At 60.9% G+C, this 56840-nt stretch carries 51 protein-coding genes, 2 tRNA genes, 3 rRNA genes and 1 pseudogene (1 of these 57 cut by a window edge); 31 read left to right on the forward strand and 26 right to left on the reverse strand.

Annotation, left to right across the window (positions count from 1 at the left end; genetic code table 11):
- A pseudogene (locus JV201_RS29865) lies at nt 1–138 on the forward strand (acetyltransferase); the annotation flags it as partial.
- Nucleotides 139–250: 112 nt separating this feature from the next.
- On the opposite strand, the gene JV201_RS19845 reads toward JV201_RS29865, so the two are convergent.
- Entirely contained in the window at nt 251–832 is a 582-nt protein-coding gene (locus JV201_RS19845; protein WP_134327043.1) for a DUF4174 domain-containing protein, read from the reverse strand.
- A gap of 164 nt (nt 833–996) precedes the next feature.
- On the reverse strand, nt 997–1617 hold the full coding sequence (locus JV201_RS19850; RefSeq protein WP_219405960.1) for a glutathione S-transferase N-terminal domain-containing protein: 621 nt from the start codon (nt 1615–1617) through the stop codon (nt 997–999).
- A gap of 70 nt (nt 1618–1687) precedes the next feature.
- On the opposite strand from JV201_RS19850, the gene JV201_RS19855 reads away from it, so the two are divergent.
- Complete coding sequence (locus JV201_RS19855; protein ID WP_003208231.1) at nt 1688–1903, forward strand: AbrB/MazE/SpoVT family DNA-binding domain-containing protein; 216 nt, start codon at nt 1688–1690, stop codon at nt 1901–1903.
- On the opposite strand, the gene JV201_RS19860 is transcribed toward JV201_RS19855, so the two are convergent.
- The gene (locus tag JV201_RS19860; RefSeq protein WP_102605362.1) at nt 1900–2478 is read right to left on the reverse strand and encodes a GNAT family N-acetyltransferase; all 579 of its coding nucleotides are present in this window, start codon (nt 2476–2478) and stop codon (nt 1900–1902) included. The genes JV201_RS19855 and JV201_RS19860 overlap by 4 nt on opposite strands.
- Before the next feature lie 72 nt (nt 2479–2550).
- A complete protein-coding gene (locus tag JV201_RS19865) occupies nt 2551–4908 on the reverse strand; it encodes a DNA polymerase II (protein WP_003208233.1) in 2358 nt (785 codons plus the stop codon).
- Between the two features lie 230 nt (nt 4909–5138).
- Between JV201_RS19865 and JV201_RS19870 the strand changes: the two genes are divergently transcribed.
- From JV201_RS19870 to JV201_RS19900, 7 genes are all read left to right on the forward strand, one after another.
- Complete coding sequence (locus JV201_RS19870) at nt 5139–7373, forward strand: TonB-dependent siderophore receptor (RefSeq protein ID WP_087695328.1); 2235 nt, start codon at nt 5139–5141, stop codon at nt 7371–7373.
- A 194-nt stretch (nt 7374–7567) separates the two neighbouring features.
- Entirely contained in the window at nt 7568–8449 is an 882-nt protein-coding gene (locus JV201_RS19875) for a LysR family transcriptional regulator (RefSeq protein ID WP_177067855.1), read from the forward strand.
- A 120-nt stretch (nt 8450–8569) separates the two neighbouring features.
- Nucleotides 8570–9676 (forward strand): tartrate dehydrogenase, encoded by a 1107-nt coding sequence (locus JV201_RS19880; RefSeq protein WP_003208239.1) that lies wholly within the window; start codon nt 8570–8572, stop codon nt 9674–9676.
- A gap of 2 nt (nt 9677–9678) precedes the next feature.
- A complete protein-coding gene (locus JV201_RS19885) occupies nt 9679–11127 on the forward strand; it encodes an aldehyde dehydrogenase family protein (RefSeq protein ID WP_219405961.1) in 1449 nt (482 codons plus the stop codon).
- A 32-nt stretch (nt 11128–11159) separates the two neighbouring features.
- Nucleotides 11160–11918, forward strand: coding sequence for an SDR family oxidoreductase (locus JV201_RS19890; RefSeq protein ID WP_008434578.1), 759 nt, complete (start codon nt 11160–11162; stop codon nt 11916–11918).
- Between the two features lie 27 nt (nt 11919–11945).
- Nucleotides 11946–12917 (forward strand): cyclase family protein, encoded by a 972-nt coding sequence (locus tag JV201_RS19895; RefSeq protein WP_087695324.1) that lies wholly within the window; start codon nt 11946–11948, stop codon nt 12915–12917.
- Between the two features lie 80 nt (nt 12918–12997).
- The gene (locus JV201_RS19900; RefSeq protein WP_003208246.1) at nt 12998–13585 is read left to right on the forward strand and encodes a hypothetical protein; all 588 of its coding nucleotides are present in this window, start codon (nt 12998–13000) and stop codon (nt 13583–13585) included.
- 21 nt (nt 13586–13606) lie between these two features.
- Here JV201_RS19900 and JV201_RS19905 read toward each other — a convergent pair whose 3' ends face one another.
- From JV201_RS19905 to JV201_RS19915, 3 genes are all read right to left on the reverse strand, one after another.
- Nucleotides 13607–14074, reverse strand: coding sequence for an SRPBCC family protein (locus JV201_RS19905; protein ID WP_134327048.1), 468 nt, complete (start codon nt 14072–14074; stop codon nt 13607–13609).
- A gap of 91 nt (nt 14075–14165) precedes the next feature.
- Nucleotides 14166–16058 carry a penicillin-binding protein 2 gene (gene mrdA, locus JV201_RS19910; RefSeq protein WP_003208249.1) on the reverse strand — a complete coding sequence of 631 codons (1893 nt, stop codon included), beginning with the start codon at nt 16056–16058 and terminating at the stop codon, nt 14166–14168.
- Between the two features lie 195 nt (nt 16059–16253).
- On the reverse strand, nt 16254–17669 hold the full coding sequence (locus JV201_RS19915) for an aldehyde dehydrogenase family protein (protein WP_219405962.1): 1416 nt from the start codon (nt 17667–17669) through the stop codon (nt 16254–16256).
- Between the two features lie 101 nt (nt 17670–17770).
- On the opposite strand from JV201_RS19915, the gene JV201_RS19920 reads away from it, so the two are divergent.
- Nucleotides 17771–18661, forward strand: coding sequence for a LysR family transcriptional regulator (locus JV201_RS19920; RefSeq protein WP_219405963.1), 891 nt, complete (start codon nt 17771–17773; stop codon nt 18659–18661).
- 102 nt (nt 18662–18763) lie between these two features.
- On the opposite strand, the gene rrf is transcribed toward JV201_RS19920, so the two are convergent.
- The 5 genes from rrf to JV201_RS19945 all read right to left on the reverse strand — a co-directional run bounded on the left by rrf (nt 18764) and on the right by JV201_RS19945 (nt 23964).
- Nucleotides 18764–18879: ribosomal RNA gene (gene rrf, locus JV201_RS19925) — 5S ribosomal RNA — on the reverse strand.
- 150 nt (nt 18880–19029) lie between these two features.
- Nucleotides 19030–21919: ribosomal RNA gene (locus tag JV201_RS19930) — 23S ribosomal RNA — on the reverse strand.
- 224 nt (nt 21920–22143) lie between these two features.
- Nucleotides 22144–22219, reverse strand: a tRNA-Ala gene (locus tag JV201_RS19935).
- Between the two features lie 10 nt (nt 22220–22229).
- Nucleotides 22230–22305: transfer RNA gene (locus tag JV201_RS19940), tRNA-OTHER, on the reverse strand.
- 124 nt (nt 22306–22429) lie between these two features.
- A 16S ribosomal RNA gene (locus JV201_RS19945) occupies nt 22430–23964 on the reverse strand.
- The 16S, 23S and 5S rRNA genes sit together here with 2 tRNA genes alongside, the layout of an rRNA operon.
- Nucleotides 23965–24662: 698 nt before the next feature.
- On the opposite strand from JV201_RS19945, the gene rhtA reads away from it, so the two are divergent.
- On the forward strand, nt 24663–25550 hold the full coding sequence (gene rhtA, locus JV201_RS19950) for a threonine/homoserine exporter RhtA (RefSeq protein ID WP_177039999.1): 888 nt from the start codon (nt 24663–24665) through the stop codon (nt 25548–25550).
- Nucleotides 25551–25717: 167 nt separating this feature from the next.
- Nucleotides 25718–25999 (forward strand): hypothetical protein, encoded by a 282-nt coding sequence (locus JV201_RS19955; protein ID WP_003210144.1) that lies wholly within the window; start codon nt 25718–25720, stop codon nt 25997–25999.
- Between the two features lie 12 nt (nt 26000–26011).
- On the opposite strand, the gene JV201_RS19960 is transcribed toward JV201_RS19955, so the two are convergent.
- Nucleotides 26012–26572: a TetR/AcrR family transcriptional regulator gene (locus JV201_RS19960; protein WP_008430866.1), complete on the reverse strand. Its 561-nt coding sequence runs from the start codon at nt 26570–26572 to the stop codon at nt 26012–26014.
- A gap of 89 nt (nt 26573–26661) precedes the next feature.
- Between JV201_RS19960 and JV201_RS19965 the strand changes: the two genes are divergently transcribed.
- Nucleotides 26662–27393, forward strand: a complete 732-nt coding sequence (locus tag JV201_RS19965; protein WP_003210139.1) for an SDR family oxidoreductase — start codon at nt 26662–26664, stop codon at nt 27391–27393.
- Nucleotides 27394–27428: 35 nt separating this feature from the next.
- Nucleotides 27429–28019 (forward strand): 2-hydroxychromene-2-carboxylate isomerase, encoded by a 591-nt coding sequence (locus JV201_RS19970; protein ID WP_102369598.1) that lies wholly within the window; start codon nt 27429–27431, stop codon nt 28017–28019.
- Here JV201_RS19970 and JV201_RS19975 read toward each other — a convergent pair.
- The 3 genes from JV201_RS19975 to JV201_RS19985 all read right to left on the reverse strand — a co-directional run bounded on the left by JV201_RS19975 (nt 28016) and on the right by JV201_RS19985 (nt 31519).
- A complete protein-coding gene (locus JV201_RS19975; protein WP_219405964.1) occupies nt 28016–29824 on the reverse strand; it encodes an aminopeptidase P family protein in 1809 nt (602 codons plus the stop codon). The genes JV201_RS19970 and JV201_RS19975 overlap by 4 nt on opposite strands.
- Before the next feature lie 36 nt (nt 29825–29860).
- Complete coding sequence (locus JV201_RS19980; RefSeq protein ID WP_087695274.1) at nt 29861–31021, reverse strand: cysteine desulfurase family protein; 1161 nt, start codon at nt 31019–31021, stop codon at nt 29861–29863.
- 228 nt (nt 31022–31249) lie between these two features.
- Nucleotides 31250–31519 (reverse strand): hypothetical protein, encoded by a 270-nt coding sequence (locus JV201_RS19985; protein ID WP_177055875.1) that lies wholly within the window; start codon nt 31517–31519, stop codon nt 31250–31252.
- A 397-nt stretch (nt 31520–31916) separates the two neighbouring features.
- On the opposite strand from JV201_RS19985, the gene msuE reads away from it, so the two are divergent.
- Genes msuE through JV201_RS20005 form a run of 4 tightly spaced genes read left to right on the forward strand, consistent with a single transcriptional unit; the run spans nt 31917 to nt 35985 of the window.
- Nucleotides 31917–32480 (forward strand): FMN reductase, encoded by a 564-nt coding sequence (gene msuE / locus JV201_RS19990; protein WP_003210131.1) that lies wholly within the window; start codon nt 31917–31919, stop codon nt 32478–32480.
- 9 nt (nt 32481–32489) lie between these two features.
- The gene (gene ssuD, locus JV201_RS19995) at nt 32490–33635 is read left to right on the forward strand and encodes an FMNH2-dependent alkanesulfonate monooxygenase (RefSeq protein ID WP_003210130.1); all 1146 of its coding nucleotides are present in this window, start codon (nt 32490–32492) and stop codon (nt 33633–33635) included.
- A 47-nt stretch (nt 33636–33682) separates the two neighbouring features.
- Nucleotides 33683–34870 (forward strand): acyl-CoA dehydrogenase family protein, encoded by a 1188-nt coding sequence (locus tag JV201_RS20000; protein WP_003210129.1) that lies wholly within the window; start codon nt 33683–33685, stop codon nt 34868–34870.
- Nucleotides 34871–34881: 11 nt separating this feature from the next.
- Nucleotides 34882–35985, forward strand: coding sequence for a sigma-54-dependent Fis family transcriptional regulator (locus JV201_RS20005; RefSeq protein ID WP_219405965.1), 1104 nt, complete (start codon nt 34882–34884; stop codon nt 35983–35985).
- On the opposite strand, the gene JV201_RS20010 is transcribed toward JV201_RS20005, so the two are convergent.
- Entirely contained in the window at nt 35977–36339 is a 363-nt protein-coding gene (locus tag JV201_RS20010; protein WP_043226062.1) for an antibiotic biosynthesis monooxygenase, read from the reverse strand. The two genes, JV201_RS20005 and JV201_RS20010, sit on opposite strands and share 9 nt — an antisense overlap.
- A 90-nt stretch (nt 36340–36429) precedes the next feature.
- Here JV201_RS20010 and soxR point away from each other — a divergent pair, with 90 nt between their 5' ends.
- On the forward strand, nt 36430–36873 hold the full coding sequence (soxR, locus tag JV201_RS20015; protein ID WP_003210123.1) for a redox-sensitive transcriptional activator SoxR: 444 nt from the start codon (nt 36430–36432) through the stop codon (nt 36871–36873).
- Between the two features lie 146 nt (nt 36874–37019).
- On the opposite strand, the gene JV201_RS20020 is transcribed toward soxR, so the two are convergent.
- Genes JV201_RS20020 through JV201_RS20030 form a run of 3 tightly spaced genes read right to left on the reverse strand, consistent with a single transcriptional unit; the run spans nt 37020 to nt 39712 of the window.
- Entirely contained in the window at nt 37020–37790 is a 771-nt protein-coding gene (locus JV201_RS20020; protein WP_003210120.1) for a MetQ/NlpA family ABC transporter substrate-binding protein, read from the reverse strand.
- Nucleotides 37791–37819: 29 nt separating this feature from the next.
- Entirely contained in the window at nt 37820–38485 is a 666-nt protein-coding gene (locus tag JV201_RS20025; RefSeq protein ID WP_008430846.1) for a methionine ABC transporter permease, read from the reverse strand.
- 3 nt (nt 38486–38488) lie between these two features.
- Nucleotides 38489–39712: an SfnB family sulfur acquisition oxidoreductase gene (locus JV201_RS20030; protein ID WP_177028805.1), complete on the reverse strand. Its 1224-nt coding sequence runs from the start codon at nt 39710–39712 to the stop codon at nt 38489–38491.
- 235 nt (nt 39713–39947) lie between these two features.
- Between JV201_RS20030 and JV201_RS20035 the strand changes: the two genes are divergently transcribed.
- The 4 genes from JV201_RS20035 to JV201_RS20050 all read left to right on the forward strand — a co-directional run bounded on the left by JV201_RS20035 (nt 39948) and on the right by JV201_RS20050 (nt 44033).
- Complete coding sequence (locus JV201_RS20035; protein ID WP_003210114.1) at nt 39948–40409, forward strand: VOC family protein; 462 nt, start codon at nt 39948–39950, stop codon at nt 40407–40409.
- 238 nt (nt 40410–40647) lie between these two features.
- Complete coding sequence (locus tag JV201_RS20040) at nt 40648–41523, forward strand: alpha/beta fold hydrolase (RefSeq protein ID WP_008430843.1); 876 nt, start codon at nt 40648–40650, stop codon at nt 41521–41523.
- Between the two features lie 98 nt (nt 41524–41621).
- Nucleotides 41622–42926 (forward strand): C4-dicarboxylate transporter DctA, encoded by a 1305-nt coding sequence (gene dctA, locus JV201_RS20045; protein ID WP_003207293.1) that lies wholly within the window; start codon nt 41622–41624, stop codon nt 42924–42926.
- A 192-nt stretch (nt 42927–43118) separates the two neighbouring features.
- Nucleotides 43119–44033, forward strand: a complete 915-nt coding sequence (locus tag JV201_RS20050; RefSeq protein WP_173883068.1) for a LysR substrate-binding domain-containing protein — start codon at nt 43119–43121, stop codon at nt 44031–44033.
- 386 nt (nt 44034–44419) lie between these two features.
- Here the strand turns inward: JV201_RS20050 and leuD are convergent, their stop codons facing one another.
- Nucleotides 44420–45034, reverse strand: a complete 615-nt coding sequence (gene leuD, locus JV201_RS20055; RefSeq protein WP_219405966.1) for a 3-isopropylmalate dehydratase small subunit — start codon at nt 45032–45034, stop codon at nt 44420–44422.
- Nucleotides 45031–46452: a 3-isopropylmalate dehydratase large subunit gene (leuC, locus tag JV201_RS20060; protein ID WP_219405967.1), complete on the reverse strand. Its 1422-nt coding sequence runs from the start codon at nt 46450–46452 to the stop codon at nt 45031–45033. Before leuC ends, leuD begins: the two co-directional genes overlap by 4 nt.
- A 251-nt stretch (nt 46453–46703) precedes the next feature.
- On the opposite strand from leuC, the gene JV201_RS20065 reads away from it, so the two are divergent.
- Genes JV201_RS20065 through JV201_RS20100 form a run of 8 tightly spaced genes read left to right on the forward strand, consistent with a single transcriptional unit; the run spans nt 46704 to nt 52858 of the window.
- Nucleotides 46704–47906, forward strand: coding sequence for a PepSY domain-containing protein (locus JV201_RS20065; RefSeq protein ID WP_087695105.1), 1203 nt, complete (start codon nt 46704–46706; stop codon nt 47904–47906).
- Nucleotides 47903–48442 (forward strand): hypothetical protein, encoded by a 540-nt coding sequence (locus tag JV201_RS20070; protein ID WP_008431660.1) that lies wholly within the window; start codon nt 47903–47905, stop codon nt 48440–48442. Before JV201_RS20065 ends, JV201_RS20070 begins: the two co-directional genes overlap by 4 nt.
- Nucleotides 48439–48768: a hypothetical protein gene (locus JV201_RS20075; protein ID WP_003208992.1), complete on the forward strand. Its 330-nt coding sequence runs from the start codon at nt 48439–48441 to the stop codon at nt 48766–48768. Before JV201_RS20070 ends, JV201_RS20075 begins: the two co-directional genes overlap by 4 nt.
- A complete protein-coding gene (locus JV201_RS20080; RefSeq protein WP_102605703.1) occupies nt 48765–49325 on the forward strand; it encodes a DUF6162 family protein in 561 nt (186 codons plus the stop codon). Before JV201_RS20075 ends, JV201_RS20080 begins: the two co-directional genes overlap by 4 nt.
- Nucleotides 49326–49351: 26 nt before the next feature.
- Nucleotides 49352–50272 (forward strand): metal ABC transporter substrate-binding protein, encoded by a 921-nt coding sequence (locus tag JV201_RS20085; RefSeq protein WP_023659272.1) that lies wholly within the window; start codon nt 49352–49354, stop codon nt 50270–50272.
- Nucleotides 50269–51015: a metal ABC transporter ATP-binding protein gene (locus tag JV201_RS20090; protein ID WP_219405968.1), complete on the forward strand. Its 747-nt coding sequence runs from the start codon at nt 50269–50271 to the stop codon at nt 51013–51015. The genes JV201_RS20085 and JV201_RS20090 overlap by 4 nt, the downstream gene beginning before the upstream one ends.
- Complete coding sequence (locus tag JV201_RS20095) at nt 51012–51911, forward strand: metal ABC transporter permease (RefSeq protein ID WP_003208998.1); 900 nt, start codon at nt 51012–51014, stop codon at nt 51909–51911. The genes JV201_RS20090 and JV201_RS20095 overlap by 4 nt, the downstream gene beginning before the upstream one ends.
- Nucleotides 51911–52858 (forward strand): metal ABC transporter solute-binding protein, Zn/Mn family, encoded by a 948-nt coding sequence (locus JV201_RS20100; RefSeq protein ID WP_177039995.1) that lies wholly within the window; start codon nt 51911–51913, stop codon nt 52856–52858. Before JV201_RS20095 ends, JV201_RS20100 begins: the two co-directional genes overlap by 1 nt.
- A 149-nt stretch (nt 52859–53007) precedes the next feature.
- On the opposite strand, the gene JV201_RS20105 is transcribed toward JV201_RS20100, so the two are convergent.
- The 4 genes from JV201_RS20105 to JV201_RS20120 all read right to left on the reverse strand — a co-directional run.
- The gene (locus JV201_RS20105; protein ID WP_003209001.1) at nt 53008–53232 is read right to left on the reverse strand and encodes an MbtH family protein; all 225 of its coding nucleotides are present in this window, start codon (nt 53230–53232) and stop codon (nt 53008–53010) included.
- 80 nt (nt 53233–53312) lie between these two features.
- Complete coding sequence (locus JV201_RS20110; protein ID WP_003209003.1) at nt 53313–54713, reverse strand: aspartate aminotransferase family protein; 1401 nt, start codon at nt 54711–54713, stop codon at nt 53313–53315.
- Between the two features lie 150 nt (nt 54714–54863).
- Nucleotides 54864–55637, reverse strand: coding sequence for an N-acetylmuramoyl-L-alanine amidase (locus JV201_RS20115; protein ID WP_003209007.1), 774 nt, complete (start codon nt 55635–55637; stop codon nt 54864–54866).
- Nucleotides 55638–55760: 123 nt separating this feature from the next.
- Nucleotides 55761–56840, reverse strand: partial view of an ATP-binding protein gene (locus JV201_RS20120; protein WP_219405969.1) — the 3' portion only. 240 nt of this gene lie beyond the right edge of the window; the window shows 1080 of its 1320 coding nt (coding positions 241–1320); its start codon lies beyond the right edge, outside the window; its stop codon occupies nt 55761–55763.

Below are 56840 nucleotides of genomic sequence, written 5' to 3' on the forward strand. Positions count from 1 at the left end.
ATCGGGCTGGTGGTGGCGGTGGTGGTGCCGTTGATGATCGGCGAAGTGATCAAGCGGGTAGCGTTCCTGCGGTTTTTCTACTTCCCCTTCCCGATACGCAAGGCACCGGCGGTGGCCGGTGAAAAGCCTGGAGCTTGAGGCGTGATGTGGGAGCTGTCGAGCTTTAGCGAGGCTGCGTGGCATCACCGCGGTGTGCCTGAATTACCGAGGTGATGCTATCGCAGGCAAGCCAGCTCCTACAGAAAAACGCTCAATCATCCAGTGCCGGTTGTGGCGCTGGATGCTTGGAGTTCTTGCCGGCCTTGGCGCCAGGCTTGCCTGCTGCAGGGGCAGCGGGCTCAGGTTCGGCCGGGGCGGCAAGGTCCTTTTCAGCCTGGGGCATCTGATCAATCGCGCTGAAGAAATCCGCCAGGCTGAGGGTGTCGGGTGGCACGGTCTTCTCGAGTTTTTTCTCGCCGTCCTTGCCCACTAGGATCACCTTGGTACCACTGCCGGCGCCCAGCTTGAGTGCGCGGATCAGCGCGTTGGTTTCCGGCGGCGCGAGCTTCTTGTTGTCCTTCGCGTCCTTGGCGAACTTCTCGCCTTCAGCGCCGATGCTGCCAAAGGACACGGTGTACAGCACCATGTTGCGCTCTTCAAAGGACTGCTTGTTGGCAGGCTCGTCCAGCTGTTTCTTGAGGGTGGCCAACGTCGGGTTGCCGGAGTCGAGCTCCACCACCACCAACGGACGGGACTTGCCCAGGTCCTGCTTGAGCGGATTGAGATCATCCGCGGCCAACAGCGGCCCCGTAAAAGCCATCAGGGTAGCCAGGGTCAGCGACCGGATGAGCATGCACACCTCCTTTGAATTCCATGCAGGGTTCTTGAGTTTCATGTCTGCGACAGTCAAATTCAAGGATGATTCCTACAACAACTTCAGAAAGCGTAGGTCAGGACGCCCGCGACGCAAGGCGTTTAGCCACCTTACGCCTCATTGTTTCTTTTGATTGCGGATGCTCACGACGGCCAATGCCGGGCAAATACCGGCGCTACGTTTGGGTGGGCATCCACCTGCGCCAGCACCCGGGCAAACTCAGGCCGCGACTGTTGCAGCGCGTCCCGCCCGCCTGCCCAACGCGACACCGCCGCAGCCATGATCGCCAGTGCATTCGGAACCTGCGCCGGGGTGAACAGTTGCTCGGCAAATTGATCGGCAAACACCTCCCAGGCCCTATGCAGGCAGCGACGGGTGCCGCTGATCAACTGTTCATGCTGCTGCGCATCGGGGCTGTCGGTCCAGCGTTCCGGATAGTCGATGATGCCAATCGCCGAGTAACAGTTGGCGGCGATGTACACCAGGCCGCGAATGACTTGGGCGGGCTCCTCGGGCAGCAGCCCTGAGGCGGGAAACTGCAGGCCCAGGTGAATCAGGATCGCCGCGCTTTCCGTCAACACGCTGCCATTGGGCAGTTGCAGAGTGGGGATTTGCTTGAGCGGGTTGATCCGCGCCAACGCCTCGTTGCCCACGCGGTCTTCCCAGGAGCAGGCGTCGACCTGGCACCACTCGACACCGCAACGCTGCAGGGCAATTTCGATGATGCACGAGCCGGTGCCTTGGGTTCCGTAAAGGGTGTACACAGTGCCAAGCCTCCTGGCAGGGGATTGAGGTGTTAGGCTAGGCCGTTCATTCGTTCAACGGGAAGCCATCATGCACAGCAAACGCGTCACGATCGAAGACTGGGACGGCGACGGCGCCATCCGCCTGCCAGACGAAGCCTTGCAGGAACTGGGGCTGGATGTGGGCGACACGCTGTACATCGTCGAGACCTATGTGGGCACGCAAAAAGGCTTTGTGCTGTCGACCACGCCGAAAATTGCCGACCGGATGGATGAGTTGGTGGAAGAGCTGAGCCATAAGCCCTAGCGAGCCAGCCTGGCTTGCAACGCCGCCTTCACCTGTGGCCATTCCGGATCAATGATGCTGAAGCGCACCGAGTTGCGCTTGCGGCCATCGGGCATGATGCGCTCGTGGCGCACGATCCCTTCCTGTACCGCGCCGAGGCGCAGGATCGCGGCCCGGGATTTTTCGTTGAGTTCATCGGTGGTGAACTGCACCCGCACGCACTCCATCACTTCAAACGCGTGGGTCAGCAGCAACAGCTTGGCCTCGGTGTTGACCCCGGACTTCTGCACCGACTGGCTGATAAACGTGTGGCCGATCTCCAGCTTGCGATTGACCCGGTCGACCTTCCAGAACCGGGTGCTGCCCACCACTTCACCGGTGTCGCGGCGCACGATGACAAACGGCATCACGGTGCCCGCCTCACGCCCGGCCAGGGCAATGTCCACGTACTTTTCGACGGTGTCGGGCCCCGGCACGTTGGTCACCTTGAGGTTCCACAACTGCCCGTCGGCAGCAGCCTGTACCAGGGCAGTGGCGTGTTCGCGTTGCAGGGGCCGGAGTTCGACCGTGGTGCCGGTCAGGGTGATTTCAGTCATGGGAGGGCTGCGCTGTCTGGTGGTCGTCAGTGGCCAAGATTGCAGGCTCTCGCCACCTCAAGGCAAGCCGTTTCAGAACAAGCCCATCTGGCCGCCCACCAGGGTGCCGAAGTCATCGTTTACAAACGGCAGGATCGCGTCCGCCACCGGTTGCAGTTGCCGGGTGACGTAGTGGTCGTAGTCGATCGGTGCCTGGCGCACTTCCAGCGGTTCGGGGCCGTTGACGCTGATCACGTAGCTGATCCAGCCACCGTTCTGGTACTGGCGCGGGCGACCCTGGCGGTCGTTGTATTCGTCGGCCAGCCGCGCGGCGCGCACGTGGGGCGGTACGTTGCGCTCGTAGTCGCCCAGTTGCCGGCGCAGGCGCTTGCGGTAGATCAGCAGGTCGTCGAGCTCGCCGCTCAAGGTGCGACGTACGTAGTCGCGCACATAATCCTGGTGGGGCTGGCGGTGGAAGATGCGCTGGTAGAGTTCCTGCTGGAATTGCCGGGCCAGGGGCGACCAGTCGCTGCGTACGGTTTCCAGGCCCTTGTAGACCATTTCTTCGCTGCCGTCGGCACGGGTGACCAGCCCGGCGTAGCGCTTTTTGCTGCCTTCTTCCGCACCACGAATGGTCGGCATCAGGAAGCGGCTGAAGTGGGTTTCGTATTGCAGTTCCAGGGCGCTTTGCAGGCCGAACTCACTCTGCAGGCGCTCGCGCCACCAGGTGTTGACGTGCTGCACCAGGTCCAGGCCGATGCGCGTCGCGTCTTCCTGGGAATGGGGGCTGCCGAGCCAGACAAAAGTCGAGTCGGTATCGCCGTAGATCACCTCATAACCCCGGGCTTCGACCAACTCGCGGGTCTGGCGCATGATCTGGTGGCCGCGCAGGGTGATGGACGATGCCAGTCGCGTGTCGAAGAAGCGGCAACCACTGGAGCCGAGTACGCCGTAGAAGGCGTTCATGATGATCTTCAGCGCTTGGGACAGCGGCGCGTTGTGTTCGCGCTTGGCCACTTCGCGGCCCTCGGAAACCCGCGCGACAATCGACGGCAGGCAATGCCGGGTGCGGGAAAACCGCGCACCGCGAAAGCCTTCCACCGACTCGCTGTCTTCGGGGTGACGCAGGCCTTCGATCAGGCCCACCGGGTCGATCAGAAAGCTGCGGATGATCGACGGGTAGAGGCTTTTGTAGTCAAGCACCAGCACCGACTCGTAGAGGCCCGGGCGCGAATCCATGACAAACCCGCCGGGGCTGGCCTGGGGTGGTTTGTCTCCCAGGTTCGGCGCGACGAAACCCTGGCGGTGCATCAGCGGCATGTACAGGTGCGTGAACGCTGCCACCGAACCGCCGTTGCGGTCTGCCGGCAAGCCGGTGACGCTGGCTCGTTCGAGGAGGAATTTCAGCAGCTCGGTCTTCTCGAAAATCCGCGTGACCAGCTCGCAGTCCTTGAGGTTGTAGCGTGCCAGCGCGGGCTTGTCCTCGGCGAACATGCGGTTGATTTCGTCCATGCGCTGGTACGGCGTGGAGATCGATTTACCTTCACCGAGCAAGGTCTGGGCGACGTTTTCCAGGCTGAAGGATTCGAAACTCCAGGTGGCCGAGCGCAAGGCTTCGATGCCATCGATGATCAACCGCCCGGCCGCTGCCGCGAAGTAGTGATTGCGGCTGCCGTGCTCGCGCCAGCCCATGGCATCGCCGCCACGGCCCAGCAGCAGCGGCACGTTCAGGCGTTGCGCATGTTCGTGCAGCACGCGCAGGTCGAACTGCACCAGGTTCCAGCCGATGATCGCGTCGGGATCATGGGTGGCGAGCCACACATTCAGGCGTTCGAGGAGTTCGGCGCGGGTGTCGCAGTAGTCGAGCTTGAAGTCCACCGCATCGGTGTTGTTGGGCGGGCCGAGCATGTACACCTGGCGCTCGCCGCAACCTTCCAGGGCGATGGAATACAGGTCGCCCTGGGCGGTGGTCTCGATGTCCAGCGACACCAGCTTGAGGGGCGGGCGGTAATCCGGCGCGGGTTTCATCTGCGCCTCCACCAGCATGCCGCCCTCGCCCGCTTTGCCGCCGAACAACACCGGCGCGGTGATGAAGCGCTCCATCATGTAGCGATCGGGCGGGCGCACATCGCCTTCGTAGACGTCGATGCCGGCTCGACGCAGGCGCTTTTCCAGGTCCATCAATTGGCGATGCTGTTTGGTGTAGAGGCCCAGCACCGGGCGATGGTGGAAGTCGCAGAGCGCCAGGTCACGCAACTCGATACCGCGCTCGCCCTTGAGCTGCAGCTCGGCCGGCTTGCGATGGGCTTGCGGGATGAACATCACGGAGGTCTGCACCGGCAAGCGCACGAACCTGGGGCCTTGATCGGTAGCCAGCCAAAAGCTGACCTCCGTGCCCGCCGGGGTGTCGCGCCAATGCCGGGTCAGGACAAACCCCTGCTGTAAATCCACCTTGCCACACCTCAAGAATCACTTTCAGGGCGTGATTCTACTCGGCCTGTGCCACGGCGCGGCGATTTAACCGAAATGGCCTACGTATACGGAGAGAGTAATCTCACAAACTTGTTGCAGAACATTAATGACAATTACTATCATTCGCACCGGAGTCGTATCCGCGCAGCGAGGACGCGCAACGTTGTTGCCCTTTTCCTCACATTGACGGTTCGCCGTCAGGATCGACCATGCCCACTTCCACCCGTTTGGCTGTGCCGTTTCGCCCTACCCTGCTCGCCCTTTGCTGCTCCCTGAGCCTCGCCGCTCACGCCGCCACTCCAGAAACCCCGCAGGATGCGAACAACAGTCAGGACGGCAAGGCTCTGGAACTGGGCGCTACCACCATCAGCGCCGACGCGGCCACGCCCAACGCCCTGCCCCCGGTGTACGCCGGCGGCCAGGTCGCCCGCGGCGGGCAACTGGGGGTGCTGGGCAACCAGGACATCATGGACGTGCCCTTCAGCATGTCTTCCTACACCGAAAAATTGATCCGTGACCAGCAGGCCGAGAACGTCGGCGATGTGCTGCTCAACGATTCGTCCGTGCGCCAGGCGTCGGGGTACGCGAACCAGGCCCAGGCCTTTGTGATCCGTGGCCTGCCGCTGAACGGCGATGACATTTCGTTCAACGGTCTGTACGGCATCCTGCCGCGCCAGATCATGTCCACCGACGCCCTGGAGCGGGTTGAAGTGTTCAAGGGCCCCAACGCCTTTATCAATGGCGTGACGCCCGGCGGTTCCGGGATTGGCGGCGGCGTGAACCTGCAACCCAAGCGCGCCGATGATGTGCCGTTGCGGCGTTTCAGCACCGACATCAGCAGCGATGGCCGGGTCGGCGAGCACCTGGATATCGGGCAACGTTTTGGCGAGGACAATCGTTTTGGCGCACGGGTGAATATTTCCCAGCGCGAAGGCGACACCGGGATCGATGACGAGAGCCAGCGTTCGAAGCTGTTTGCGGTTGGCCTGGACTATCGCGGTGATGCGCTGCGTTTGTCGGGAGACTTTGTCTACTCGAAACAGCAGATCAATGGCGGGCGCAACACCGTGTTGCTCGGCCAGAACCTGACCCATATCCCCAACGCGCCTTCGGCCGACACCAACTACGCGCCGAGCTGGGGCACCAGCAGCCTGGAAGACACTTTCGGCATGTTGCGCGCCGAGTACGACCTGAACGACAACTGGACCGCCTACATCGCAGGCGGCGCCAAGCACACCAACGAGATTGGCCGTTACTCCTCGGTCACGTTGAATGACACCCTGGGCAATGCCACCGTCAGCGGCTCGCGCATCGCCCACCAGGAAGACAACACCAGCCTGATGGCGGGCTTGAATGGCAAGTTCCAGACCGGCGCTGTCAGCCACAAACTGAACTTCGGGTTGACCGGGATCTGGGCCCAGACGCGCAACGCCTATGACTTCGACCTCAACGGCCACGCCAGCAATATCTATAACCCGGTGGACGTTGCCGAACCGGTCAAGGGCAGTTTCGTCGGCGGCGACCTGAACGATCCGGGCATCACCGCCAAGACCTTCGCCCGCAGTGCAGCGGTCTCGGACACCCTGGGCTTTATGGATGATCGCTTGCTGGTGACCGCCGGGTTGCGCCGCCAGGAACTGGTGGTCCAAGGGTATGCCTACGGGTCGGGCCCACGTAACGCCAATTACGACAAGTCGATCACCACACCGGTGTACGGCTTGGTGTTCAAGCCATGGGACCACGTGTCGTTCTATGCCAACCATATCGAAGGCTTGGCCCAGGGCCCGACCGCACCTCAGAACGCCGGCACCGCGCCCATCACCAATGCCGGCCAGGCCTATGCCCCGGCGCGCTCGAAACAGACCGAAGCCGGGGTCAAGCTCGACATGGGTACCTATGGCGCAACCCTGGGTGTGTATCGCATCGAGCAACCAACTGACGGTTACTCACAACTCAGCGCCGACGGCTTGAGCGCCACCTATGTTCGCCAGGGCGAGCAAGTCAACAAAGGCGTTGAGCTCAACGTGTTCGGTGAACCGATCGCCGGCCTGCGCCTGCTGGGCGGCGCAACCATCATCCACACCGAAGTCCACGGCACCCAGAACGGCGCCAACGACGGCAACCGCGCCATCGGCGTACCGACCTTCCAACTGAATGCCGGCGTGGACTGGGATGTACCAGGCCTGCAAGGCGTGACAGTCAACGGACGGATGCTGCGCACCGGCGGCCAATATGCCGACGCGGCCAACAACCTCAGCCTGCCCGCCTGGAACCGCTTCGACGTGGGCGCCCGCTACACCTTCAAGGTGGAACAGCGTGACGTCACCCTCGGCGCCACTGTGGAGAACGTCGCCAATACCAAGTACTGGGAATCGGCACTCGGCGGCTACCTGACCCAAGGTGACCCGCGCGTGGCCAAGCTGTCGGCCAGTATCGACTTCTAACCCCTGTCAATGTGGGCGCTGGCTTGCCTGCGATGCGGGCACCTCGGTGTGTCAGATGCACCTCGGTGATGCTATCGCAGGCAAGCCAGCTCCTACAGAAAGCAGATCTGCTTTCACCCGGGTTGTTTGCCGGACATTGGACAGCCGAACGCCAACTGCGTAGTTTCCCAACCACTGCGCACAAGGACCCCGGCATGTCCCCCGACCTCACTTCCATCGAGCTGTTCCTCAAGGCGATCAAGCTGGGCAACCTGTCCCGGGCGGCCGAGCAATCCCATCTCTCCCTCTCTGCCGCCAGCCGACGCCTGTCGCTGCTGGAGCAGCACTTCAAGGTCGCCCTGCTGACCCGCACCTCCACCGGCGTTTCACCGACGGCAGCCGGGGAAGTATTGGCCCAGCATGCACAATCGATCCTGCGGGCCGTGGACGGCATGCACGCCGATCTCGCCGATTACGCCAAGGGCGCCACCGGCCGGGTTTGCCTGTACGCCAACAGTTCGGCGATGAGCCAGGAACTGCCGCGCCAACTGACCCAGTGGAACACCTTGCACCCGGGCATCCGCCTGGATATTCGCGAGGAGCGCAGCCGGGAGATCCTCCAGGCCGTGCGCGAGGGCGTGGCGGATGTCGGTATCGTCACCACCCGCCCCAGCGAAGAGCTGCGGTTCGAGCCCTACTGCCAGGACCGCCTGTGCCTGCTCGTGCCCAATGACCACCCACTGAAAATGCGCCATGCGCGCTTCGAGGATTTGCTCGGCTACGACTTCGTCGGCCTGGAAGACAACGCCGCCATCACCCCGTTGATTACCGAGGCCGCCGCGGCGATCGGCATGCCGTTGCGGCTGCGGGTGCAGGTGCGCAGTTTCGAAGCAGTGTGCCGCTTGATCGCCGCCGGCCAGGGTGTGGGCGTGTTGCCACAGGGCGCGGTGCAGATCTTCCGCAAGGAGATGGCCTTGCGCTTTATCGAAATCGACGACAGCTGGGCCGACCGGCAGATGTACCTGTGCATGCGCAAGGAACAGCCGTCACTGACGAGCCTGGCACTGTTCGACTACCTGAGCGCCAACCCTGCGTAAACCTTTGGCCTTCGAATTTTGCGAAGGCCGATTCCACAATTAGCAATTCCCCTGTTGTCACAGCTGTGCCAAGAATGCCCCCGCCAGACCTTCCTATAAAAACAAGACAGGAGACACGGCGTGTCCCAATCCCACACCCGCCCCACCCACCGCATCGCCGTGATTCCCGGCGACGGCATCGGCCGCGAAGTGGTGCCCGAAGGCCTGCGGGTACTGGACGCTGTCAGCCGGCGCTTCGGTATTCACTTTCACTTCGACCACTTTGCCTGGTGCAGCGAACACTACCTGGCCCACGGCACGATGATGCCCGACGACTGGGCCGAACAGATCGGCAGCCATGACGCGATCTTCTTCGGCGCGGTGGGTGCGCCCGACATCATTGCCGACCACACTGCGGTGTGGGAGTCGCTGCTGAAGATCCGCCGCCAGTTCGATCAATACGTGAATATCCGCCCGGTGCGCCTGATGCCCGGCGTGCCCTGCCCGCTGGCCGGCCGCGTGCCGGGGGACATCGACTTTATCGTGGTGCGGGAAAATACCGAGGGCGAATACTCCAGCGTTGGCGGCCGCATGTGGGAAGGCACGGCGCGGGAAATCGCAGTGCAGGAGTCGATCTTCTCCCGCGAAGGCGTGGACCGCGTGGTGGACTACGCCTTCAAACTGGCGCAACAGCGGCCGCGGAAAAACCTGGTGGCGGCGACCAAATCCAATGGTATCTCGATCACCATGCCGTTCTGGGACGAGCGGGTCAACGAAATTGCCCGGCGCTACCCGGACGTGAAGACCGCCAAGTTCCACATCGACATTCTGTGCGCGCACTTCGTGCAGCATCCCGACTGGTTCGATGTAGTGGTGGCCTCCAACCTGTTCGGCGACATCCTTTCCGACCTCGGCCCGGCGTGCACCGGCACCATCGGCATTGCGCCGTCGGCCAACCTCAATCCCGAGCGGCGCTACCCGTCGCTGTTCGAGCCGGTGCACGGTTCCGCGCCGGATATTGCCGGGCTCGGTGTCGCCAATCCCATCGGGCAGATCTGGTCGGCCGCGCTGATGATCGAGCACCTGGGCGACGGTGATCCGCTTTACCAGGAAGCGGCGGCAGCCATCGTGTCCGCCATCGAAACGGTGCTTGCCGAAGGCCCGCGCACCCGGGAAATGGGCGGCAGCGCCAGCACTGTCGAAGTGGGTCGCGCCATCGCCGAATGCGTCGCAGGGAACAGGAGTTGAACATGACCAACGCACATTACATCGCCAACCAATGGCTGGCGTCGACCTCGCTGGAAGACATTCCGGTGATCGACCCCAGCACCGGCGAAACCTATTCGAGCATCGCCCGTGGCACGGCCGCCGATATCGAGGCGGCGATCAGCGCGGCACGCCTGGCACTCGGCGAAACCTTCGACGGCCCGTGGGGCCGGTTGTCTGCCATGGAACGCAGCCGTTTGCTGGCCAAGCTTGGCGTGGCGGTGCTGGAACATCATGAAGAGCTGGCGCAGATCGAGGCGCGGGACACCGGCAAGGCGCTGAAAGTCGCCCGCGCCGATGCCACCGCCCTTGCCCGCTATTTCGAATACTACGCGGGTGCCGCCGACAAACTGCACGGCGAAACCCTGCCGTACCAGGCCGGCTACACGGTGTTGACGGTGCGCGAACCCCACGGGGTGACCGGGCATATCATCCCGTGGAATTACCCGATGCAGATTTTCGGGCGCAGCGTCGGCGCCTCGTTGGCGGCGGGCAATGCGTGCGTGGTCAAGCCGGCGGAAGATGCCAGCCTGTCGTTGCTGCGCCTGGCGGAAATCGCTGCCGAGGTTGGTTTTCCAGCCGGCGCGATCAACGTAGTCACCGGTTACGGCTACGAAGCCGGCGCGGCGTTGTGTGCACACCCGGGCATCGATCACATTTCGTTCACCGGCTCCACCGCCACCGGTACTGCCGTGTCGAAAGCCGCTGCCGAACGCCACTGCCCGGTCACCCTGGAGTTGGGCGGCAAGTCGCCGCAACTGGTGTTCGCCGATGCCGACCTGGATGAAGCGTTGCCGGTGCTGGTCAACGCCATCATTCAGAACTGCGGGCAAACCTGCTCCGCCGGCAGCCGTTTGCTGGTGGAACGCAGCATTTACGAAACCCTGCTCGCACGCCTCAGCCAACGTTTCAGCGAACTGCGCGCCGGGCCTTCGGCGCTGGACCTGGACATGGGCCCGCTGATCAATCAGAAGCAGCTGCGCCTGGTGCGCGAGTTTATTCGTCAAGCCGAACAGGAAGGGATCACCGTCGCCGCGCGCGGAACGGTGGTTGCCGAGGCCGGCAGCGGCGGGTATTTCCAGGAGGCGGTGCTGTTTCGCGATGTGCCGCCTGACAGTCGCCTGGCGCAACAGGAAGTGTTCGGCCCGGTGCTGGCCGTGATGCCCTTCGATGATGAAGCCGAAGCGATTCGCCTGGCCAACGGCACCGAGTTCGGCCTGGTGGCCGGCGTGTGGACCCGCGATGGCGCGCGGCAAATGCGCCTGGCGCGCACCCTGCGTTGTGGCCAGGTGTTCATCAATAACTATGGCGCCGGTGGCGGCGTTGAATTGCCATTCGGCGGCGTGAAGGCCAGCGGGTATGGGCGGGAAAAAGGCTTCGAGGCGCTGCTGGGCTTTACCACCTTGAAGACCATAGCGATCAAACACGGTTGATTCCTCACAACAACAAGAACGGAGAACACACCATGCGTTTAGCCAATAAAGTCGCGATCGTCACCGGCGCCGGTTCGGGGTTTGGCGAGGGCATCGCCAAGACTTTCGCGCGCCAGGGCGCCAAGGTCATCGTCGCCGACATGAACGCCGTCGGCGGTCAGCGGGTGGTCAATGAAATCGCCGAAAGCGGCGGCCATGCGCATTTCATCGAGGTCAACGTGGCCAACGATGAAAGCATGGGCGCCCTGCTGCGTGGCACTTTGGAGCAGTTCGGCGGCCTCGATATCGTCATCAACAACGCCGGTACCACCCACCGCAACCGGCCGATGCTGGAAGTCGACGAAGCCGAATTCGACCGGGTGTTTGCGGTCAACGTCAAAAGCATCTTCTTGAGCGCCAAGCATTTTGTGCCGCATTTTCGCGGCCAGGGCGGCGGCGTGTTCGTCAATATTGCCTCGACGGCGGCGATCCGCCCGCGTCCGGGACTGGTCTGGTATAACGGCAGCAAGGGCGCAGTGGTGGTCATGAGCAAGACCATGGCGGCGGAGCTGGGGCCGGACAATATCCGCGTCAACTGCGTGAACCCGGTAGTGGGTGCCACGGCGTTGCTCAGCGAATTCATGGGCGTGCCGGACACCCCGGAAAACCGCCAGAAATTCATGGCGACCATTCCCCTGGGGCGCTTTTCCACCCCGCAAGATGTGGCCAACGCCTGCCTGTACCTGGCGTCGGACGAAGCGGCGTTCATCACCGGCACTTGCCTTGAAGTCGATGGCGGGCGCTGCGTGTAACTCACTCTCACAGGGACCGGAATTGCTATGTGTGATCTTCATAATAAGAACGAGCCGAACACCCGCGAATTGCTTGAAGGCCTGCCAAAGAACTGGGGTAAATGGGGCCCGGACGACGAAGTCGGCGCCCTCAATTACCTGACTGAAGCCGAAGTACTGCGGGGCGTGGCCTCGGTGCGCCAGGGCAAGACCTTTACCCTGCAAGTGCAGATCGGCCACCCCGACGGCGACCCGATGTGGCCGGCGCGCAACCCGTCGATGCGCTTCAACACCCTCGACCACAGCCATTACCACTTCGGCAAACAGCCGCACATGACCGGTGGTGCGGCGTATTCCGATGACGTGATCTTCATGCAGCTGCAAGGCTCGACCCAGTACGACGCCCTCGGCCACGCCTGGTACGACAATCAACTGTGGAACGGCTACGACGCCCAGACCACCGTTGGCGGCATGGCCAAGGCCAGCGTGCTGGCGATTGCCGAACGCGGCGTGGTGGGCCGTGCGGTGCTGATCGACATGGCCCGCCATCGCGGCAAGAAGTGCCTGGGCCGGGGCGAAACCTTCAACCACCTGGACCTGCTCGACGCCGCCAAAGCCCAGGGCGTGACTATTGAAAAACGTGACATCCTGATCATCCGCACCGGGTCCATGGGGGCGTTTTATGAGCTGGGCAAGACCGAGTTCTTCAAGGACCTGATGGAGCCGGGGCTGACCTACAGCCGGGAGCTTGTGGAGTGGTTCCACGAGATGGAAATCCCCAATCTGGTGACCGACACCATCGCCAACGAAGTGATCACCGACCCGGTGTCCGGGGTGCAGATTCCGCTGCATTGCGCGCTGATGCGCAACCTGGGGATCGCCTTCACCGAAATCGTGTTGCTGGAGGAACTGGCCGCCGATTGTGCGGACGACGGCCAGTGGAAATTCCTCTACACCGCCGCCCCGCTGAAGATTGTCGGGGGCAGTGGCGCACCGGTGAATCCGGTGGTGATCAAGTAGCCGTTCCGTCTCAGTGGCGAATTTGCGAATCGCGAACGCGCCACTAGACTCAAGGCTCCTCTCACATGGAAGTCCACTCAATGAATGTATTGCGCCCTCTTCGCCAGGCAATTGCCCTGGCAACCCTGCTGTCTGCTGGTGCCCTGACGGCACATGCTGCCGATATCCCGTTGTCCAAGTCGCTGGAAGCCGATGAGGTGACCACCAAGGTGCTGGAGGTGGATGCCGCCAACCATCAGGTGGTGCTCGAAGGTGCCGAAGGCCGCAAGGTGCATGTGCAGCTCAGCGACCAGGCCAAGGACCTGGGCAATCTCAAGGTAGGTGATCAGGTCAAGGTGCTGGTGACCCATTCGGTCGCCGCCGTGCTGGACACCGACATCGACAAGAGCGCACCGGACGCCACCGAGAAGACTGGCGTCTTGCGCGCCACCGCGGATAACCCGAACCCGGGCGGTGCGGCCTTCCGCCAGGTACAGGTGCAGTTGAAGATCACCCACATTGACCTGGCGAAAAACCAGGTAACCCTGGAAAACCCGGCGGGCCAGAGCAAAGTGCTGACCGTGGAGAAACCGGAAATTCGCGCCGGCCTCAAAGACCTCAAGGTCGGCCAAAGCGTGTTGGTGACCTACACCGATACCCTGGAAATCAGCACCGCCCACGAAGGCTGATGAATGCGGCGCCCCATCAGCTCACGGCTGATGGGATTTCGCCAGATAGTCTTCGATGTTGTTCATCTGATCATCCCAGCCTCGGGAGTTCTTCTTGTAGGCCTTCTGGCGGCGAACGTCCGGGATCCCGTCAAAACCTGACTCCACCACCCGCAACAAGATGCCTTCGGCGTGATCCTCGAGGGTGAACTCCACCAGCGTTGGGGTTTCGGCGTCGTAATCAACTCCCTCGTCTACCGCGTAGGGATGCCAACTGAAAGAGAACCGCGTCTGTGGTTCAAGCCGCTCGATCCTTGCCTTCCACACCACGTGCTCGTAACCGGGATAGGTGATCGGGGCTTCAATGGCCCGGCCCTGGGCAAACTGTTTGCCCTTGAGGGCGATGCCAAACCAGCTGCCGAATTGCTCGGCGTCGGTCAGTGCTTCCCAGACCCGTTGGCGTGGAGCGTTGAGCAGGACTTTACGTTTGATTTCATTTGATTCGTGCATGAGACACCTCCTGTATTGACAGTAGGCGACATCGACCAATGCGCAACCTTTGAAAAGGGATAGGGCATGACGGTGTCATGCCCTTGTGGCGTCAAACGTGGGGATCACCCGGCGCCTTGGCAGGGGTTGCGTATTGCGGCTTCAAGTGGCCTTCCTGATCGAGCAGCCAGGCGTCCATGATCTGGCGCACCACCGGCCCCGCCACTCGGCCACCGGCCTCGCCGTTTTCGATCATCACCGAAATCACGATCCGCGGGTGCTCCGCCGGGGCAAAGCCGACGAACAAGGCGTTGTCGCGGTTGCGCTCCAGGGTCTTGAGACGGTTGTAACGCTCGCCCTGCTTGATCGCCACTACCTGCGCAGTACCAGACTTGCCAGCAATCCGGTACTGCGCACCGGCTGCAGCCGCCCGGGCGATACCGCGTGGATCGTGCATTACCAATTGCATGCCGTGGTTGACCTGCTCCCAGTCGCGCGGGTCTTTGAGCACCACGTTGGGCATCGGGTTTTCATCCACCGGCGGCACGCCATTGATGGTCTTGGCCAGGTGCGGTCGGTTCCACACACCCTTGTTGGCGATCAGCGCAGTGGCCTGGGCCAGCTGCAACGGGGTGACCTGCATGTAACCCTGGCCGATGCCGAGGATCACGGTTTCACCCGGGAACCAAGGCTGGCGCCGGGTAGCGCGCTTCCAGGCTTGGGACGGCATCAGGCCGGCTGACTCTTCGAACATGTCGAGGGAGACTTTCTGGCCAAGGCCGAACTCGGCCAGGTAGTCGTGCAGGCGGTCGATACCCAGCTTGTGGGCCAGGTCGTAGAAGTAGGTGTCGTTGGAGCGCATGATCGCTGCGTCCATGTCCACCCAACCATCGCCGCTGTGGTTCCAGTTGCGGTATTTGTGGTCGAAATCCGGGAGTTGGTAATAGCCCGGGTCGAACACCCGGGTCTGGGCGGTAACCACGCCGCTGTCGAGGCCAGCGATGGCGACTTCCGGCTTGATCGTCGAACCCGGCGCGTAGAGCCCGCGCAGCACGCGGTTGAACAGCGGACGGTCGAGGGAGTCGTGCAGCGCGGCGTATTCCTTGAAGCTGATGCCGGTGACAAACAGGTTCGGGTCGAAACTTGGCTTGCTGACCATCGCCAGCACTTCGCCGGTTGCCGGGTCGAGAGCAACCACCGAACCACGGCGGTCGCCGAGGGCTTCTTCGGCGGCTTCCTGGAGTTTGACGTCCAGGCTCAGCACGATGTTTTTGCCGGGGATCGGGTCGGTGTGCTTGAGCACCCGCAGGACGCGGCCCTGGGCGTTGGTTTCAACTTCTTCATAGCCGACGTGGCCATGCAACTCGGACTCGTAGAAACGCTCGATCCCGGTTTTACCAATGGACTGGGTGCCCCGGTACTCCACTGAGTCGAGGGCTTTGGATTCTTTTTCGTTGATCCGGCCTACGTAGCCAATGGAGTGGGCAAAGTGCGCACCCAGCGGATAATGGCGGACGAATTGCGGCTCGACATCCACGCCCGGCAGGCGGAATTCGTTGACGGCCAGCACGGCGATCTGCTCTTCGGTCAGCTCGTAGAACAGGGTGACGGGCACGAAGGGATGACGGGCTTGCTTGAGCGCCTTATCAAATACGCCACGGTCCTCGGCGGGCAAATGCAGGAGGCTGACGATAGCGTCCAGCTCTCCTTTGAGATCGGTGGTGCGCTCGCGGGTGATGGTCAGGTTGTAGCTGGGACGGTTGTCGGCAAGTACTACGCCGTTGCGGTCATAGATCAGGCCGCGGGTCGGTGTGATCGGCAGGACGTGGACGCGATTGTTTTCGGAAATGGTGGAGTGGTAGTCGTACTGCACCACCTGCAGGAAGTACATCCGACCTACCAGGGCGCAGGTAATGCCGATTACCAGCAGCGCGCAGGCCAGCAGCCGCTTGTTGACCAGGCGGTTTTCTTTTTCGTGATCCTTGATCGGTATTGGTTCAGGCATTTCTACAGCATCTCGTTGAATAAGGTCGACGCCGCTTCCTGCGGAGGAAAAATCAGTCCTTGTGAAAATGTGCTGCACCATACCAAAAATGCAGAAACACTTTGCATCGATTTCCCTGAACGGTGTGCTAATGGAGCCTGTTCATGCACTTTGGTTTGAGCCGTTGACCTTATTCATGCGTTTTTATGCTGACGATCAGCTCAGGATCGACTTGGGCTCCAGGAAGGCTTCGAGGCCGAATGTGCCGTACTCGCGGCCGATACCCGATTGCTTGAAGCCACCAAACGGCGCTAGAGGTTCATGGGCCAGGGTATTGATCAGCACTCGGCCAGCGTCTATACGGCTGGCCAGCCTGCGGGCGCGTTCGGGATTTGAAGACAGGATGTATGCCTGGAGGCCGTAGGGTGTGTCGTTGGCGATGGTCAGGGCCTCTTCCTCGGTTGCGTAGGTAATGATCGAGAGCACTGGGCCGAAAATCTCCTCGCGGGCGATGGCCATTTGGTTGGTCACCCGGCTGAATACGGTTGGTTTTACGAACCACCCGGCTTTGATGCCCTCAGGCAAACCGCGACCTCCTGCCAATAGGTGGGCGCCCTCCTCGATCCCGATCTGAATGTAGCGCTGTACGCGCTCCCACTGTTTTTGGCTGACCATGGGGCCGACCGCAGTGGCTGGGTCACGAGGGTCGCCGGCTTGCACGTTGCCCACCTCGTCGATCATCAGCGCTTCGATTTCTTCCAAACGACTTTCGGGTACCAGGATTCGAGTGCCGGCGATACAGGCCTGGCCGCTGTTCATGAAACCGGCCTGAAGGGCCATGGGCACGGCCGTCTTGAGGTCCGCATCATCGAGAATCAGCACCGGTGATTTGCCGCCCAGCTCTAGGGTCACGCGCTTCAGGGTCTCGGCGCCGGTCCGCAGGATTGTTTTGCCGACAGCGGTTGAACCCGTGAAGGACACTTTTGCGATGTCGGGATGGGCGCTCAACACGGCGCCTACGGTTTCGCCACGGCCAGTGACGATGTTGAATACACCGGGAGGCAAGCCTGCGTCATGCAGGGCGCGGGTGACTAGCGAGGTCTGGATTGCGCTCATTTCACTGGGTTTGATCACGGCGGTACAGCCGGCGGCCAACGCCGCAGCGAGCTTGCCGCAGATAAAACCGGCGTTGCTGTTCCAGGGTGTGATCAAGCCGGCCACACCCAGCGGCTGCATGACCACCTCGGCGATGCCAATGCGTCGGGAGAAGTTGTAGCTCTCCAGTACTGAAGCGGCATCTTGCAGGACGCTGGCTGCATGCCTGGCCATCCACCGCGCACGGGATATTGGGGCGCCGTACTCCTCGATAATCGCGTCGGTAAGTGCGTCCTCAATGGATTCAACTGCGGCGTGAAGGCGTTTGAGATAGTCGATGCGCACATCTTTAGAGCTGTGGGAGAACGCGGTAAAAGCTCGCTTGGCGGCAGCGATGGCATCCAGGGCGTCTTGTTCATTTGCCAATCGAACCTGGCCGATACGCTGGCCTGTTGCAGGGTTGAACAGGTCAAAAAGCTCTTCGCCATGGGGCGTCACAAAGTCGCCGTTGATGTAAATCTGGTTGATGTATTGCATAGGTCCTCCGGGACGCTGAGCTAGTGCGTCCTACGGTAAGTCACTATTATTAAGCTGATAAGCCGTACAAATATGCATGAGTTGATGAGCGATTCAGGACAATGAATACATCCGGGCTGAATGAGTTGGAAGCGGTGCTGGCAGTGGCTCGGCATCGCAGTTTTCGTGCAGCGGCGACCGAGTTGAATGTGTCGACATCGGCGTTGAGCCACTCTATCGCGGGGCTTGAAGCGCGGATGGGGGTGAGGCTGTTCAATCGCACCACGCGCAGCGTGTCGTTATCTGAAGTGGGCGCGGAGTTTGTCGAAACCATTACCCCTGCACTGTTGAGCATTCGCACGGCCTTGGAACAGGCAGGAAATCGCAGCGCGGAACCCAGCGGTACCTTGCGCCTGAATACCTCGGCGGGGGCGGCAAAGCAGGTGATGCCGTTGCTGCTGGAGTATCTGCGACGTTATCCACGGATGAAATTGGATATCGTCACTGAGGGGCGGCTGGTGGATATCGTCGCGCAGGGGTTTGATGCGGGGATTCGGCTCGGGGATACGGTTCCTCAAGACATGATCGCAGTCGATATCAGTCCGGCCCAGCGTTTTTCGGTATTGGGCAGCCCGGACTATTTTGCTCTCAACCCAGTTCCCGTCAGTCCCATGGATCTGCGGGCCCATCAGTGTATTCGCAGCCGGATGCCCAGCGGGGCGATCTATCATTGGGAGTTTGAGCGACATGGCGAAGCGCTTGCTGTCGAGGTGCAAGGGGTTTTGACCCTGGATAATCCGACTCTGATGCTTGAGGCTGCCAGGGCGGGACTAGGCTTGACCTATCTTACGGAATGGAATGCCGCTGCCGATTTAGCGAACGGGACGTTAGTGCGCGTACTGGAGGAATGGACGCCGTCTTTTGACTGCTTGCGCCTCTATTACCCAGGTAGGCGCCATGTGCCGGCCGGGTTAAGGGCACTGATTGAGTTGATCAGGGAGCGAGGCTTTTAACCAGGCTGGATCTTTTTTACGGCCAACAGCTCTCTCCCCGTTTTCAGACCGCCCAAAACAAAACCCCTGACTGCATAAGCAATCAGGGGTTCTGGAATTTAATCTTGACGATGACCTACTCTCACATGGGGAAACCCCACACTACCATCGGCGATGCATCGTTTCACTGCTGAGTTCGGGATGGGATCAGGTGGTTCCAATGCTCTATGGTCGTCAAGAAATTCGGGTACTGAGTCGTGGCCAGCTGGCCTCGCTTCAGCAAATTGGGTATGTGATAGCTAGGTGTTTGCAAGATCTCGAACTTTCGGTTCGTTTCGTCTTCACACACCGCAATCTGGTCTCTTCGACGCAAATTGCTTGGGTGTTATATGGTCAAGCCTCACGGGCAATTAGTATTGGTTAGCTCAACGCCTCACAGCGCTTACACACCCAACCTATCAACGTCGTAGTCTTCGACGGCCCTTCAGGGAACTCAAGGTTCCAGTGAGATCTCATCTTGAGGCTAGTTTCCCGCTTAGATGCTTTCAGCGGTTATCTATTCCGAACATAGCTACCCGGCAATGCCACTGGCGTGACAACCGGAACACCAGAGGTTCGTCCACTCCGGTCCTCTCGTACTAGGAGCAGCCCCTCTCAAATCTCAAACGTCCACGGCAGATAGGGACCGAACTGTCTCACGACGTTCTAAACCCAGCTCGCGTACCACTTTAAATGGCGAACAGCCATACCCTTGGGACCGGCTTCAGCCCAGGATGTGATGAGCCGACATCGAGGTGCCAAACACCGCCGTCGATATGAACTCTTGGGCGGTATCAGCCTGTTATCCCCGGAGTACCTTTTATCCGTTGAGCGATGGCCCTTCCATACAGAACCACCGGATCACTAAGACCTACTTTCGTACCTGCTCGACGTGTCTGTCTCGCAGTCAAGCGCGCTTTTGCCTTTATACTCTACGACCGATTTCCGACCGGTCTGAGCGCACCTTCGTACTCCTCCGTTACTCTTTAGGAGGAGACCGCCCCAGTCAAACTACCCACCATACACTGTCCTCGATCCGGATAACGGACCTGAGTTAGAACCTCAAAGTTGCCAGGGTGGTATTTCAAGGTTGGCTCCACGCGAACTGGCGTCCACGCTTCAAAGCCTCCCACCTATCCTACACAAGCAAATTCAAAGTCCAGTGCAAAGCTATAGTAAAGGTTNNNGGGTCTTTCCGTCTAGCCGCGGATACACTGCATCTTCACAGCGATTTCAATTTCACTGAGTCTCGGGTGGAGACAGCGCCGCCATCGTTACGCCATTCGTGCAGGTCGGAACTTACCCGACAAGGAATTTCGCTACCTTAGGACCGTTATAGTTACGGCCGCCGTTTACCGNNNNTCGATCAAGAGCTTCGCGTTAGCTAACCCCATCAATTAACCTTCCGGCACCGGGCAGGCGTCACACCCTATACGTCCACTTTCGTGTTTGCAGAGTGCTGTGTTTTTAATAAACAGTCGCAGCGGCCTGGTATCTTCGACCGGCATGAGCTTACGGAGCAAGTCCTTCACCCTCACCGGCGCACCTTCTCCCGAAGTTACGGTGCCATTTTGCCTAGTTCCTTCACCCGAGTTCTCTCAAGCGCCTTGGTATTCTCTACCCAACCACCTGTGTCGGTTTGGGGTACGGTTCCTGGTTACCTGAAGCTTAGAAGCTTTTCTTGGAAGCATGGCATCAACCACTTCGTCATCTAAAAGATAACTCGTCATCAGCTCTCGGCCTTAGAATCCCGGATTTACCTAAGATTCCAGCCTACCACCTTAAACTTGGACAACCAACGCCAAGCTGGCCTAGCCTTCTCCGTCCCTCCATCGCAATAACCAGAAGTACAGGAATATTAACCTGTTTTCCATCGACTACGCTTTTCAGCCTCGCCTTAGGGACCGACTAACCCTGCGTCGATTAACGTTGCGCAGGAAACCTTGGTCTTTCGGCGTGGGTGTTTTTCACACCCATTATCGTTACTCATGTCAGCATTCGCACTTCTGATACCTCCAGCAAGCTTCTCAACTCACCTTCACAGGCTTACAGAACGCTCCTCTACCGCATCATCCGAAGATGATACCCGTAGCTTCGGTGTATGGTTTGAGCCCCGTTACATCTTCCGCGCAGGCCGACTCGACTAGTGAGCTATTACGCTTTCTTTAAAGGGTGGCTGCTTCTAAGCCAACCTCCTAGCTGTCTAAGCCTTCCCACATCGTTTCCCACTTAACCATAACTTTGGGACCTTAGCTGACGGTCTGGGTTGTTTCCCTTTTCACGACGGACGTTAGCACCCGCCGTGTGTCTCCCATGCTCGGCACTTGTAGGTATTCGGAGTTTGCATCGGTTTGGTAAGTCGGGATGACCCCCTAGCCGAAACAGTGCTCTACCCCCTACAGTGATACATGAGGCGCTACCTAAATAGCTTTCGAGGAGAACCAGCTATCTCCGAGCTTGATTAGCCTTTCACTCCGATCCACAGGTCATCCGCTAACTTTTCAACGGTAGTCGGTTCGGTCCTCCAGTTAGTGTTACCCAACCTTCAACCTGCCCATGGATAGATCGCCCGGTTTCGGGTCTATTCCCAGCGACTAGACGCCCTATTAAGACTCGCTTTCGCTACGCCTCCCCTATTCGGTTAAGCTCGCCACTGAAAATAAGTCGCTGACCCATTATACAAAAGGTACGCAGTCACAGAACAAAGTCTGCTCCCACTGCTTGTACGCATACGGTTTCAGGATCTATTTCACTCCCCTCTCCGGGTTCTTTTCGCCTTTCCCTCACGGTACTAGTTCACTATCGGTCAGTCAGTAGTATTTAGCCTTGGAGGATGGTCCCCCCATATTCAGACAAAGTTTCTCGTGCTCCGTCCTACTCGATTTCATGACTAAGAGATTTTCGCGTACAGGGCTATCACCCACTATGGCCGCACTTTCCAGAGCGTTCCGCTAATCTCAAAGCCACTTAAGGGCTAGTCCCCGTTCGCTCGCCACTACTAAGGGAATCTCGGTTGATTTCTTTTCCTCAGGGTACTTAGATGTTTCAGTTCCCCTGGTTCGCTCCATACACCTATGTATTCAGTGTAAGGTAACCATCTTATGATGGCTGGGTTCCCCCATTCAGACATCTCCGGATCAAAGTCTGTTTGCCGACTCCCCGAAGCTTTTCGCAGGCTACCACGTCTTTCATCGCCTCTGACTGCCAAGGCATCCACCGTATGCGCTTCTTCACTTGACCATATAACCCCAAGCAATCTGGTTATACTGTGAAGACGACATTCGCCGAAAATTCGCAATTACTTACAAATTTTACCTTAGCCTGATCCGTTACCAGTGAAAGTAACGTTCAGTCTATCTTTCTATCACATACCCAAATTTTTAAAGAACGATCTAATCAAAGACTAGAAATCAATATTCATTGGCGAATATTCATTTCTAAACTCTAACAGTAGAAACAGTTAATGGTGGAGCCAAACGGGATCGAACCGTTGACCTCCTGCGTGCAAGGCAGGCGCTCTCCCAGCTGAGCTATGGCCCCATAACAAAATTGGTGGGTCTGGGCAGATTCGAACTGCCGACCTCACCCTTATCAGNNNGCGCTCTAACCAACTGAGCTACAGACCCAATTTCGAGCGCGTAACTGATTAGCCAAGAGCTATCAGCTTGGAGCTTAAAGCTGCTTCTATCGTCTTCTTCAATGAATCAAGCAATTCGTGTGGGAACTTATGGAGCAGCTGATGTCGTCGATTAAGGAGGTGATCCAGCCGCAGGTTCCCCTACGGCTACCTTGTTACGACTTCACCCCAGTCATGAATCACACCGTGGTAACCGTCCCCCGAAGGTTAGACTAGCTACTTCTGGTGCAACCCACTCCCATGGTGTGACGGGCGGTGTGTACAAGGCCCGGGAACGTATTCACCGCGACATTCTGATTCGCGATTACTAGCGATTCCGACTTCACGCAGTCGAGTTGCAGACTGCGATCCGGACTACGATCGGTTTTCTGGGATTAGCTCCACCTCGCGGCTTGGCAACCCTCTGTACCGACCATTGTAGCACGTGTGTAGCCCAGGCCGTAAGGGCCATGATGACTTGACGTCATCCCACCTTCCTCCGGTTTGTCACCGGCAGTCTCCTTAGAGTGCCCACCATAACGTGCTGGTAACTAAGGACAAGGGTTGCGCTCGTTACGGGACTTAACCCAACATCTCACGACACGAGCTGACGACAGCCATGCAGCACCTGTCTCAATGTTCCCGAAGGCACCAATCTATCTCTAGAAAGTTCATTGGATGTCAAGGCCTGGTAAGGTTCTTCGCGTTGCTTCGAATTAAACCACATGCTCCACCGCTTGTGCGGGCCCCCGTCAATTCATTTGAGTTTTAACCTTGCGGCCGTACTCCCCAGGCGGTCAACTTAATGCGTTAGCTGCGCCACTAAGAGCTCAAGGCTCCCAACGGCTAGTTGACATCGTTTACGGCGTGGACTACCAGGGTATCTAATCCTGTTTGCTCCCCACGCTTTCGCACCTCAGTGTCAGTATCAGTCCAGGTGGTCGCCTTCGCCACTGGTGTTCCTTCCTATATCTACGCATTTCACCGCTACACAGGAAATTCCACCACCCTCTACCATACTCTAGCTCGTCAGTTTTGAATGCAGTTCCCAGGTTGAGCCCGGGGATTTCACATCCAACTTAACGAACCACCTACGCGCGCTTTACGCCCAGTAATTCCGATTAACGCTTGCACCCTCTGTATTACCGCGGCTGCTGGCACAGAGTTAGCCGGTGCTTATTCTGTCGGTAACGTCAAAACAGCAAAGTATTAATTTACTGCCCTTCCTCCCAACTTAAAGTGCTTTACAATCCGAAGACCTTCTTCACACACGCGGCATGGCTGGATCAGGCTTTCGCCCATTGTCCAATATTCCCCACTGCTGCCTCCCGTAGGAGTCTGGACCGTGTCTCAGTTCCAGTGTGACTGATCATCCTCTCAGACCAGTTACGGATCGTCGCCTTGGTGAGCCATTACCCCACCAACTAGCTAATCCGACCTAGGCTCATCTGATAGCGCAAGGCCCGAAGGTCCCCTGCTTTCTCCCGTAGGACGTATGCGGTATTAGCGTCCGTTTCCGGACGTTATCCCCCACTACCAGGCAGATTCCTAGGCATTACTCACCCGTCCGCCGCTCTCAAGAGAAGCAAGCTTCTCTCTACCGCTCGACTTGCATGTGTTAGGCCTGCCGCCAGCGTTCAATCTGAGCCATGATCAAACTCTTCAGTTCAAACATCTTTGGGTTTTTAAGAAACCCTAAACTTGGCTCAGCAATCGTTGGTTACATCTTTGATTTCTCGCGGAGTAACTTGTGATGCTGATAATCTTGTTGACTATCAGTCTGACTCCACAAGCACCCACACGAATTGCTTGATTCAGTTGTTAAAGAGCGGTTGGTTAAGATCTTTCGTCTCAACCGAGGCGCGCATTCTACAGCAGCCTCATTTGCTGTCAAGTGATTATTTTCAGAAGTTTTCAAAGTTTCCTTTGTAACTTCAACCACTTGCGCTTCCGATCTCTCGTTAGCGGGAGGCGAATTCTACAGCGTTACACGCTGCTGTCAACACCTCTTTTTCTCCGCTTTCGACCGAGAAGATCGAAACGTTAATAGGGCCAAACAACACTGCCTTACTAACTCCTTCTGGGCCTCGATGATCTGAAGCAACTCGCTGTCGAAACCTACATAACTCTTTGTTTACCAAGGAGTTTTCCGTTTCGACTGGGACGGAAGTGGGGCGAATTATAGACTTCCAGAATCTGCCGTCAACCCTTAATTCAGCTTTTCTATCAATCCATCCCGACAATCACGGAATTCGTCTATATAGGAAGGAACCGTTAACTAATTGAGCAATATATTGCCCAACGCTCAACAGTTAAGCATCATAGCCACTCGGTTTCTTTCAATACGACCTCGGACGAATACCCTCAATGACCACTTCCCCGCGTAGCCTGGCTTCGACACTGTTTCCGGTCGGCCTGCTACTCATTGCCATGGCCTCTATTCAATCAGGCGCCTCACTCGCCAAAAGCATGTTCCCCATCGTGGGCGCCCAGGGCACCACCACCCTGCGCCTGATTTTCGCCAGTGTGATCATGCTGCTCCTTTTACGCCCATGGCGCGCCAAGCTGACAGCCAAGTCGTTGCAGACGGTGATCGTCTACGGGATGGCGCTGGGGGGAATGAACTTCCTCTTCTATATGTCGCTGCGCACCGTTCCGCTGGGAATTGCAGTAGCCCTCGAATTCACCGGCCCACTGGCAGTAGCCATCTACGCTTCGCGACGCGCCGTAGACTTTCTCTGGATAGCCTTGGCGATTGTCGGACTTCTGCTATTGATCCCAGTGGGCGAAGCCAGCAGCGGCCTTGACCTCACAGGCGCCGCCTATGCACTCGGCGCAGGTGCGTGCTGGGCACTCTACATTCTGTTTGGCCAAAAGGCCGGCGCCGACAATGGCGTTCAGACTGCGGCCCTCGGCGTAATGATTGCAGCGTTGTTTGTTGCACCGATAGGTATCGTCCACGCGGGCGCCGCACTCCTCACACCCTCGCTGATCCCGATCGCCATTGGTGTCGCGGTTTTATCCACCGCCCTGCCCTACACCCTGGAGATGGTCGCCCTGACTCGCCTGCCAGCCCGCACGTTCGGAACCCTGATGAGTATCGAACCCGCGTTCGGCGCCCTGTCCGGGCTGTTTTTCCTTCAAGAGCACTTGTCCCTGGCGCAATGGCTGGCCATCACCTGCATTATCCTGGCCTCGGTGGGTGCAACCCTGACCATGCGTAACGAATCAAAACCACTCGTTCCAGCCGATTGATTCAGGATTTGACGTAGCTATGGCATTTGCCGCTCAATTAGGCCATGTTTAGGTCGTAACCCAGTGTCATTCATGGAGATTTTCGATAAGGACATCATGAACGCTACACTCGAGAGCGAGCAAAGCCAGCTTCGTGCACTTAAGCGAGGCGGCTATTAAGGATAGTAATGAAGCGAATTTTGATGCTGTTCATGATTGTGGCAATCGCAGGTTGTGCCGCGACCACCAAGACCGAAGTAAAACGGGGAAAGAAGGGCCTGCATATCAACTGCTCAGGCCTGTCCTCTTCCTGGGACCAGTGCTACGCCAGTGCAGCTAATTCGTGTGGCGCCAAAGGCTATAAAGTCATCGCCAAGTCGGGGGACAACGCCGAAGACCCAGGCGACTACCCGTTCGGTCTTAACCCCGCCGGCTACACAAGCCGAAGCATGATTGTCATCTGCAAGTAACTGTCGATGACCTCACAGCCTCGACAGCTGCTGGCTGAGCACCTCGTAGTTCGATGACAGGACCTGTGCCTGCACCTGCGGGTCGACCATCATCCGCGCCACCACCAGGGCGCCGATGCATTGCGACAGAATCGACCACGCCAGGGCCTCGCTGCCCAGTGTTGCTGCCCACCCCACCTGCAATCGGCAAATCCAGTCCTGCGCCTGTTGACGAACGGCCACATCAGATCGCGCAATCTCCGCCCCCAGGCTCGGCAACGCACATCCGGCTTCGGATTGCTCCACATGGGCCATGCTCAGGTAGAACTTCAAACAGCGATCCAGCCGCTCACGGCTTTGCACCCCGTCGCCATTCAATCGCTCAAGGCTGTGGCTCAATTCACGCTCGACAATCGAACTGAACAATTCATCCTTCGAAGCGAAGTGGCTATAAAACGCACCGCCACTCAAGCCAATGGCCTTCATCAAGCCATCCACCCCGACACTGGCAAAACCCTCTTTCTTCGCCAGTGCCGCACTGCTGTTCAGAAGCTTTTCCCTGGTTTGCTGCTTGTGACTAGCCGAATATCGCATCGCTTCCTCCACTGTGCTGTCAGCTTGACGCCTGCTGGATCGTAGCATAACGTTCGTTTGGCAAACGATCGTTTACTAAAGGATCTCCCATGACGAACAACAAGAAAATCGTACTGGTAGTGGGTGCCGGCGATGCCACAGGTGGTGCCATCGCCAAGCGTTTCGCCCGTGAGGGTTACGTCGCCTGCGTCACCCGGCGCAGCGCCGATAAACTGCAACCCTTGGTGGATAGCATCCACGCAGCAGGTGGCGAGGCGCATGGCTTTGCCTGCGATGCCCGCAAGGAAGAAGACGTTATCGCGCTGATCGAGCGGATTGAAACCGAGCTGGGCCCCATCGAAGCCTTCGTGTTCAACATCGGCGCCAATGTGCCGTGCAGCATCCTGGAAGAAACCGCCCGCAAGTACTTCAAGATTTGGGAGATGGCCTGTTTCTCAGGCTTCCTCAACGCGCGGGAAGTGGCCAAGCGCATGGTCACCCGTAACCGCGGCACCATCCTGTTTACCGGTGCCACGGCAGGGTTGCGTGGCGCCGCCGGCTTTGCCGCGTTCGCTGGAGCCAAACACGGGATCCGTGCACTGGCGCAAAGCATGGCTCGCGAACTGGGCCCACGGAATATCCACGTCGCCCACGTCGTCGTGGATGGCGCCATCGACACCGACTTCATCCGCGACAACTTCCCGCAAAAATACGCCCTCAAGGATCAGGACGGCATTCTCAATCCGGACCACATCGCCGATAACTATTGGTACCTGCACAGCCAGCCCCGGGACGCCTGGACCTTCGAGCTGGACCTGCGCCCCTGGAATGAACCCTGGTAAGCACGCCCCATAACAATAAACTGCGAGTATCCAGCATGAGTAAAACAGTAGAATTTTTCTTCGACCTCGGCAGCCCTGCCACCTATCTGGCCTATACCCAACTTCCAGGCCTGTGCGCTGCAACCGGCACCCAGCTGATTTACAAGCCAATGCTGCTGGGCGGGGTGTTCAAGGCCACCGGCAATGCGTCACCGGCCACCGTTCCCGCCAAAGGTCGCTACATGTTCCAGGACCTGGCACGCTACGCCCAGCGCTACCACGTTCCGCTCAAGTTCAATCCGCACTTTCCCATCAACACATTAATGCTGATGCGTGCGGTCACCGGCGTCCAAATGCGCCAGCCCGAACGCTTTCTCGACTTCATCGACTGCCTGTTCCACGCACTCTGGGTCGAGGGCCGACACTTGGGAGACCTGTCTGTGGTAGCCGCAGTGCTGACCGAACACGGCTTTGATCCTGAAGCAGTCCTGGCGCTGACCAACGATGACGAAGTCAAGACAACCCTCAAGGACAACACCGAACACGCGATTCAGCGTGGCGTATTCGGTGCCCCCAGTATGTTCGTCGGCGACCAGTTGTTCTTTGGCCAGGATCGCCTGGACTTTGTGCGCGAAGCGCTGGGCTAGATCGCAGCCGTGCGCACCTGCAACCACTCCAGCGCTGCACCGCTGAGCAGCGGGCTCAGGCGCTCACGGACGTGTGCGTGGTAATCGTTGAACCACTGGCGCTCCTCCACCGTCAGCAATAACGGCTCCAGGCAACGGGTGTCGATCGGACACAGTGTCAGTGTCTCGAACTTGAGGAACTCGCCAAACTCGGTCTTGCCCGCTTCACGGTTCAACACCAGGTTCTCGATGCGCACACCCCAACGCCCCGGACGGTAAGTGCCGGGCTCGATGGACGTAATCATGCCGGCCTGCATCGCGGTTTGCGGTGCGGCGACGGCTTGATAGGCGATCACCTGCGGGCCTTCATGCACATTGAGGAAATAGCCGACGCCATGACCGGTACCGTGGCCGTAGTCCACACCCTCGGCCCAGATCGGCGCACGGGCGATGGAATCCAGCAGCGGCGAAAGAATGCCCTTGGGGAAATGCGCGCGGGACAAGGCAATCACACCTTTGAGCACCCGCGTGCAGTCGCGCTTCTGCTCTTCGCTTGGCGTCCCGATAGGCACCATCCGCGTGATATCGGTCGTGCCGCCCAGGTATTGGCCACCCGAGTCGATCAGCAGCAAGCCATCGCCCTCGATCAGCGCGTGTTCTTCTTCAGTCGCGTGATAGTGCGGCATCGCGCCATTGGCGTTGAATGCGGCAATCGTATTGAAGCTCAGCGACACATAACCCGGACGACGGGTACGCGCTGCCGTCAGGTGCTCATCAATGGTCAGTTCGGTGATGCGCTCACGGCCCAACGCGCTGTCGAGCCAGGCGAAGAATTCACACAGGGCCGCGCCATCCTGCTCCATGGCCTGGCGAATGTGCTCGGCGTCCGCCAGGCTCTTGCGCGATTTGGCCAAGGTGGTCGGGTTAAGCCCCTCGATCAGCGTGACGCCACTGCCCAGGTTTTCCAGCAAGCCGGCGGTCACCCGGGCCGGGTCGACCTGCACACTCGCGCCCGAAGGAATGTCCTTCAACGCCGCTGCGACTTCGCTGTAATCGCGCAGGGTCACGCCATCCTGTTCCAGCACCGCGCGAAGCTCGGCGTCGACTTTGCTCAGGGCCACAAACAGCGTCGCCTGCTGCTGGCCGATCAAGGCAAACGAGACAAACACCGGGTTGAACGAAACGTCGCCACCCCGCAGGTTAAACAGCCAGGCAATGTCATCCAGGGTCGCGATGAAATGCCAGTCGGCCCCCTTTTCCTTCAAGCTGGCACGCAGGGCTGCGAGCTTCTCGCCACGACTGACGGTGGCCTGGGGTGGCAGATGTTGATAGATCGGTTGGTTCGGCAAGGTTGGACGGTCTTGCCAGACTTCATTCAACAAGTCGATATCCGTGCGCAAGCGTGCACCACGTGCCTCCAGCTTGCTGCCCAGGGTGCGCGCCGAGGCCACGGCCATGACCGCGCCATCAACGGCCACCACGCCGCCTTCCGGCGTCTGCTCCGCGAGCCACTCCAGCGGCCCGGGCTGGCCGGGTTGCAGCTTGACCAACTCGATGCCACTGCCCTTGAGCTCCTTGGTCGCCTGTTCCCAATAGCGGCTGTCTGCCCATACACCGGCAAAATCCGCAGTAACAATCAGCGTGCCCACCGACCCATGGAAACCCGACAACCACTGACGGCCCTGCCAGTAACCCGGCAGGTATTCGGACAAGTGCGGGTCCGCCGACGGCACCAACAGGGCATGAATGCCCTCGCGGCTCATCAGTTCGCGGGTGTGCGCCAGGCGCTGGGGAACCGTTCCATGGGTCAAAGGCTGTGTGCTCATCGTGTCTCCTGCTAACCACTAATAATTGTTATGGGGTCAAACGGCCCAGAAAGCCGGTGCGCTGGCCAGTGCGGCCTTGATCAGCTGTACCGCCTGATCGATATCCTGCTCGGTGGTAAACCGCCCGAGGCTCAAGCGAATGGTGCGACCTGCGCTGCGGGCATCATGGCCCAGCGCCAGAAGCACATGGGACGGTGCATTGCTCGCCGAATTGCAGGCCGAAGTGGCCGAGAAGGCAATGCCCGCGCTCAAGGCGGCGGAATTGAACTCGCCTTCGCTGAACGTCAGGCTCAGGGTGTGGGGAATGCGTTGGGTAAGGCTGCCATTGAGGCGCACCCCGGCAATTGTATTCAGCTGTTCCAGCAGGCGCTCGCGCAAGGCAACGATGGTCGCCTTTTCTTCAGCAAAGGACGCTGCCGCCAGGGCAAACGCGGTACCCATGCCGGCAATCTGGTGAGTTGCCAGGGTGCCCGAACGCAAACCACCTTCATGGCCACCGCCGTGAATCTGCGCCAGCACTTTCTGCTGCGCACGTGGGCCGACGTACAACGCGCCGATACCCTTGGGACCATAGAGTTTGTGTGCGGAAAATGACATGAGGTCCACTGGCCATTCGGCCAGGTCAATCTCGACCTTGCCTGCGCCCTGCGCCGCATCCACGTGAAACAGCGCGCCATGCTCGCGCACGCGTGCGCCAATCGCCCGGATATCGTTAAGAGTGCCCAGCTCGTTGTTCACCAGCATCAGCGACACCAGGAAGGTGTCCTCACGCAATGCTTCGCTCACCGCCTCGACACTGATCAAACCCTCGGCGTCCGGCACCAGGTACGTCACGGCAACCCCGGCTTCCTGCAACTGGCGAGCGGTGTCGAGCGTGGCCTTGTGTTCAATCTGGCTGGTGATGATGTGCCCGCCGGCCACGCCGCGCGCCTGGGCAACGCCCTTGATGGCGAGGTTGTTGGACTCGGTGGCACCGGAGGTCCAGACAATCTGTGCCGGCTCGGCGCCGACCAACTCAGCCACCTGGCCCCGTGCCTGCTCAACCGTTTGCCGGGCCTGTTGGCCGAACGCGTGGGAACTGGACGCAGGGTTGCCGAAGTTGGCATTGAAGCCCAGACACTCAACCATCACCTGGATGACCCGCTCATCCACCGGCGTGGTGGCGGCGTAGTCGAAATACAGCGGACGTTTATTCATGACGTTAAAGACTCGCAGAGCAGGTTCCCGAGAACAACGTCTCAGGGGCCGCAATCAGGAAGGAAGATGGTTTACCTGATCCCGTGCCATTAAAGAAAGACCACTTTATTTAAAAGTGCGTAGGAACGCTCCTGAAATTCAGCTTAACAGGCTCCGGGAAACGGATGGCAAACAAAAAGCCCGAGGTTCCTGTAGGAAACCTCGGGCTCTTCAGACCTCGCCACTGACTCAACTGGGGCGACCGTGCAGCGTCATGCTGCGCTCGGCATTCATCTCACCCCGACGGTCGAAACCGAAGGTGTTCCGTGGCTGGCCGGTCAGTTCGGCTTTCTTCTGTTGGTATTCATCAAATGACAGGCCTCGACGGCTCAGGGCTTCAAGCGCCAGTTCCTTGCTCTCCTCGGCCGAATAGCCACGCAGTTCGGGCGACGAATGCGTCGCACAACCGGCAAGGACTGAGGTGACAAGCAATACGGAAATGGCGAGAAAACGGTTCATGGCGAAGGTCCTGCGAAACGGGCTGAAGTCAATGAGTACAGGCTACTCCCGCACCTGCACGGTGAAAAATCATCAGCCGTGATAGTCGCTATCAACCTTTGCGACACTTCTGATAGTCGCGCCCCATATTCCATTTAGGTCTATAAATATGGAAATACGTTCATTTACGGAATAAACACAACCCTCTATAAATGGCCTCAACACTCACGCCACTGTTCGCCTGGCAACTGTTGCCCAGGCAACAGTCATTCAACAAAACACCAGGCAGACAACACCACCATTTTCCAACACCTGGCACAGAGGCCACGCCAGTCAAGGGCTGCACAGCTTGGTACAGCTCTTGCTCAAGCCCTGCTACTGCTCTTGCCCTGAGCCACTGTTGAAAAAGGAACTGTTGATGACCCGTCCACTGAATGTCGTTGCCCTCTCCGGCGGAACCTGGCGTCCGTCCCGCACCCTGGTGTTGACCCAGGCGGTGCTGGCCGAACTGGCCGATCAATTGCCGATCCAGGCCACCCTGATCGAACTGGGCGACATTGCCCGGCCGCTGGGCGGCGCACTGTCGCGCCAGGAATTGCCCGCCGACGTCGAAGCGCAACTGCAGGCCATCGAACAGGCCGACCTGCTGATCGTTGCCGCGCCGGTGTATCGCGGCTCCTACCCCGGCCTGCTCAAGCACCTGTTCGACCTGGTCGACCTCAACGCCCTGATCAACACCCCGGTGTTGCTGGCGGCCACCGGCGGCAGCGAACGCCACGCCCTGGTACTCGATCACCAGTTGCGCCCGCTGTTCAGTTTCTTCCAGGCCCTGACCTTGCCCATTGGCGTGTACGCCACCGAGGCCGACTTCACCGATTACCACATAACCAGTGAGCCCTTGAAGGCCCGCATTCGCCTTGCTGCAGAACGCGCCGCGCCGTTGTTTGCCGCGCATCCCACCTCTCTGCTGAAAATCGCTTAAGGATTTGTCATGGATGTTTTCTGGTTTCTGCCTACACACGGTGACGGCCACTACCTGGGCACCACCCAGGGCGCTCGCCCGGTCACCCTCAACTATTTGAAACAAGTCGCCCAGGCCGCCGACAACCTCGGCTACCACGGCGTGCTGATTCCCACCGGCCGCTCCTGCGAAGACTCCTGGGTGATTGCCTCGGCGCTGGTGCCGTTGACCGAACGCCTGCGTTACCTGGTGGCGATTCGTCCGGGGATCATCTCGCCAACCGTCTCGGCCCGCATGGCCGCCACCCTCGACCGGCTGTCCAATGGCCGCCTGTTGATCAACGTGGTGACCGGCGGCGACCCCGACGAAAACCGCGGCGACGGCAGCTTCCTCGATCACAGCGAACGCTACGAAGTGACCGACGAATTCCTCAAGATCTGGCGCCGCGTGCTGCAAGGCGAATCGGTGGATTTCGAAGGCAAACACCTGCGCGTGCAGAACGCCAAGGCACTTTACCCACCGGTGCAGAAGCCATATCCACCGCTGTACTTCGGCGGTTCCTCGGACGCTGCCCACGACCTCGCCGCCGAACAAGTCGACGTGTACCTGACCTGGGGCGAACCACCGGCCGCCGTCGCCGAGAAACTCGCCGACGTGCGTGAGCGCGCCGCCCGCCACGGGCGCACCGTCAAATTCGGGATTCGCCTGCATGTGATCGTGCGCGAAACCGAAGAAGACGCCTGGAAAGCCGCAGCCAAACTGATCGAGCACATCAGCGACGAAACCATCGCCGCCGCGCAAAAATCCTTCTCGCGCTTTGACTCCGAAGGCCAGCGGCGCATGGCCGCCCTGCACGACGGGCGCCGCGACAACCTTGAGATCGCCCCCAACCTGTGGGCCGGCGTCGGCCTGGTACGTGGCGGCGCGGGCACGGCCCTGGTGGGCAACCCTCAGCAAGTCGCCGAGCGCATCAAGGAATACGCAGACCTGGGCATCGAAAGCTTCATCTTCTCCGGCTACCCGCACCTGGAAGAGGCGTATCGCTTTGCCGAACTGGTGTTCCCGCTGCTGCCGGAACCCTACGCCAGCCTGGCCGGGCGCGGCGTCACCAACCTCACCGGGCCGTTCGGCGAAATGATTGCCAACGACGTCCTGCCGGCAAAAGCCAAGGCCTGACCTGCCGTCTGCCGGGGCACGCCCCGGCACACCATGAGGAATACCGCGTGACAGCCAAACCCAACAGCGTCCTGCCCTCACCCTTGCAGACCGCCAAACTGCTGGCCGCCGAATTTGCCCTCACTGCCGTCGAACGCGACGAGCGCGGCGGCACACCGAAGACCGAACGTGACGCCCTGCGCCAAAGCGGCTTGCTGGCCCTGAGCATTCCCACCCAATACGGCGGCCTCGGCGCCCGCTGGAGCGAAACCCTGGAGATCGTGCGCGAATTCGCCAAGGTCGACAGCTCCATCGCCCACGTCTTCGGTTTTCATCACCTGATGCTCGCCACCGTTCGCCTGTTCTCACGCCCGGAGCAATGGCAACCCTGGTTCGAACAAACCGCGCGCAAGAACTGGTTCTGGGGCAACGCCCTCAACCCCTTGGACACGCGCACAGTGGTCAAGGCCTACAACGGCTGGCGCGAATTCTCCGGCAAGAAGAGCTTTTGCTCCGGAGCCAGCGACTCGGAAATGCTGATCGCCTCGGCGGTGGATGAAAGCGCCGGCGGCAAGCTGCTGATCGCGGCCATCCCCAGCGGGCGCAGTGGCATCACCCTGCACAATGACTGGAACAACATCGGCCAGCGCCAGACCGACAGCGGCAGCGCCAGCTTCGAACGGGTACGCGTGGAAGAGTCGGAATTGCTCCTCGATCCCGGCCCGCTGAGTACGCCCTTCGCCTGCCTGCGCCCACTGATCGCTCAACTGACCTTCACCCACATGTTCCTCGGCATCGCCGAAGGCGCGTTTGCCGAAGCCCGGAATTACACCCTGACCGAAACCCGGCCCTGGCATAAATCCACGGTGCAGGACATTCGCCAGGACCCGTACGTGCTCAACCACTACGGCGAATTCTGGGTCGCGCTGGAAGGCGTGCGCCTGCTGGTGGAACGCGCCGCCGAACTGCTGGACCAGGCCTGGGCCAAGGGCCCGAGCCTCAGTGAAAGCGAGCGCGGCGAGCTGGCCATCGCCATCGCCACGGCCAAGGTCGCTGCCACCCGCAACGGCCTGGAGCTGTGCAGCCGCCTGTTCGAAGTCACCGGCGCGCGCTCCACTCACGCCTCGCTGCGCCTGGACCGGCACTGGCGCAACCTGCGCACGCAAACCTTGCACGACCCGGTGGACTACAAGCTCCACGAACTGGGGGACTGGGCGTTGAACCAGTCCCTGCCGATTCCCACGTTCTACTCCTAGAAGAGGTGCCCATGCAGCTTTTAACCTTACCGCCCTCGCCCGCTCTTGCGACCTCGATCCGCGCCACGGCCCAGGTCTTCGAAGACCCCAAATCCCAGGCGCTGCTGGCGCACATCCAGCAAGTCGCGCCCAGCGAAGCCAGCGTGTTGATCATCGGCGAAACCGGCACCGGTAAAGAGCTGGTGGCGCGCCATATCCACAACCTCAGCGCCCGGCGCAACCGGCCCTTCGTGGCCGTGAACTGCGGCGCGTTTTCCGAATCCCTGGTGGAAGCCGAGCTGTTCGGCCATGAAAAAGGCGCCTTCACCGGCGCCCTCAGTGCCAAGGCCGGCTGGTTCGAAGAGGCGGACGGCGGCACCTTGTTCCTCGATGAAATCGGTGACTTGCCGATGGCGATCCAGGTCAAGCTGCTACGGGTACTGCAGGAACGCGAAGTGGTGCGCCTGGGCTCACGCAAAAGCATTCCCATCGACGTGCGGGTATTGGCGGCCACCAACGTTCAGTTGGAGAAAGCCATCAATGCCGGGCATTTCCGCGAAGACCTGTACTACCGCCTAGACGTGGTCAGCCTCGAGCTCAGCCCCCTGCGGGATCGGCTCGGTGACATCCTGCCACTGACCCGGCATTTCATCGAAGCCTACAGCCAGCGCCTGGGTTACGGCCCGATCACCATCAGCCGCGAGGCCGAGCAAAAGCTCAAAAGCTACAGCTGGCCGGGCAACATCCGCGAGCTGGAAAACGTGATCCACCACACCCTGCTGATCTGCCGCAACGGGGTGATCGAGCGCGACGACCTACGCCTGTCGAACATGCGCATCGAGCGTCAGGACGACAGCCAGCACGGCACCGACAACAGCGCCGAAGCCCTGCTGGAACGCGCCTTTCAAAAGCTCTTCGAGGAACAGGCCGGGGCCCTGCATGAAAAGGTCGAGGATGCGCTGCTGCGCGCCGCCTACCGCTTCAGCCATTACAACCAGGTGCACACCGCCAACCTGCTGGGCCTGAGCCGCAACGTGACCCGTACCCGTTTGATCAAGATCGGCGAGCTGGCGGTGAACAAGCGACGCCCCGGCGAAAACGTACAGGGCGAACGCATGCTGCACCTGTCAATTTAGGCGGCAGTGCAGAGCGTTGTCATGGCTGCGCTCGATGCTGCGCAGCACCTGGAACGAACCGAAGGTCACTGCCTTGGCCTGGTGGGCGCGGATCAGCGTCCAGAAATCTTCCTCACCGTGCTCAAAACACTTGAAGGCCGCTTCCCCCTCCTCGCGGGAGCGCCATTGCAGGTAGCTGAGCACCCGGCGTCCATCATCGCTGACCTGCACGCTGGCATTGATGAAGCCGCCATGGCCCTGGGCCAGGCGCTCGCTCTGGGATGACAGGGCCGCTACCAACGCGGATTGCTGCTGAGGCTCGATGTGGAATTCGACCATCTGGGTAAAACTCAGACTCTTCTCTAATACCTGCATGAACATTCCCCTCTCACTGTAGGCACAATCTTGCGATTCGATGCCACGCAGGGTAAAACCTCTAGTTAAGTCAAGGTCAAGGGCTTTTTCATGGTCACCAAAGAACTCACCGTCGGCCAACTGGCAGCCCGCAGTGGCGTAGCGGTTACCGCGCTGCACTTTTATGAAACCAAGGGGTTGATCAAGAGCCACCGCAACGCCGGCAACCAGCGGCGCTATCCGCGGGATGTGTTGCGCCGGGTGGTGGTGATCAAGATTGCCCAGCGTTTGGGCATTCCCCTGGCGACGATCCATGACGCGCTGCAAACCTTGCCCGATGGCCGCACGCCCAACGCTGCCGATTGGGAGCGCCTGTCTGCGCTATGGCGTGAGGACCTGGACCAGCGCATCGAAAAACTGATGTTGCTGCGGGATAAACTCAACGGCTGTATTGGCTGCGGGTGCCTGTCGCTGGAGGCGTGCCCGTTGCGCAATCACGACGACGTACTGGGTGATCGCGGGCCTGGGGCACAACTCTTGGAGCCGTCCACATAATGGCGGGGTAAAACTCGATCAATGTGGGAGCGGGCTTGCTCGCGAAAGCGGGGTGTCAGTCGCCAGATGCAGTGGCTGATCCACCGCCTTCGCGAGCAAGCCCGCTCCCACACAAGCCCGCTCCCACATTTTGATCGCCGTCAGACTTAGAATCCCGGGGCAATCTGGCCTTTATAGCGGGTCAGGATGAACTGGCGCACTTCATCGGAGTTCAACGCCTTGGCCAGTTTCTGGATGCCAGGGTCATTGATGTTGTCCGGGCGCGCGACCAGGTACTCCACATACAGGCTCTTGCCCTTCTCGACGATCAACGCACTGTTGGTGTCGATCCCCGCTTCCAGGGCGTAGTTGGCAAACACGAACGCCAGGTCCACCTGGCTCACCGAGCGGGCCAGCAACGCACCTTCCAGTTCACGAATTTTCAGGTGCTTGGGGTTTTCAACGATATCCCGCGGCGTGGCCAGGGTGTTGCTCGGGTCCTTGAGCTTGATCAGGCCGGCTTCGTCCAGCAGCACCAAGGCGCGGCCAGTGTTGACCGGGTCGTTGGGGATCGACACTGTCGCGCCGTCTTTCAACTCCGAGATATTTTTGATCTTGGTCGAGTACGCACCGAAAGGCTCGATGTGCACACCGACCACCGGCACCAGGTTGGTATTCCGGGTCTTGTTGTAGTCATCCAGGAATGGCCGGTACTGGTAGTAGTTGGCGTCGATGTTCTTCAGCGCCAGTTGCTGGTTGGGCTGGATGAAATCGGTGAAGACCTTGATTTGCAGGTCCACGCCTTCCTTGGCCAGCACCGGCTTTACGAACTCGAGGATCTCGGCGTGAGGCACGGGCGTGGCGCCGACGACCAGCGTCTCGTTGGCAAAGGCATTGAAGGACAAGACAGCGGCCAAGATGGCCAGGGATTTTTTCATGGTTGCTCCGAAGGCATTAGTTATAGGAATCAACGGCGGCTGTAATGCGCCACCAAACGGTCACCGGTCATCTGCAGGGCCTGCACCAGCACCAACAGCAGCAACACGGTGACCACCATCACGTCGGTCTGGAAACGCTGATAGCCGTAGCGGATAGCCAGGTCGCCCAGGCCACCGCCACCGATCACCCCGGCCATGGCGGTGTAGTCCACCAGCACAATCGCGGTGACAGTGACCGCTGCCAGCAGCCCGCCCCGGGCTTCCGGCAACAACGTGTGGCGGATCACCTGCCAGGTGCTGGCGCCCATGGATTGGGTAGCCTCCACCACGCCACGGTCGACTTCGCGCAAGGCGGTTTCCACCAGCCGCGCAAAGAACGGCGTACAGCCCACCACCAACGGCGGAATCGTACCGGCCACGCCCAGGGAGGTGCCCACCAGCAGGGTGGTCACCGGGATCAGCACAATCAGCAGGATGATGAACGGCAGCGAGCGCAGCACGTTGACCACCACCGACAGCGCCCGATACACCACTAGGGTTTCGTGCAACTGGCGCTTGCCGGTGAGGAACAACAGCACCCCCAGCGGCAACCCCAGCAGCACGGTAAAACCCAGGGCCGCGCTGAGCATGCTCAGGGTTTCCAGGCAGGCTTGGCCGATGTCGGCCCAATAGATGTTTTTAAACAGCTCGGCCATGGGTCAAGACCAATCGTGACGCGGTGGCTTGGCGCCGTTGAGCAGCCAGTTGCCCACCACGTGATACTTCCAGCGCACCGGGTCATGCAGGGTATGCACCCGTGCATTGCGCCAGTGACGGTCGAAGTTGTGCTTCTTCAGGGTGGAGCGGGTGCCGCCGAGTTCGAAGAGCTTGTTGCTGGCTTCAATGGCGATTTCAGTGGTCAGTACCTTGGCTCGCGCGACAGCCAGGGAGGCGTGGGCAACGTTGTCTTCATCAGGTGCCGGGCGCGCGGCGTCCAGCGCCTTGCCGGCCCGCTCCAGCAAGGCTTCCGCCGCTTCCAGGCGAATATCCAGCGCGCCGACCTGGATGATAGTCAGCGGGTCTTCACTGGCGTTCTCCACCCCGGCATCGATCCATGGACGGGCGAATTGCCGGACGAACTGCACCGTGTCACGCAACGCGGCACGGGCGATGCCGGCGTCGATGGCGGCGGTGGTCAATTGGGCGAAAGGCCCGGCCAGGGTCGGCGAATCGTAGGAGCGATGGGTAGGAAACAGATTGAACGCCGGCACCTTCAAGCCTTCGGCCAGCACCGTGCCGCTGGAGGTGGTGCGTTGGCCCATGCTGTCCCAGTCGTCGACCACCACCAGGCCTGCGGTGCCGCGCGGCACGAACGCCAATTGCGCATTTTGCTGTTCATCCAGCGCCAGCACCGCCAGCCAGTGGGCATACAGCGAACCGGTGCAATAACCCTTGCGGCCGTTGATCACATAGCCATCGCCTTGCCGGCGAATGGTCGCCTGGATGTCCTGGACGTTCTTGCCGCCGGTTTCCGACAGCGCATTGGCAAACCGATGCCCTTCCAGCGCCAGGCCAAAAAAGTACGCCTGCTGCTCGGGCGTGCCTTGCAGCCGGATATCTTCCAGCAGGCAGTAATGGTTCTGCGGGATTTGCCCCAGCGAAGGGTCGGCCGCCGAGATAATCGCAATCACCTGGGCCAACACCGCGTAGGACACCTGGGCACCACCAAACTCGCGGGGCACGCTGATGCCCCACAGGCCGCTGTTGGAATACAGGTCGACGACCTCCGCAGGCACCTGGCGGGTGCGGTCGCGCTCGGCGTCCTGCTCCAGCAACACGGCAGCAACCCGATGGGCAACGGCCAGTGCGTGGGCCTCGTCGCGGATCAACTCGGCGTGGGGCGTGTGAATCGGGTAATCGGCAGATACAGGCAGTACAGACATACAACGCTCTCGGGCGAATGGTTTGCCAGAGGCATTGCAGCTTCTGTGCCTGAGGCGCCTGGCCTTCAAACACAAGGGTTTGCTCCCGATATACGCGCGGCAGACCGCCCTTGGCGCAGCAAACTGCCGGTTTGCTGTTGCCTGGGCAACACCTCGTCGGCTGCCCGCAAGCCACGGCGCACGTGGCCTATAGTGAAAAAGCCGTCCCTCAACTACCACCATCAAGGAGAACGATATGAGCGTTAAACCCATTCCCGAGGGCTACCACAGCATCACGCCGTACCTGGGCATCGACAAAGCCGCTGAAGCCATCGAGTTCTACAAACGAGCCTTTGGTGCCACCGAAGTCATGCGCCTGGACATGCCCGACGGCAAGATCGGCCATGCCGAACTGCGCATTGGCGATTCGGCGATCATGATGGCCTCGCCCTGTGGCGAAATGTCGTTCGGCAGCCCGGGAAAAGAACACCCCAGCGTGTGCCTGCATCTCTATGTGCAAGATGTCGACCAACAGTTCGCCCAGGCCATCAAGGCCGGCGGCACGGCGATTTCAGAACCCAAGGATCAGTTCTACGGTGACCGTTCCGGGACGCTGAAAGACCCGTTCGGGCATGTGTGGTTCCTGGCCACGCGCAAGGAGGACTTGACCGAGGCGCAGGTTCGCCAGCGGGCCGAGGCGTTGTTCAAGCAAGGATGAAGTCGCCTGGGCGACGCAACCCAACGGTAGGAACTGGCTCGCCTGCGATGGCATCACCTCGGTGCGACTGATACACCGAGTTGCCTGCATCGCAGGCAAGCCAGCTCCCACCGTTGACCTGCACTGCCTGAAAGATCGGGCTTCAACACACTTCATGAACAACCCCTCCACGCTTTCCCCCTTGCCCCGGGCGCCGTGTGATTTCAGGATGCAAGCAATCATCACAAGGAGTCATTCCATGTTCGCCGGATTCCAAAAAGACCAGCGCCACGTCAACGGTGTGGACATCAGCTACCGCAAAGGCGGCGCGGGTCCCGGCCTGCTCCTGCTGCACGGGCACCCGCAGACCCACGTCATCTGGCACAAGGTCGCCGAGCAACTGGCCGAACACTTCACCGTGGTCGCCGCCGACCTGCGCGGTTATGGCGACAGCAGCAAGCCCGCCGCCATTGACCATCACACCAATTATTCAAAACGTGAAATGGCCCGCGACGGCGTCGAGCTGATGAAAGCCCTGGGCTTCGACGAGTTCTCGGTGCTGGCCCACGACCGTGGCGCCCGCGTCGCCCATCGCCTGGCCCTGGACCACCCCAAGGCCGTGCAGCGCATGGTGCTGCTGGACATCGCACCAACCCTGTCCATGTACGCCCAGACCGACGAAGCCTTTGCCCGCGCCTACTGGCACTGGTTCTTCCTGATCCGCCCGGCGCCGTTGCCCGAGAGCCTGATTGAAGGCAACCCGGAACTCTACCTGCGCAGCGTCATGGGCAGCCGCAGTGCCGGGCTCAAGCCGTTCACCGATGAAGCCTTCGCCGAATACCTGCGTTGCCTGAAACTGCCCGGCACCGCCACCGGGATCTGCGAGGACTATCGCGCCGCCGCTGGCATCGACCTTGAGCACGACCGCGCCGATATCGACAAGGGCAACCACCTGGAGCTGCCGCTGCTGGTGATGTGGGGCGCCGAAGGCACCGTCGGGCGCTGCTTCGAACCCCTCAAGGAATGGCAGAAAGTCGCGACCGACGTACGTGGCAAGGCCCTGCCGGCCGGCCACTACATCGCAGAAGAAATCCCTGAAGTGCTGCTCGGCGAAGTCCTGACCTTCCTTCGCTGAGCCTTTATGAACCGCTGACCTGACCGATCCCGCCCCGCAGGCTTGAAACAGCCTGCGACGGGATCTGCTTGCCCAAAAAACGTCTCGAGATAATAAAAATGACAATCAGAAAACTGCTGGGAACCCTGTATGTGCAGGTGATCATCGCCATTGTGCTGGGCGTGTTGATTGGCAACCACTGGCCTCAGGTGGGCATCGACCTCAAGCCGTTGGGCGACGGGTTTATCAAGCTGATCAAGATGATCATCGGCCCGATCATCTTCTGCACCGTGGTCTCCGGCATCACCAGCATGCACGACGTGAAGCAGGTGGGCCGAGTCGGCGGCAAGGCGCTGCTGTACTTTGAGATCGTCTCCAGCATCGCCCTGGTAATCGGCATCCTCGCCGCGCACCTGCTGCACCCCGGCGTGGGTTTCAATATCGACGTGAAGACCCTCGACACCTCCGCCATCGCCGGTTTTGTCGGCCAGGCCGAACACGGCGAAGGCGTCACCGGGTTCCTGATGCATGTGATCCCCACTACCTTCTTCGACGCCTTCTCCAAAGGCGAAATCCTCCCGGTACTGTTTGTGTCGGTGCTGTTTGGCCTCGGGCTGGTGATGATCGGCGAGAAGGGCCGGCCCCTGGTCGGCGTGATCAACCAGGCCAGCGAAGTGTTCTTCCGCATCGTCGGGATGATCAGCCGCGTCGCGCCGATCGGGGCCTTCGGGGCCATCGCCTTCACCATCGGCAAATACGGCCTGGGCTCGCTGCTGCCGCTGTTGAAACTGGTGGGCACGTTCTATGTCACCGCGTTTTTCTTCGTCGCCGTGGTGCTGGGCAGCATCGCCCGGTATGTGGGGTTCAGCATCTTCAAGCTGCTGACCTACATCAAGGCTGAACTGTTGATCGTGCTGGGCACCAGCTCCTCCGAATCTGCGCTGCCGCAACTGATCCAGAAACTTGAAAGCCTTGGCGCGTCCAAAGGCGTGGTGGGGATCGTGGTGCCCACCGGCTACACCTTCAACCTGGACGGCACCAACATCTATATGACCCTGGCGGTGCTGTTCCTGGCCCAGGCGACCAATATCGACCTGACGCTGGAGCAACAACTGACCCTGCTGGCGGTGGCGATGCTTACCTCAAAAGGCGCCGGTGCGGTGGTGGGCGCAGGTTTTGTCGCGCTGGCCGCCAGCCTCGCGGTGGTGCCGACGGTGCCGGTGGCGGCGATGGTGCTGATCCTGGGTGTGGACCGGTTCATGGCTGAATGCCGCTCACTGACCAACATCATCGGCAATGCCGTGGCGGCGCTGGTGGTGGCTGCGTGGGAAGGTGAACTGGATCGCGAAAAAATGGCGCCCATCGCCCTCAAGCACGGCCGCCATGCACGGGCCGCCGCCCAGGCGAAGATCGCCGCCGAGTAACCCTTAAACACCAATCCCCTGTGGCGAGGGAGCTTGCTCCCGCTGGGCTGCGCAGCGGCCCCCAAGATCTTTGGGAGCGCTACGCACTCCAGCGGGAGCAAGCTCCCTTGCCACAGCAAGCTCCCTCACCACAGAAACTCCTTCGCCATACCGGTGCTATTCTGGCGGTTCATGCCGCCATGCCTGTTTCTGATGAACAACAAGAAAGATACCGTGCCCCTACCTGAAGACCTGCGGGTATTCCTGACCGTGATCCGCAAGGCCGGCTTTGCTGCGGCTGCCGACGAGCTGGGTTTGTCCCCGGCCTACGTCAGCAAGCGTATCCAGATTCTCGAAACCACCCTCGCCACCCGCCTGCTGCACCGCACCAGCCGCCGTATCGCCCTGACCGAAGATGGCGAGCGTGTGCAGCGCTGGGCCGTGCGGATTCTCGAAGACTTCCAGCAGTTGTCCGACGAGCTTTCCGACGCCCACGACAGCCCGCGCGGCCACCTGCATTTGTGCAGCAGCTTCGGTTTCGGTCGTAACCATGTGGCACCGGCCTTGTCGCTATTGGCCGAACAATACCCGGACCTGGAGATTCGCCTGGACCTGTTCGACCGGGTGGTGGATATCGTCAGCGAGGGTTTCGACCTGGAGATTCGCGTGGGCGACGACATCCCCGGGCAACACATCGGTCGCCGGCTGGTGAGTAACCGGCGGGTGCTGTGTGCGGCGCCCGCCTACCTCGAACGCCGTGGTGTGCCGCAGCACTTGAGCGACCTGGAACAGCACGACTGCCTGGTGCTCAAGGAGCGCGACAACGCGTTTGGCATCTGGCACCTGGAGCGCGATGGCGTGCAGGACAGCGTGCGCGTGCGCGGGCCGTTGTCGTCGAATAACGGCGAGATCGTTTTGCAATGGGCCCTGGACGGGCGCGGCGTGTTGCTGCGTTCGATGTGGGATGTGAAGCCGCTGCTGGAGCAAGGGAAACTGGTGCAGGTGCTGCACGACTACACCCAGAGCGCCAACGTGTGGGCGGTGTACCCGACGCGGCTGGCCTACTCCGGGAAGTTGCGGGCGTGTGTGGAGTTTTTGCAGGAGCACTTCAAGGGGTTGTCGATTTAGCGTGCCGGGTTTGAGTACATATCCGTTGCTGCGGTAACGGCCGCTGACGGTTCTGCTCTTACAGCGGCCTACCGGCCGGCTTGAGTGTTGTAGAGCAAAAAGCCAAATCAAAAGCGGGCACGGTCCAAATGTGGGAGCGGGCTTGCTCGCGAAGGTCGTTAACGATGACGCGGGCATTCTGGATGAACGCGGCGCTCTCAGGTTTTTCGCGAGCAAGCCCGCTCCCACAGAAAAGCAGATCTGTTTTCGCTCTGGTCTTTGCTTTTGCTTTTAACACTCAAGCCGGCCGGGAGGCCGCTGTGCTCTTGATTTTGATCTGACTGCCCCATTCAGCCCGAGGCCGAACGCAGGCAGTGCAGAGCAGCCAACCTGCAACTACAGCCCCATCACCCGAGCCAGGGATTGGCCGCCAAATGCACACGCTCAAACGCCTTGATCTGCTCACTGCGCTGCAACGTCGTGCCAATAGCATCCAACCCCAACAACAACGCAGTCTTGCGCAACGTATCGATCTGGAACGCAATCACCTGCCCGTCCGCCAAAAGAATCTCCTGCGCCTCCAGGTCCACACTGATCTGCGCCCGCTCAGGCTGACTCACCATCTGCCCCAACCGCTGCAACACCGCCTCCTCCAGCGTGATCAACAACACCCCGTTACGCTGGCAGTTGTCATAGAAAATCCCCGCAAAGCTGCTGCCGATCAACGCGCGAATGCCCATCTGCTTCAAGCCCCACACCGCATGCTCCCGGCTGGACCCACAGCCGAAGTTCGGCCCCACTACCATAAAACTCGCGCCCTGCCAGGCCGGCTGGTTCAGCACAAATTGCGGGTCAGGCTCCCCCGAGGGCAAAAAGCGCAAATCAAAGAACAACCCGCGATCCAGCCCGTTGCGGTCGATGCCCTTGAGAAACTGCTTGGGCATGATCACGTCGGTGTCGATATTGGCCGCCAGCATCGGCGCCGCCTTGCCGGTGATCCGAGTGAAGGGTTGCAAGCTCATGTGCGGTCTCCAAAGTGGCGAATATCCGTCAGCCGGCCAGTGATGGCCGCAGCGGCGACCATGGCCGGGCTCATCAGGTGCGTGCGGGCACCCGCGCCCTGGCGGCCTTCGAAATTGCGGTTGGTGCTGGAAGCGCAGCGGTCGCCCGGCTCCAGCACGTCGTCGTTCATCGCCAGGCACATCGAGCAGCCCGACTGGCGCCATTCAAACCCGGCGTCGATAAAGATCGCGGCAAGGCCTTCGGCTTCGGCCTGGTCACGCACTTCGGTGGAGCCCGGCACGATCATCGCCCGCACATGGTCGGCCACGTGCTTGCCGCGCACCACGCTGGCGGCGTCGCGCAGGTCTTCGATGCGGGCGTTGGTGCAGGAGCCGATAAACGCGTGGCTGATCACAATGTCGCTCAACGGCATGCCCGCTTCCAGGCCCATGTAGTTCAAGGCGCGGCGCATGTCCTGGCGCAGGATCAGGTCGCTGATGTCTTGCGGGTCGGGCACTCGGGCACCGATGGGCGCGGCCTGGTCGGGGCTGGTGCCCCAGGTGACCATCGGTTCAAGGGCGCTGGCATCCAGTTGCACCTCGAGGTCGAACACCGCGTCGGCATCCGAGTGCAGTTGGCGCCAGCCCACCAGGGCGCGTTCCCACAACTCGCCCTTCGGCGCGCGTGGCTTGCCCTTGAGGTAGACGAAGACCTTTTCGTCCGGCGCCATGAAGGCTCCACGTGCACCGGCTTCCACCGCCATGTTGCAGATGGTCATGCGCGCCTCGACGCTCAGGGCATCGATGGTCGACCCACAAAACTCAATGGCGTAGCCGGTGGCACCCGAGGCACCGATCTTGCCGATCAGCGCCATGATCACGTCCTTGGAGGTCAGCCCACGGGCCAGTTCGCCGTCCACGGTCACACGCAGGCTTTTCAGACGCTTGTAGACCAGGGTTTGCGAGGCCAGCAAATGCTCGATTTCCGAAGTGCCAATGCCAAAGCCGAACGCGCCCAAGGCCCCGTAGGTGGTGGTGTGGCTGTCGCCGGCGGCGATCACCATGCCCGGCAGGATAAAACCCTGCTCCGGGGCGATCACGTGTTCGATGCCCTGGCGCTTGTCGAGGATATCCAACAGCTCGATCCCGAAATCCCGGCAGTTTTCCGCCAGGTACGACACCTGGCGCGCGCCGCCCGCATCCGGCATGGTCGCGATGCGCTTGGGCGTGGTGGGGTTCACATGGTCGACCACCGCCAGCGCCGTACCGGGCCGCCACACACCACGGCCCGCCTCGCGCAAGCCGCTGAAAGCTTGCGGGCTGGTGTATTCATTGATCACCTGGCGGTCGATGTACAGCAGCACATGGCCCTGTTCATCCAGGCGGCACACCGTGTGGGAATCGATGTGTTTGTCGTAGAGGGTTCTGGCAGAAGTCATTATGGGGCTCGCTCAACGGTATGACCCCATCATAGGCAGCGCCCCCGCCCCATCAATCCCGCCTTGGTGATGGCTCGGAACATGTTTCGTGTTGCATGAATGCGTATCTGAAACATTTACTTTCATATCCGCCTTAGGGTTTTGTGTTTCTCATCCGTCTTAACTTAGATACAGCCGCTCGCGTCAGCAAAAGCTACGGGTGGCGTTTTCCGGGCCTTTACCGCCTCCCTCCGATCAAGACCCTCATTCACATGTCGAAGAAGTCACGCTCAAAACTCTGGTTTCTCGTGCACAGCTGGCTGGCATTGCCCATCTGGTTCTTTGTGCTGATCGTCTGCGTCACCGGCACCCTGGCGGTGGTCAGCCAGGAGATCGTCTGGCTGGCCAACCCGGACATCCGCGCCAGCAAGCCGTCGGACGATGCCGAACCGCTCACCTACGACCAGGTGATCGGCGCCATCAAGCGCGCCGAACCCCAGGTGATCGTCGAATCCCTGAGCCGCCCGGACGAATCGCACTTCGCCCTCAGCGCCGACCTCAGCTACCCCGACGGGCGCTCGCTGGAGGTCTACGTCAACCCATACACCGGGGTGATCCAGGGCATCAGCCCATCGTTCAACTTCCAGCAATTTACCCGTGCCCTGCATGGCTGGTGGCTGGTGCCTTTCACCAATGGCTACAGCTGGGGCTGGTACCTGGTCTCGCTGCTGGGCTTGCCGCTGCTGGCCTCGCTGGTCACCGGCCTCGTGGTCTACAAGCGTTTCTGGAAAGGTTTTTTCAGGCCGACCCTGCGCATTCGTCACGGTGCGCGGATTTTCTGGGGCGACTTCCACCGGTTGAGCGGCATCTGGTCGATCTGGTTTATCGCGGTGATTTCCATCACCGGCACCTGGTTCCTGATCCAGGCGATCCTGGGTGATAACCAGATCACCATTTCCAGCGAGCCGATCGTCCCGGCGATTGCCCGCGACAAAGTGCCGATGTCCGCCCCGGGCGTACCGGCGCCCATGATTCCCCTGGACGAGGCGATCAACATCGCCACCCAGCGCATTCCCGGGCTTGAGGCCAGCTTCGTGAGCCTGCCCAGCAACGCCTACAGTCACCTGCGCATCGGCGGGCGTGGCTGGTACCCGCTGATGTTCCAGACCGCGGAAATCAACCCGTACAACGGCGAAATCGCCGCCTCGCACCTGCTGTCCGACCGTTCGGCCCTGGAGTTCGTCACCGAATCCATGCGCCCGTTGCACACCGGGGACTTTGGCGGGATCTGGATCAAGCTGATCTGGGCCTTCTTCGGCCTGGTGCTGAGCATGATGGTCTTGAGCGGCTTGCTGATCTGGACCAAACGCACGGCCCTGGCCACCCTCAATGCGCTGAAACGCGAAGCCAAGGCAGCCCGTCAACCGGCGAAAACCCAGGCCTTGCAGGCTGAGACCACGGAGGCCAACCCATGAACAAGGCCATGACGGTTCAACCCCCCTCGCCCCTGCGGGCCTTCTGGCTCAAATGGCGATTCCACATCAATATCCTGCTGTTGCTGGTGCCCCTGGGCTTCATGCCCAAGTACTTTGCCGACGCGGCACTGTTTCGCGGCGACAGCGGCCTGGGTGAACGGGAGATCGGCGAAGTACAGGTCGGCCCCTGGAGCCTGAAGCTCGCCGAGCTACGCAACGAGCCGCCGCGCCCGGACCCGGCAGGCCCGATGAAATCCTTCAACGCTGCCCTGTGTGCCACGTGCATCGACCAGGTCAAGGCGACCTACCTGCGTATCGGCAAGCCCCGCAGCCTGCGGGCGGCCGGGGTGATTTTCTTCGGCACCCCATACCGCATGGGCGCTGCGTTGCCGATCCCTGAGCGCACCCCGCTGGACGCCGAAGTGTGGATCACCATGGAAGGCTGGGACGGCGCCATGCACCAGGCCTCCATTCCCTTGAGCCAGGCATCGCCGGCCACCATCGACTGGCTGAAAAAACGAGGAGTTAAACCATGACTTTGCCGCAACTGGCCCGCACCGTTGGCGCGCTGATCCTCAGTGCCGGTTTCAGTACCGTCGCCCTCGCCCACAACCCGATGTGCGAATGCAAGGAAATCGCCGGCGAGCAGATCCAGTGCACCGGTGGTTTCTCCGATGGCAGCGGTGCCCCCGGCGTGACCCTGGATGTGATCGGCTACGACGAGACCATCCTGGTGCCAGGCAAGCTGGGAGAAGACTCGAAGCTGACCTTCAAGAAACCCTCCGCCGAGTTCTACGTGTTGTTTGATGCCGGCCCCGGCCACGTGGTGGAAATCGACCAAGCGGATATCCAGCCCCAATGAGCCGTACAACCCAAGTCGTGCGCCCGGCCGGTGCCGGGCACGAAACCCTGTATGTCCTGCTGTTGTGCCTGATCATCCTCGCCGTTGCCGGCACGGTGGTGGCCTTGCGCGGTGAAAGCCAGGAGATCGCCGCCGTGCCCAGCCACCAACTGGACGCCCGCCGCGACCTCAGCGCCGCCGAGCAAGGCATCTACGCCGACCTGCGGGTGACCCTGGATGAAATCCACTTGCTGCAGGAGGAACACAGCGCCCTGCCGACGCCTGAACAGCTGGCCGAAGAGGGCTTCGCGCCCTTCGCCCAGGACGCCAGTTCGGTGAGCCGTGGCGACCACCGCTGGCAGTTGCTGGACGCGGCCTATCTGGGCCTGAGCCAGACGCCGGACCTCAGCGGTTCGCTGTTGATGCGCATCCGCGGCGCCGAGCCGGATATCTGGCTCAACCGCAGCGCCCACCTCACCGCCCCCACCGACCTCACTGACCAGGCGCTGATCAGCGCGGGCTGGCAGCAGGTAGTCGCGCAATTCGATGCCGGTGTCACCCGCCAGCATCGTCACTGAATTCACGTTGCAGCCGAGAGAAGACCATGTCTATTTCATCTCCATTATTACGTCTGGTGCTGGTCGGCCTGATCACCGTGCTGCTGGCCCCGTTCGCCAGTGCCGACCCGGCAAAGCGCCTGCGCATCGGCATCACCCTGCACCCGTATTACAGCTACGTCGCCAATATCGTCGGCGACAAGGCTGAAGTTGTCCCGCTGATCCCGGCCGGTTTCAATCCCCATGCCTACGAACCCCGCGCCGAAGACATCAAACGCATCGGCACCCTTGATGTGATCGTGCTCAACGGCGTCGGCCATGACGATTTCGCCGACCGCATGATCGCCACCAGCGAGCGCCCGGACATCCCGGTGATCGAGGCCAACGCCAACGTGCCGCTGCTGGCCGCCACCGGCAACGCTGCGCGCGGTGCGGGCAAGGTGGTCAACCCGCACACCTTCCTGTCCATCAGCGCCTCGATTGCCCAGGTGAACAACATTGCCCGGGAACTGGGCAAACTCGACCCGGACAACGCCAAGACCTACACCCAGAACGCCCGCGCCTACGGCAAGCGCCTGCGCCAGATGCGCGCCGACGCCCTGGCCAAGCTCACCAGCGCGCCCAACCCCGACCTGCGGGTGGCCACCGTGCACGCGGCATATGACTACCTGCTGCGGGAATTCGGCCTGGAAGTCACCGCCGTGGTGGAACCGGCCCACGGCATCGAGCCGAGCCCCAGCCAGTTGAAGAAAACCATCGACCAACTGCGGGAACTGGACGTGAAAGTGATCTTCTCGGAGATGGATTTCCCGTCCAGCTACGTCGACACCATCCAGCGTGAATCCGGGGTGAAGCTGTACCCGCTGTCGCATATTTCCTATGGCGACTACAGCGCGGAAAAATACGAAGTGGAAATGACCGGCAACCTCAACACCGTGGTGCGGGCGATTCAGGAGTCCGGGGCATGACGGCGGCTGAACACCTCAGTGTGGCCAGCGTTGGCCCGACCCTCGACTTCGATAACGTCGCGCTGACCCTGGGCCGTACGGTGATCCTCGATGCAGTGAGTTTCCAGGTGCAGCCCGGCAGCATCCATGCGCTGGTGGGCCCCAACGGCGGCGGCAAAAGCTCGCTGATCAAGACCCTGCTGGGGCAAACGCCGCACCAGGGCCAGTTGAGCCTGCATTGGCCGGATGCACCCGGCACCATCCGCTACGTGCCCCAGGCGCTGGAGTTCGACCGGGGCTTGCCGATGACCGTCGACGATTTCATGGCCGCGATGTGCCAGCGGCGTCCGGCGTTTCTCGGGCTGTCCAAACATTACGCCGCCGCGATTGGCGACGCACTGGAACGGGTCGGCATGCAGGACAAGCGCAAGCGGCGCATGGGTGCGCTGTCTGGCGGTGAACGCCAGCGGGTGCTGTTGGCCCAGGGCTTGATCCCGGCACCGCAATTGCTGGTGCTGGACGAACCGATGTCGGCGCTGGACGAAGCCGGGATCCAGGTGTTCGAGCGGCTGCTGAACGATTGGCGCCAGGCCGGGATCACCGTGCTGTGGATCGAACACGACCTGGAAGCCGTCGGCCGCCTGGCCGATCGCGTCACCGGCCTGAACCGCCGCGTGCTGTTCGACGCCACGCCGAAAGAAGCACTGACCCCGGACCGCCTGCTGACCCTGTTCTCCACCCACCCACGGAGCCCGGCCTTATGAGCTATGAAGCCTTTCGCCTGATGGTCCAGGGCTGGGCGTCTTCCGGGTATCTGCCGGAAGCGCTGGCCTATGGATTTGTAGTCAACGCCCTGCTCGCCGGCCTGCTGATCGGCCCGGTGCTGGGCGGTTTGGGCACCCTGGTGGTGGTCAAGCGCTTTGCGTTCTTTTCCGAAGCCGTGGGCCATGCCGCACTGACCGGCGTGGCCGTGGGCATTCTGCTGGGGGAACCCTACACCGGGCCTTACGGCAGCCTGTTCGGCTACTGCCTGCTGTTCGGGATCCTGCTCAACTACCTGCGCAACCGCACGGGCCTGGCGCCGGACACGCTGATCGGCGTATTCCTCTCGGTGTCCCTGGCCCTGGGCGCGAGCCTGCTGCTCATTCTGGCGGGCAAGATCAACGTGCACATTCTCGAAAACGTGCTGTTCGGCTCGGTGCTGACCGTCAACGGCAATGACCTGTTGGTGCTGGCGATTGTCGGCGCGCTGGTGATGGCCCTGGCCCTGCCACTGTACAACCGCATCATGCTCGCCAGCTTCAACCCGCAGTTGGCGGCGGTGCGCGGGGTGGCGGTGAAGACCCTGGACTACCTGTTCGTGATCCTGGTGACCCTGATCACCGTGGCGGCGGTCAAGGTCATCGGCGCGATCCTGGTGGGTGCGTTGCTGGTGATTCCGGCGGCCGCCGCACGCCTGTTGAGCCAGTCGCTCAAGGGCTTCTTCTGGATCTCGGTGGTGATCGCCACCGTCAGCACCCTGTGCGGGATCCTGCTGCCGATCATCTTCGACCTGCCGATTCCGTCCGGTGCCGCGATCATCCTGGTAGCCGGTATCGCCTTCGCCCTCGCCGCCATCGCCCGCGGCACGGTCCCCAGCCTGAAAGGGAATCTTGGATAATGCGCCCGATGTTTCGACCACTGCTTCTGGCCCTGGCCATTGTCACACCGGCATTCGCCGCCGACGGCGTCAAGCCGCTACAGATCACCGCCAACCAAGGCGTTGGCCATGCTGCCTTGAACCAGGCCAAGGCGACAAAACCGGTAAAAGTCCTCGCCGCCTTGCCGATCACCTATGGCTTGGCGCAGGTGTTGCTCAAAGGCACTGACGTACAGCTTGAGCGCGCGGCACCGGCCAACCTGCCCGGCTCGCGGCAAGTCGCCTATTTCACCGGGCGCGGTGCGCAGGCGCTGAACACCCTGGCGCTGGACGCCGATGCAGCCATCGGCCTGCGCTCGCTGTGGCCCGACGACCCGCTGTACCCGGTGGCCCGGCGCAGCAATATCCGCATCGTCGAAGTCGACGCCGCGCGCCCGGTGGACGGCGGCTTGCCGGGGATTGCCGTGCAGCCGGGCGCCACCGACGGCCTGAACAGCCAGCCGTGGCAAGCCAGCAACAACATGGGGCGCATGGCCGATGTGATGGCCGCCGACCTGAGCCGCCTGGCACCCGAGGCCAAGCCGCAGATCGAAGCCAACCTGGCCGCGCTCAAGCAACGCTTGCTCAAGCTCACCGCCGACAGCGAAGCGCGACTGGCCAAGGCCGATAACCTGACGGTGGCCAGCTTGAGCGATCACTTTGGTTATCTCGTCAGTGGCTTGAACCTGGAGCTGGTCAGCACCGATGCAAGGGCGGATACCGAGTGGACACCCGAGGCGTTGCAGCAACTGAGCGAAGGCTTGAAGGAGAATGAGGTGGCCGTGGTGCTGCATCACCGCAAGCCAAGCGATGCAGTGCAGGCGGCGGTCACGGCGGGCGGGGCGAAGTTGCTGGTGCTGGGCACCGATGGCGCCGACCCGGTGGCGGAACTGGAAGGCAATGTGGATCAGGTGATCAAGGCGCTGTAACGCGCCTCTCACCGGCGAAACACAGTAAATGTGGGAGCGGGCTTGCTCGCGAATGCGGTGTGACAGTCAACACATACGGTGACTGAAACAACGCCTTCGCGAGCAAGCCCGCTCCCACATTTGAGTCGGTGTTATGCCCGAGGTCCGGGTCAGCCGGCAAGTGCCTGGCTATCCATCTTCTGGCGCAAGCTCAGCGGGCGCATGTCGGTCCACACTTCTTCGATGTAGGCCAGGCACTCTTTCTTCATCCCGCTCTTGCCCACGGTGCGCCAGCCTTCCGGCACGGCCTTGTAGTCGGGCCAGATGGAATATTGTTCTTCATGGTTGACCACTACCTGAAACAGGATGTCTTCGCGGTCGAATACTGAGGTCATTGCTGTTCTCCGTCGGGGTAAGGCTGGCTGCGCACCACGCACAGCTGATGTAAGAAGGAACGTGCCAGCCCGATAAAAAATTAGAGGCTGGTGACCGACGCCGCCAGGGCGCGACCAAAAATCTCGGCCACACGGTCGATTTCTGCGGCAGTAATCACCAGCGGCGGCAGGAAACGCACGACGCTGCCGTGTCGCCCGCCCAGTTCGAGAATCAACCCGCGCTTGAGGCATTCACGCTGCACCAGCGGCGCCAGTTGGCGATGCACCGGCGGGTGGCCCTGGGCATCAGGCGCACCGGCGGGGTCCACCAGTTCCACACCGAGCATCAGCCCACGGCCACGAATGTCTCCCAACTGCGGGAAGTCGCGCTGCAGGATGCGCAGGTGTTCGCCGAGGCGCTCGCCCATGGCGGCCGCGTGGGCGGGAATGTCGTGGTCCTTGAGGTAACGCATCACCGCCGAGCCGGCCGCCATGGCCATCTGATTGCCACGGAAGGTCCCGGCATGGGCGCCCGGCAACCAGGTGTCGAGCCAGTCGCGATACACCACCACCGCCAGTGGCAGGCTGCCGCCAATGGCTTTGGACAGCACGACCACGTCCGGGACAATGCCGGCATGTTCGAAGGCAAACATCTTGCCGGTGCGACCAAAGCCGCTCTGGATTTCGTCGACAATCAACGCCACACCAGCCTGCTCGGTAATGCGCCGCAGGCCGCGCAGCCAGTCGAGATCAGCCGGGATCACGCCGCCCTCGCCTTGCACCACCTCGACGATCACCGCCGCCGGCAGCAATACACCGGCCTCGGGATCGTTGAGCAGGTTTTCCAGATAATGCAGGTTGACCTTCACCCCTTCCGCGCCGCCCAGCCCGAACGGGCAACGGTAGTCGTACGGGAATGGCAGGAATTGCACGCCATTGCCGAGCAACGCGCCCAGTGGCTTCTTCGGCCCCAGGCTGCCCATCAGGCTCAGGGCGCCCTGGCTCATGCCGTGATAACCGCCCTGGAATGACAACACCGTGCTCCGCCCGGTGGCGGTGCGCACCAGTTTCAGCGCGGCTTCCACCGCATCGGTGCCGGTGGGGCCGCAGAACTGGATCTTGGCTTCCCGCGCCAGCGCCGGCGGCAGCAGGCCGAACAGGTCCTGCACGAATTGGTCCTTGACCGGCGTGGTCAGGTCCAGGGTGTGCAACGGCAATTCATCGCTCAGCACCTGGCGAATGGCATCGATCACCACCGGGTGGTTGTGCCCCAGCGCCAGGGTGCCGGCACCGGCCAGGCAATCGATAAAGCTGCGGCCTTCGACGTCCTCGACATAGATCCCACGGGCGCGCTTGAGCGCCAGGGGAATGCGCCGTGGGTAGCTGCGGGCATTGGATTCCTGCTGGCGCTGGCGGGCCAGCAGCGGGGTTTCATCGAACTGGTAAAGCGTTTCCGCAGGGACCGCCTGGGTCTCTTCGATACGGCTGGTAGCGACTGACATCTCTCGATCCCTCAATACGCTGATGATGGTGACTAAACTGCCCACCCGTTGGCGCCAGGCCCAAGGGCCGCGCACGGATTTCCTGTTCTGGAAACGCATCAGCGAAGGGAGGATTTACACCTGTGGTCGTTAAAAACAGCTTTAGCGGATTTACCCGGCCACCCCGGTGTATTTTTCATTCAACGCATACAGGATCGCGCAGGTCTGCGCATCCAGCCGCCCACTGTAGTCAGAGGGCCGAAAATGCATCTGGAACGCACGGACACGTTGCTGGAAACCCAGGCGATTTTTCGCCGGGGCATAACCGTAGCGCTGGAACGCCCGCTCCACCTCAACCTCTGGCGGCAGGCCGATGTCGAACCGACGTTGATAGGCCATCTTGGCCACCTCTTCATACCAGGCCCCCACGCCCGCCTCGAACAGGCAGCGCCATGGCAAGCGGGGGCCGGGGTCGCTCTTGCGCCAATAGGCAATGTCGGAATGCCCGAGGATGTCGGTAGGACCGATCGCCGGGTAACGCACCTGAATGTCACGAATCAAGGCGATCAACACGTCAATCTGCTCTGCGCCATACGCCGGGAAGGTCAACACACCGGCGTCATCCCGGGCCTGGTTGACGATTTCAATGCCGATGGAGCGGCTGTTGAGGTTATCGCGCCCGGCCCAGTGGCTGGTGCCGGCGTGCCAGGCGCGTTGCGCTTCGTCCACCAGGCGAAATACCCGCAACTCGTCATAGCCGGCGGCGCGGTAGCTGGCGTCATGGGGGTCGGCCAACAGGTAGTGGGCACTGAAACCGTCGCGGGTCAGTGCACGCAATGACGAGGCAAAGGGCGCGGCGGTGTAATGCACAATCACCTGGCGCACGGCCTGGCCATTGCGCTCATTGAAGTCGTTTGCGGGATACGTGGAATCGATAACCAACATAGGGGCTGTCCTTTTCAACACAGGCCGAGTCATTCAGCCGGTTCAAACACAAAAAAATTACCGCCATCCTGAAGCGTTGCGCTTGAGGATGGCGGTAGCTATGTGTGCTGTGAAAAGAAGGTTTCAGCGCCGCAACGGCATGCCCAGGTCGACGCGCATGCCATCGGCCTGGCTGTCGAATTTCAGGGAGCACGAGCAGCGCTGCACGATGGCCTGGACGATCGCCAACCCCAGGCCGCAACCCGGGCTGTTGCCGTTGCGCCAGAAGCGCTGGGTCAAGTGTTGCAAGTCTTCGCTGGAAATCGGCGCGCCATGGTCACGCACCCGGAACACCACATTGTCGCCAGCGCTGGACACACTCAGCTCCACCCGGGTATCGGCCGGGGTGTGGCGCAACGCGTTGTCCAGCAGGTTGCGCAGGGCCGCGACGGCCAGGCCCACCGGCATTTCCAAAGGTTTTTCGGACAAACCGTCTGCCAGGATCAGGTCAATACGCTGATTGTCGCCGCCGTTGGCATCCTGGATCGCCAGTTGCGCAACTTGCTCGGCACTCGATTGCAGGCCGTCATCAAACGACAGGCTGCCTTCGACCCGCGCCAGCAGCAGCAACTGCTCAAGGGTGCGGTGCAAGCGGTCGGCGCCCTCTTCAGCCTGGGCCAGGGACTGGTCACGGGCGGCGCCTTCGGTCATGCGCGCCACTTGCAGGTGGGTCTTGATCGCGGTCAACGGGCTGCGCAGTTCGTGGGCCGCGTCACCGGTCAAGCGGCGTTCGCGTTCGATGGTCTTGGCGATGCGTTGCAGCAACTGGTTCTGGGTGTCGAGCAGTGGCTTGAGTTCGCTGGGCAGCGGGCTGATCTGCAACGGTTCGAGGGAGTCGGCACTGCGGCGCATCAAGGCGTCACGCATGCGGTTGAGCGGCAACAGGCTCTGGCCGATCCCCAGCCACAACAGGCACAGGCAGCCCAACAATGCCACGCCCACCGGCACCGAGGCGGCCAGCAGGATCGACAGGTTCAACGCTTCACGCTCCACCTGCCGGTCGGCGGTGGTGATAAACAAATCGCCACGGGACAGGGTAAAGCTGCGCCAGCCCACGCCATCAATCATCTGGTCGCGAAAGCCGCTCTTGCGCGACTCCAGGCCCTGGTCCGGCGTGGTGTGGCTGCGGGCCAAAACCACGCCGCGCAAGGAACTGACCTGGCA

This window comes from Pseudomonas sp. Colony2, assembly GCF_019382755.1.
GTDB lineage: Bacteria > Pseudomonadota > Gammaproteobacteria > Pseudomonadales > Pseudomonadaceae > Aquipseudomonas.

Bases quoted from the DNA above. Each gene is read 5' to 3' on its own strand.
- JV201_RS19845 (WP_134327043.1), bottom strand. From the start codon at position 832: ATGCTCATCCGGTCGCTGACCCTGGCTACCCTGATGGCTTTTACGGGG.
- JV201_RS19855 (WP_003208231.1), top strand. From the start codon at position 1,688: ATGCACAGCAAACGCGTCACGATCGAAGACTGGGACGGCGACGGCGCC.
- JV201_RS19860 (WP_102605362.1), bottom strand. From the start codon at position 2,478: ATGACTGAAATCACCCTGACCGGCACCACGGTCGAACTCCGGCCCCTG.
- JV201_RS19870 (WP_087695328.1), top strand. From the start codon at position 5,139: ATGCCCACTTCCACCCGTTTGGCTGTGCCGTTTCGCCCTACCCTGCTC.
- JV201_RS19875 (WP_177067855.1), top strand. From the start codon at position 7,568: ATGTCCCCCGACCTCACTTCCATCGAGCTGTTCCTCAAGGCGATCAAG.
- JV201_RS19885 (WP_219405961.1), top strand. From the start codon at position 9,679: ATGACCAACGCACATTACATCGCCAACCAATGGCTGGCGTCGACCTCG.
- JV201_RS19890 (WP_008434578.1), top strand. From the start codon at position 11,160: ATGCGTTTAGCCAATAAAGTCGCGATCGTCACCGGCGCCGGTTCGGGG.
- JV201_RS19895 (WP_087695324.1), top strand. From the start codon at position 11,946: ATGTGTGATCTTCATAATAAGAACGAGCCGAACACCCGCGAATTGCTT.
- JV201_RS19900 (WP_003208246.1), top strand. From the start codon at position 12,998: ATGAATGTATTGCGCCCTCTTCGCCAGGCAATTGCCCTGGCAACCCTG.
- JV201_RS19905 (WP_134327048.1), bottom strand. From the start codon at position 14,074: ATGCACGAATCAAATGAAATCAAACGTAAAGTCCTGCTCAACGCTCCA.
- mrdA (WP_003208249.1), bottom strand. From the start codon at position 16,058: ATGCCTGAACCAATACCGATCAAGGATCACGAAAAAGAAAACCGCCTG.
- JV201_RS19915 (WP_219405962.1), bottom strand. From the start codon at position 17,669: ATGCAATACATCAACCAGATTTACATCAACGGCGACTTTGTGACGCCC.
- JV201_RS19920 (WP_219405963.1), top strand. From the start codon at position 17,771: ATGAATACATCCGGGCTGAATGAGTTGGAAGCGGTGCTGGCAGTGGCT.
- rhtA (WP_177039999.1), top strand. From the start codon at position 24,663: ATGACCACTTCCCCGCGTAGCCTGGCTTCGACACTGTTTCCGGTCGGC.
- JV201_RS19955 (WP_003210144.1), top strand. From the start codon at position 25,718: ATGAAGCGAATTTTGATGCTGTTCATGATTGTGGCAATCGCAGGTTGT.
- JV201_RS19960 (WP_008430866.1), bottom strand. From the start codon at position 26,572: ATGCGATATTCGGCTAGTCACAAGCAGCAAACCAGGGAAAAGCTTCTG.
- JV201_RS19965 (WP_003210139.1), top strand. From the start codon at position 26,662: ATGACGAACAACAAGAAAATCGTACTGGTAGTGGGTGCCGGCGATGCC.
- JV201_RS19970 (WP_102369598.1), top strand. From the start codon at position 27,429: ATGAGTAAAACAGTAGAATTTTTCTTCGACCTCGGCAGCCCTGCCACC.
- JV201_RS19975 (WP_219405964.1), bottom strand. From the start codon at position 29,824: ATGAGCACACAGCCTTTGACCCATGGAACGGTTCCCCAGCGCCTGGCG.
- JV201_RS19980 (WP_087695274.1), bottom strand. From the start codon at position 31,021: ATGAATAAACGTCCGCTGTATTTCGACTACGCCGCCACCACGCCGGTG.
- JV201_RS19985 (WP_177055875.1), bottom strand. From the start codon at position 31,519: ATGAACCGTTTTCTCGCCATTTCCGTATTGCTTGTCACCTCAGTCCTT.
- msuE (WP_003210131.1), top strand. From the start codon at position 31,917: ATGACCCGTCCACTGAATGTCGTTGCCCTCTCCGGCGGAACCTGGCGT.
- ssuD (WP_003210130.1), top strand. From the start codon at position 32,490: ATGGATGTTTTCTGGTTTCTGCCTACACACGGTGACGGCCACTACCTG.
- JV201_RS20005 (WP_219405965.1), top strand. From the start codon at position 34,882: ATGCAGCTTTTAACCTTACCGCCCTCGCCCGCTCTTGCGACCTCGATC.
- JV201_RS20010 (WP_043226062.1), bottom strand. From the start codon at position 36,339: ATGCAGGTATTAGAGAAGAGTCTGAGTTTTACCCAGATGGTCGAATTC.
- soxR (WP_003210123.1), top strand. From the start codon at position 36,430: ATGGTCACCAAAGAACTCACCGTCGGCCAACTGGCAGCCCGCAGTGGC.
- JV201_RS20020 (WP_003210120.1), bottom strand. From the start codon at position 37,790: ATGAAAAAATCCCTGGCCATCTTGGCCGCTGTCTTGTCCTTCAATGCC.
- JV201_RS20025 (WP_008430846.1), bottom strand. From the start codon at position 38,485: ATGGCCGAGCTGTTTAAAAACATCTATTGGGCCGACATCGGCCAAGCC.
- JV201_RS20030 (WP_177028805.1), bottom strand. From the start codon at position 39,712: ATGTCTGTACTGCCTGTATCTGCCGATTACCCGATTCACACGCCCCAC.
- JV201_RS20035 (WP_003210114.1), top strand. From the start codon at position 39,948: ATGAGCGTTAAACCCATTCCCGAGGGCTACCACAGCATCACGCCGTAC.
- JV201_RS20040 (WP_008430843.1), top strand. From the start codon at position 40,648: ATGTTCGCCGGATTCCAAAAAGACCAGCGCCACGTCAACGGTGTGGAC.
- dctA (WP_003207293.1), top strand. From the start codon at position 41,622: ATGACAATCAGAAAACTGCTGGGAACCCTGTATGTGCAGGTGATCATC.
- JV201_RS20050 (WP_173883068.1), top strand. From the start codon at position 43,119: ATGAACAACAAGAAAGATACCGTGCCCCTACCTGAAGACCTGCGGGTA.
- leuD (WP_219405966.1), bottom strand. From the start codon at position 45,034: ATGAGCTTGCAACCCTTCACTCGGATCACCGGCAAGGCGGCGCCGATG.
- leuC (WP_219405967.1), bottom strand. From the start codon at position 46,452: ATGACTTCTGCCAGAACCCTCTACGACAAACACATCGATTCCCACACG.
- JV201_RS20065 (WP_087695105.1), top strand. From the start codon at position 46,704: ATGTCGAAGAAGTCACGCTCAAAACTCTGGTTTCTCGTGCACAGCTGG.
- JV201_RS20070 (WP_008431660.1), top strand. From the start codon at position 47,903: ATGAACAAGGCCATGACGGTTCAACCCCCCTCGCCCCTGCGGGCCTTC.
- JV201_RS20075 (WP_003208992.1), top strand. From the start codon at position 48,439: ATGACTTTGCCGCAACTGGCCCGCACCGTTGGCGCGCTGATCCTCAGT.
- JV201_RS20080 (WP_102605703.1), top strand. From the start codon at position 48,765: ATGAGCCGTACAACCCAAGTCGTGCGCCCGGCCGGTGCCGGGCACGAA.
- JV201_RS20085 (WP_023659272.1), top strand. From the start codon at position 49,352: ATGTCTATTTCATCTCCATTATTACGTCTGGTGCTGGTCGGCCTGATC.
- JV201_RS20090 (WP_219405968.1), top strand. From the start codon at position 50,269: ATGACGGCGGCTGAACACCTCAGTGTGGCCAGCGTTGGCCCGACCCTC.
- JV201_RS20095 (WP_003208998.1), top strand. From the start codon at position 51,012: ATGAGCTATGAAGCCTTTCGCCTGATGGTCCAGGGCTGGGCGTCTTCC.
- JV201_RS20100 (WP_177039995.1), top strand. From the start codon at position 51,911: ATGCGCCCGATGTTTCGACCACTGCTTCTGGCCCTGGCCATTGTCACA.
- JV201_RS20105 (WP_003209001.1), bottom strand. From the start codon at position 53,232: ATGACCTCAGTATTCGACCGCGAAGACATCCTGTTTCAGGTAGTGGTC.
- JV201_RS20110 (WP_003209003.1), bottom strand. From the start codon at position 54,713: ATGTCAGTCGCTACCAGCCGTATCGAAGAGACCCAGGCGGTCCCTGCG.
- JV201_RS20115 (WP_003209007.1), bottom strand. From the start codon at position 55,637: ATGTTGGTTATCGATTCCACGTATCCCGCAAACGACTTCAATGAGCGC.